Origin of the sequence: Arthrobacter sp. MA-N2 (assembly GCF_000517125.1) — a bacterium.
In the GTDB taxonomy this organism is placed as follows: Bacteria; Actinomycetota; Actinomycetes; order Actinomycetales; family Micrococcaceae; genus Arthrobacter; species Arthrobacter methylotrophus.
This window is the reverse complement of record NZ_KI912155.1, coordinates 116,084-173,141: the sequence shown is the minus strand read 5'-3', so window position 1 is coordinate 173,141 and position 57,058 is coordinate 116,084. Positions and strand designations below refer to the sequence as shown.

Below are 57,058 nucleotides of genomic sequence, written 5' to 3'. Positions count from 1 at the left end.
AGCAACTGGTAGACGCCCCACAGGTTGGTTCCCGTTGAGGGCCCTGCGTGCAAGCCGGCCAGCGGGCGCAAGTGACGCATGGCGGCCACCGATGCGGCATCGGGAACCTGGATCATGGTGTCGATGACAGCCGGGACAAAGCTGGGCTCCATCCGCGGGCGTCCGATGCCTTCGATCCTGGACGGCATGCCCGTCGAGTAGTCCGATACGCCGTCGCGCCAACCGGGATAGAAGGCGGAATTTTCGGGATCGACCACGGCCAGCCGTGTGTTGTGGCAGCGGTAGCGCAGATACCTGCCGATGGTTGCACTGGTCCCGCCGGTGCCGGCGCCCACCACGATCCATTCGGGTATCGGATGCTCTTCGAGGGCGAGTTGCTCAAAAATCGATTCCGCGATGTTGTTGTTGCCCCGCCAATCGGTAGCGCGCTCGGCGAAGGTGAATTGGTCCATGTAGTAACCGCCGGACGTGCGGGCAACCTCCTCCGCCACGGCGTAGACCTCGGAGGCGTGGTCCACCAGCAGGCAGGCGCCCCCGAACTCTTCGATGAGGGCGATTTTTTCCGGGCTGGTGGTACGGGTCATGACGGCGATGAATGGAAGTCCGATCAACCTGGCGAAGTATGCCTCCGAGACTGCGGTGCTGCCGCTCGAAGCCTCCACAATGGTGGTCCCTTCCGTGATCCAGCCGTTGACCAGGCCATAAAGGAAGAGTGAGCGGGCCAGGCGATGTTTGAGGCTGCCTGAGCGGTGTGTGGACTCGTCCTTGAGATAGAGCTGGACGCCCCAGTGCTCGGGGAGCGGCACGGCATAGAGGTGCGTGTCCGCCGAACGGTTGTTCTCGGCTTCGATCCGTCGGATTGCCTCGCTGGCCCATGCTCGGTCCTGCTTGCGTAGAGTGCTCACCGATTCAGCCTACCGGCGTTGCCTTCGGCCAAGGATAGGCTGGTAGCCGCTTGGCGGGTGCACGGCAGCTGCCTCGAAGTCGTTTGGTAGACCACAGCAAAACGAAGGAGATTCGATGGCCACCCTCATTGACGTAGCTGCGCTCAAGGACCGCATGGATGCGGGCAAGCGAACCGTGTTGCTCGATGTTCGGTGGGTGTTGGGCGATCCGCACGGCCATTCGCACTTCCGTCAGGCGCATATCCCCGGTGCGGTCTATGTGGACTTGCATCAAGAGCTTGCCGATCCTTCAGCCGAGGGCCAGGGCAGGCACCCTTTGCCGCCCACCGCCGCCCTGCAGCGAAGCGCGCGTGCTTGGGGGATCAACGACGGCGATACCGTGGTTGCGTACGACGACACCGGGAGCACTGCGGCGGCGCGGTTGTGGTGGCTGCTCCGGGACGCCGGTTTCCCTTCCGTCTTCCTGCTTGACGGCGGGTTGGGCGCCTGGCGCGCGGCCGGCCTCCCCCTGGCGCAGGACGAGCAACCACCGGTTCCGGGCGACGTCGTGCTTGGTCACGGCCACATGGATGTCATCACCCTGGACGAGGCGGCGGACTGGCACAAGTACGGAATTCTTCTCGATGCCCGGGCCGGGGAGCGATACCGCGGCGAAATCGAACCTATCGATCCGCGCGCTGGACACATTCCGGGCGCTTTGAGCGCTCCTACTGCGGACAACCTCGGACCGGACGGAACGTTCCTTCGTGCAGCCCAGCTCCGCAACCGATTTGCAGCCCTGGGTATCGGCGAGGGCAGCAAGGTAGCGGTCTACTGCGGCTCCGGCGTTACGGCTGCCCACGAAATCGCCGCCCTCGAAATTGCCGGGTTCAGGGCGGCACTGTTCCCGGGTTCCTTTTCGCAATGGTCTTCGCTGGACTCCAATCCCGTGGTCACCGGAGCTGCGCCCCTGGGCACTCCGGGTCAGTGAGACTTGGCTGGAGTGGGTCTCATCTGGAGTGAAGGCGGCGCCTGGCTGCGCGGAGTGGCAAATAATCATCCCGCAGGGGTAGCGTCGAAGCATGACTCCCGGACGCCCCGTTCCCCCGCCCCTTGGCAAGCCGCTCCTCCCGATTGACGAAGCAGCCGATACCATCCCCTCGCCAGCACCGGCGGGCGGCGTCCCGACCCTCGTGGCCGCATACGGCGCCACGTCCGCGGTCAGCGGCCTTGTCCCGCTGACGGTTGCCCGCCGCGTTCCCAAGGAAGACGACGTCGAGATCGAGATCGATTTTTGTGGACTATGCCACTCCGATGTCCATGCGACACGCGGCGAATGGGGGGCCCAGAGCTATCCGTTGGTCCCCGGCCACGAAATCGTGGGCCGCGTGCGCAGCGTGGGTTCCGCCGTCGACGACTTCGCCCCGGGCGACCTGGTGGGCGTCGGCTGCATGGTGGATTCGTGCCGTGAGTGCGAAAGCTGCCTCGATGGCCTGGAGCAGTATTGCGAACGCGGAAACGTGGGCACCTACGGCGTCAAGGATCCCCGGAACGGTGACTCCATTACCCAGGGCGGGTACTCCACCTCGGTGGTGGTTGACCGCCGCTTCGTGCTGCGCGTGCCCGAAGGCCTTGACCCGGCCGCAGTGGCGCCATTGCTCTGCGCGGGTATCACCACCTACTCGCCGCTGCGCTACTTCGATGTCGAGGAAGGGGACGTGGTGGGCGTCGTCGGACTCGGGGGACTGGGCCACATGGCCGTCAAGATTGCGAAGGCGATGGGCGCGCACGTGGTGGTCTTCACGACGACGAATGCCAAGATCGAGGCAGCGAGGGAACTCGGCGCGGATGAGGTGATCCTCTCGAGGGACCCCGAAGCCATGGAGAACGCCAACCGCACCATCGACGTCATCATCGATACCGTTGCGGCGCCCCACGACTTGAATCCGTATTTTCGCACCTTGCGCCTTGACGGCGCACTCTTCCAGTTGGGGCTGCCTTCCGCGGCGATGCCCCCCGTCAGCCCGGGTGCGCTGATCCGGCGCCGGCTCGCTTACGCGGGATCATTGATCGGCGGCATTGCCGAGACCCAGGAGATGCTGGATTTCTGTGCCGAGCATGGCGTGGTCAGCGACATCGAAATGGTCACCGCCCGGCAACTCGACGAGGCCTACGACCGCATGGTTGCGGGTGACGTGAAATACCGGTTCGTCCTCGACACCAAGACCCTTCAGACCCCTTCGGAAAAGGCAGACGCATGAGCACCCTGTTTACCAAGATCATCAACGGCGAGATCCCTGGACGTTTTGTCTGGAAGGATGACGACGTGGTGGCGTTCCTGACCATCGCTCCGCTCACCCAGGGACACGCCTTGGTGGTACCCCGCCAGGAGGTGGACCGTTGGACGGACGTCGCCCCCGAGCTTCTCAACAAAGTCATGGCCGTTGCGCAGACAATCGGCCAAGCCCAAGTGAAGGCGTTCGGTGCACCGAGGGCAGGCCTTTCCGTGGTGGGCTTCGAAGTGGAGCACTTCCACGTGCACGTGTTCCCGGCTACCTCCCTGGCCGATTTCGACTTCGGAACCGTTGACCACCACCCGGACCCCGCAATCATGGATGCCAGCGGTGTGAAGCTCCGTGCCGCGCTCCGTGCCGCCGGGCACGGGGAGTTCGTTCCAGCGGACTGAGCCACGACGCCCGATCACCTTTTCGCCCTTTCCCCAAACGCTCGCTCAGCTATGGTGGAAAACCCCGAAACCCTCTTGCACATCCTGTGCAGGAGGGTTTCGCTCGCGACCCTCATAAGTGCAGGAGGGCTGAAAGAATGACCGCGAAAGGTGAGCGAGCGTCGGTGCCCGCAGGCACATCCGCGGGGGCGGCGGAATGAGGCGGGCGGTCGACGTCGACACCTCACCAACGGTCCAAACGCCCGTTACCTTTTTCGTAGCCCTTTCCTGGTGCAGGATATGGGTGTGTTGGCCTGCCGTCCCGGCATGATTGTGACGCTCTGTCGATGCATGATCCTGAGCGTGTTGTCACCGGGGCTTGGCAGGTGCCAGGGAGACCGCTAATAGGGGCAGGACAGTTTGGGATCGTCGTGCGTAACGTGGATGCCGGGCCCTGACACCGCTGACGGGCCGGCACTGGAGGATGACCCGCGACTGGAGGTGCCAGGTGATCAGAAACCACGAAACCGTTGACGTTTTCATTGGCTTGGACGTCGGCAAGGGCGAACACCACGCCGTTGCCTTGGACCGGGCCGGGAAGAAGCTGCTGGACCGGGCATTGCCCAATGACGAGGCCCGGATCCGTGAGATCCTGGCCGAGTTTCAAGGCCACGGACAGGCGTTGCTGGTCGTCGATCAGCCCGCGACGATCGGGGCGCTCCCGGTGGCCGTGGCCCAGGCCGCCGGCATGCCCGTCGGTTACCTGCCGGGCCTGGCGATGCGGCGGATCGCGGATCTGCACCCGGGAGAGGCGAAGACCGATGCCCGGGACGCGTTCATCATCGCCGACGCCGCACGCACCATGCCCCACGCCCTGCGCTCGGTCCAACTCGCCGACACCCAGCTCGCCGAGCTGAGCATGCTCTGCGGTTTCGACGATGACCTGGCCAAACAGATCACTGCGACTTCCAACCGGATCCGCGGTCTGCTCACCCAGATCCACCCGGCACTGGAGCGTGTTCTTGGCCCGCGCCTGGACCACCCTGCCGTGCTGGACCTGCTGCGGACCTGGCCCACCCCGGAGGCCTTGCGTCATGCCGGCCGGCGCCGGATCGGGAACCGGCTGGGAAAGCTCGCGCCCCGGATGGGCGAACGCCTCGCCGATGAGATCATCGAGGCCCTGGGCAAGCAAACCGTGGTCGTGGTCGGCACGAACGCCGCCACGATCGTGCTGCCCCAGCTCGCGGGCATGCTCGCCGCGTTCCACGAAGCCCGCGCTACCGTTTATGCCCAGGTCGAAGCCCTCGTGGAGGCCCACCCTCTTCACCACGTCCTGACGTCACTGCCGGCGGTCGGCGTCAGGACAGCAGCACGGATCCTCACCGAAGTCGTCGGGAAAGACTTCGCCTCAGCGGCGCACCTGGCATCCTACGCAGGCCTGACACCGGTGACCTGGCGATCCGGGACCTCCATCCGTGCCGACCGCGCCTCCCGGAAAGGCAACAAAGTCCTCAAACGCGCCCTCTACCTCTCCGCCTTCGCCGCACTGAAAGACCCGCTCTCGCGCGCCTACTACGACCGCAAACGAGCCGAAGGAAAACGACACAACCAAGCCCTCATCGCCCTCGCCAGACGCCGCTGCGACACCCTCTACGCCATGCTCCGAGACGGAACCCTCTACCAAGCACGAACACCCACAGCAGCTTGACAAAAAACATAGGGGCCCGCTCAGCTTTTTCGCCCTTTCCCCAAACGCCCGCTCAGCTATGGTGGAAAACCCCGAAACCCTCTTGCACATCTTGTGCAGGAGGGGGCGTCGTAAGCGCTGGTACCGGCTAGGCCGGCGCCAGCGCTTGGTTGAGCACCGTCCGGATGCGCTTTTCCGAGACCGAGTAGGCTGTGCCGAGCTCGACCGCGAAGAGGCTCACCCGGAGTTCCTCGATCATCCAGCGCACCCGTGTTAACTCGGCGCCTGCCCGGCGGCCAGGCAGCAGCGCGGAGACTGCGTCGTCGTAGTCGTCTTCCAAAGCCTGCACAACGGACATGTTCAACGCATCCCGCTGGACGTTGTTCGGGAGCTTTTCGAGGCGCTTCTCGATTCCGCTCAGATACCGAGGCAATTGACTCAGCTGTGCGTAGCCCGTTTGTGCCACAAAACCCGGGAACACAAGTTGCCCCAACTGGCTCTTCATGTCATTGAGGGCACTGACCAAGGCGAGGCTCGTGCTTCCCTTGAGTTGCTTCTCGATCCGCCGGGCGCTCCCCAAAACGCGTTCGACGACGGCCGTCACCGTGAAGACGGTGTCGATCAGTTCCGCACGGACCACCTCGTACAGCGCATCGAACGCTTCCTTGTCCCAAGGAAGGTCGGCCGGGGTCAGCTTGTCGACTGCCGCCAGGACGCAGTCCGTGATCAAGGCGCTCACAGAGCCATGAGGGTTCTGGCTGAAGGTTAACTTCTCCGTATTGTTCAAGTGTTCCAGGACGTAGCGGTCCGGGGCGGGAACCCGGAGCGCCAGCAGCCGGATGACGCCGCCGCGCATGGCTGACTCTTGCTCCGCACGGGTCTGGAAAACCTGCAAAGCAACAGATTTTCCCTCGTCGACGAGGGCGGGGAAACCCGTGACATCGTGCCCCTTCACGGTGCGGGTCACTTGGCGTTCAAGAGCGCCGAAAGTCCACGCTGTGAGGCCGGACTGCTCGGACAGGAAACCGGCGCCCTGTTGGGTCCCTCTGACACTGCCGTTTCCCCCGCGGGAGCCTGGACCGCCGGACGCAGGAGCGCTGGTGCCCTGAGGACCCTTGGCGCGTGCTGTCGTCGCGGGTGTGGCGCCGAGGGATTCGGCGATCGCCCGGCGGGTAGCCGGCGCGAGTTGTTCCTGGAGCGCAGCGAGGTCCTTGCCTTCGTCCAGCACCTTGCCGCGGCTGTCCACTACCTTGAAGCTGACGCGCAGGTGCGCCGGAACGGCGTCCCAATTCCACGATCCTGGAGGAATGATGTGCCCCCGGATACGGCGCAGCACGAGTTCGAGCGAGGCCTCAAGATCGTCCGAGGCAGGATCGAAGTCGGTTTCCAAGGCGGCGGCCGCTTGCCGGGCCACATCCGGGGCCGGGACGAAGTTCTTGCGGATGTGCTTGGGCAGCGATTTGATCAGCGCCGTGACGAGTTCCACCCGCTGGCCGGGGATCTGCCATCGGAAGGGAGCATCGTCGAGCTGGTTGAGGAACAGCACGGGAACCTCGGCTGTGACACCGTCCGAGGGATTGGGCGGCGAGCCGGGAGCCACGGGATGGAACTCGTAGCTCAGGGGGAGCTCAAAGCCCTTGTGCAGCCAGGTTTTAGGATAGGCAGAATCATCCAAGGTCTCGGCGTCCTCGCTGATGAGCAGCGATTGGTCGAAGTCCAACAAGGTGGGGTTCTGCTGGCGGGTTTCCTTCCACCATTTGTCGAAGTGGCGTTCGGAGACCACATCCTCGCCGATTCTGGCGTCGTAGAACTCGAAGAGGGTGTGGTCATCCACCAGGATGTCGCGGCGGCGCATGCGAGTCTCGAGTTCCTCGATCTCATGCAGCAGGGCGCGGTTGCGGTGGAAGAATTTGTGGTGGGTCTTCCAGTCGCCCTCAACGAGCGCATGCCTGATGAAGAGTTCGCGGGAGAGCTCGGGGTCGATCCTGCCGTAGTTGATGCGGCGGTTCGGGATGATGGGCACCCCGTAGAGCATGACCTTTTCGTGCGCCATGACCGAGCCCGTCCGGGCGGACCAATGAGGTTCGCTATAGGAGCGCTTCACTAAGTCCGGTGCTACTTGTTCGGCCCACAAGGGATCGAACTTCGCCGCGACCCGGGCCCACAGCCGGCTTGTTTCCACCAATTCCGCGGCCATGACAAAGGCCGGCGACTTCTTGAACAATGCCGAGCCCGGGAAGATGGCGAAACGGCTGCCGCGTGCTCCGGCGTATTCGCGCTTGCGTTCATCCAGCATGCCGATGTGGCTCAGCAGTCCCGAGAGCAGGCTGATGTGGATTCCCTCGTTGTTGCCGACAGGGTCGGCTTCGCGCTTGTTGTCGATAGTGATGCCCAGCGGCTTGGCGAGCTGGCGCAATTGCTGGAAGAGGTCCTGCCATTCGCGGACGCGCAGATAGTTGATGAACTCGTTCCTGCACAGCCGGCGGAATTGCGTGGAGGAGAGTTCCTGCTGCTTTTCCTGGATGTAGTTCCACAGGTTCAGGAATCCGGTGAAGTCCGAGTTCTCGTCCCGGAAACGTGCGTGCTTCTCCGCCGCAAGCTGCTGCTTATCGCTCGGGCGCTCTCTCGGATCCTGGATAGTCAAAGCCGCCGCGAGGATCATGACTTCCTTGACGCAGCCGCGCTTTCCGGCCTCCACAATCATCCTGCCAAGCCGAGGGTCCACCGGGAGCTGGGCCAACTTCTGCCCGACGGCGGTCAGGCCGCCCGCCGTGCGCTCGTTGCCCCGGTCTCCGGTGGGGGGAACCCCGCCGTTGCCCGTGCGCGCAGGGCTTAAGGCGCCGAGTTCGCGCAGCAGGGTGACGCCGTCGTTGATGGCACGGGAGTCCGGTGGCTCAACGAACGGAAAGTTCTCGATGTCCTTGGGGCTGCGGGCCACGCCCATGGCCGTCATCTGCAAGATGACGGCGGCAAGGTTTGTTCTCAGGATCTCCGGATCAGTGAACTGGGGGCGGGAATCGAAGTCCTCCTCGGAATAGAGCCTGATGGCGATGCCTTCGGAGACGCGGCCGCAACGGCCCGAGCGTTGGCTCGCCGAAGCCTGCGAAACACGCTCGATCGGCAGGCGTTGCACCTTCGTCCGGTGCGAGTAGCGCGAGATGCGGGCTGTACCTGTGTCGATGACGTACTTGATGCCGGGCACCGTCAAGGAGGTCTCCGCGACGTTCGTGGCAAGGATGATCCGCCGCTTGCCGCCCGGGTTGAAGACCCTGTGCTGCTCCTGCAGGCTCAACCGGGCAAACAGCGGCAGCACTTCGGTGCCCGCAAGCCTGCGGTTGGCTTGGATCCGGCCGTTCAGGGCTTCCGCAGCGTCGCGGATCTCGCGCTCGCCGGAGAAGAAGACCAGGATGTCGCCGGGGGCTTCCTGGGCGAGTTCATCGACGGCGTCGCACACGGCGTCGAGGGGGTCGCGGTCTTCCTCGAGTTCGTCGTCGGACGCGTCCGCATCGTCACCGTCGACCGGGCCCCAGGCCGGTTGGGACAGAGGACGATAACGGATTTCCACCGGGTAGGTGCGCCCTGAAACCTCGATGATCGGCGCTGGCTCCTCCTCGCTGCCGAAGTGCTTCGCGAAACGCTGGGGGTCGATCGTGGCGGACGTGATGATGACCTTCAGGTCCGGTCTTTGCGGCAGAATCCGTTTGAGATAGCCCAGGATGAAGTCGATGTTAAGGCTTCGTTCGTGTGCCTCGTCGATGATGATGGTGCTGTACTTGCGCAGCAGCTTGTCCCGCTGGATTTCGGCGAGCAGGATGCCATCGGTCATGAGCTTGATCTTGGTGGCCCTGCTGACCTCGCCGGTGAAGCGGACCTGGAAGCCCACTTCCTGCCCGATCTCCACGCCCATCTCGAAGGCGATGCGTTCTGCAACGGTGCGGGCAGCGAGGCGGCGCGGCTGGGTGTGGCCAATCAGGCCCTTGTCCCCGAGGCCGAGTTCCAGGCACATTTTGGGGATCTGGGTGGTTTTGCCGGAACCTGTTTCGCCGGCGATGATGGTCACCTGGTTTGCGGCGATGGCCGCCATCAGGTCCTCGCGGCGCTCGGAGACCGGCAGCTCTGCGGGGTAGGAAATATGAAGTGTCATGGCTGCTGACAGTCTACTGTGGCGGCGCGTCGCCTTGCAGTTTATGGCGCCCGGCGGCTTTGCCCAGCCGGCTCGGCATTGCTCGGAAGGGTGGTGACCGCCGCCTTGAGCATCGCGAACTTCGGGCGGAGGCGTGCGGGCACCACCTGCTCGAGCTTGGCCAGCGCGCGAACCGAGGCTTCTCCGATACCGGCAACTGGGCCCGCCGTCACGGAGTCCGGTCCTAGCGCGACGGCGAGGGAGTTGGGCTCCGGCGCCCGGTTGGTATCCACCGGCTATGCCGGGCAATGCGTGGACGGGATATCCGCAGGTTGCGGAGTTTATCGATGCCGGACCTGCAGCAAGGACAGCAACTGCAGCAGCCTGGCGAACGTCTGGATCTTGGGATCGAATCCAGCGCACCATGCGGACAAAAGTCGTCCCTGTGGAGGGCTGGTCCGGCCCGGATGCCTAGAAAGCCCGCAGCGTCCAGCAGGCGTTGCTTGGCAGTTCCGGTGCGGTCCAAGGCTCGGAATGGTCTTGGTAAGAGTGGCCGCGCCCGTTCCGAACGACTGCTGAGACGGAAGCGGCGATGTTGGCGATGAGGATGATGAAGGCTAAGACTCCGATGAATTCCATGACTCCATCGTGTTCCCGAGACGGATCACAAAACAGTGGCAGTAATGACCCATTTAGACAATTTTCTGCCACACTGGAACTATGTTGAAAACGGTAGCAATCATTGTTGTTCCTAACTTCTCGATCTTCGAGTTCGGGACCGCTTGCGAGGTCTTCGGCATTGATCGCTCGGACCGGGGGAGTGGCGTTCCTGGCTTTGACTTCAGGGTGTGCACTCCCGACCCGGGAGACGTGAAGATGAAATCCGGCTTGTCGATGCATGTCGGAGTTGGGCTGGAGGCCGCGGCCGATGCCGACCTAGTCATCATGGCGCCGTACGGCAGAGACGAGGAGGTACCGGATTCAGTGCTGGAGGCGCTGAGGGCGGCGCATGCGCGCGGGGCGTGGGTCATGTCTATTTGTTCCGGCGCTTACGCCCTTGCCCGGGCGGGGTTGTTGGATGGGCGCCGCTGCACTACGCACTGGCACTACTCACAGGATCTGGCGGGCAGGTACCCGGAGGTGCACGTGGATGAAAACGTGCTCTACGTCCAGGACGGGAGGATCATCACGAGCGCGGGAACAGCTGCTGGCATTGACGCTTGCCTGCACTTGGTCCGTGTGGAGTTGGGCGCCAACGTGGCAGCAGCCATTGCCCGCGACATGGTGGTTCCGCCGCACCGGGACGGCGGACAGGCCCAGTTCATCGACCGGCCCATGCCCACGTGTGGTTCTGCGCCCATGGAGGCGCTGTTGCGCTGGATGGTGGAGAATCTCGATCGGGACCACAGCGTCAACGAACTGGCGGCCAGGCTCCACATGTCCGCCCGGACCTTCGCTCGACGTTTCCGGGCTGAAACGGGCGCCACACCGGCCGCCTGGCTCAACTCGCAGCGGGTTCTCAGGGCACAGGAACTCCTGGAAGCCACAGAGCTGAACATCGACGAGGTTGCACGTGTTGCAGGGTTCGGGCATTCAGTGTTGCTGCGGCACCACTTTGCCAAGGTCTTGGACACGAGCCCGCAGTCGTACAGGAGGGCCTTCCGGGGCCAGTTGGCCGAAGCCAGCTAGATGTACTGAGTCAGGACGTTGGTTACATCGTGAATAGGTGAAGACCTCTTAGGTTGGTGGTTACCACACACAGCCAACGACTAAGAGGTCTTCATGTCCCACCGTAATGCCCGCCTGACTCCCAACGGTAGGCGGATCATCATCGAGCGCGTCCTCGCCGGCCGTCCAGTGGCCCATGTGGCCAAGGAAATGGGCATCTCGAGGACCTGCGCGCACCGTTGGATCAGCAGGTACCGGACCCACGGCTGGGACGGACTCGAGGACCGCAGCTCTCGTCCCAGGTCGTGCCCCCACGCCACCTCAGCGAAAGTCGTTGCCGATGTCCTTATCCAGCGCGTGGAACGCCGTGAAGGGCCAACGGGCCTGGCCTTGCGCTGCGGCACGAGCGCCAGGACGGTCTCCCGGATTTTGGCCAGGGCGGCCATGCCCAGGTTGTGGGACCTGGACCCGGTGACCGGGGAACGGATTCGGGCTTCCCGGGCCACCGACCGCCGCTACGAACGAGACGCTCCCGGCGACATGATCCACATCGACGTCAAGAAACTAGGCAGGATCCCGGACGGCGGGGGCTGGCGGGCCGACCCGTCCCAAAGCCCGGCCAACCACCGCTCCTCAGACCAGAAGCTTGGTTTTGACTACGTCCATGTCGCCGTGGATGACTACACCCGCTTCGCCTACGCCGAGGTCCTGCCGGATGAGAAAGGCCCTACCTGCGCCGGATTCCTCACCCGGGCCGCGACGGCCATGGCAGCCCAGGGAGCACCGGTGAAACGGGTCATGACTGACAACGCATTTGCCTACCGGCTCTCCCGCGACTTCCAGGAGGCGCTGGCCGCACTGGGGGCGAAGCACATCCTGATCAAACCCCGCCACCCCTGGCAAAACGGCAAAGCCGAACGCTTCAACCGAACCCTGCAGGAAGGCTGGGCCTACCGGCAACCCTTCACGTCCAACCAAGCGCGCACGGATGCTCTGCAGCCATGGCTAAACTTCTACAACAACCACCGGCCACACGGCAGCCTCGGAGGCAAACCACCCATCAGCAGGTGCAACCAACCTACTGGCTGAGTACAGCTAGACGCCACGAGCCCGACGAAAACGCGCTAGCGGTGAAGGGTCTCCCGGCCCTCCGCCTTGGCATTCTCGACGAGGGTGTGCCACGGCCCGGTCACGGCGGTCTCCGGCAGCGTGGCCCGGTGCTGGCCTGCGCGGATCGAATACATGAAGCGATCGGCTTCCCCAAGCCCCCGCGTGGTTGGCTGATCGCCTGCCTGCCTGCGGGACGACACCTGGTCCCACGGGCACGCCTCGACGATCGGCATCCAGCGCTGCCTGTCTTCGGAGCTGGCGGCATTCACGGTCCAGACGCGTGTGATCGCGGCGACGCCGCCGCTGCGCTGGACGGTGATCTTCATGTTCGCGGCTTCCACTGCTCCGGAGGGTGTAGCTAGAGCTTTACCTTCACAGTTTCCCACGCCTTCCGGACGGCGTCATGCTCGGGTGAATCCGCGCCGAACAGCTCCGTCGCCGACGCCAATGTGGCCTTTGCGAAGCGCCCGAAGGTACAGGTGGCGGGTAGGGAGCCGTTTGTCAGCGTGTTGTACCAGATGTGTCCCGGCGCCTCCCATGCATTGCCTCCCAGCTCCAAAGCAACCAGGGCGAAAGCCCGGTTGGGGATGCCCGAGTTGATGTGGACGCCGCCGTTGTCCGCCGTGGTGCGGACATACTTGTCCATGGAGTCCGGTTGCGGATCCTTGCCGAGCACGTCATCGTCATACGCGCTCCCCGGGGCTTTCATTGACCTGAGGGCGGCGCCCTGAACGGCGTCGGTGAACAATCCCTCGCCGATCAGCCAGCTGGCCTCGGCGGCGGATTGCTTCTTTGCGTGCTGCTCCACCAGGACGCCGAAGACGTCGGACATGGACTCGTTGAGTGCGCCCGCCTGGTTCCGGTAGGCGAGGGCCGCGGTGTACTGGGTGACACCGTGTGCCAGTTCGTGCCCGATGACGCTGAGTGATTTCGTGAACCTTTGGAAGATCTGGCCGTCGCCGTCTCCAAAGACCATTTGGCTGCCATTCCAGAAGGCGTTGTCGTAGAGCTCGCCGTAGTGCACGGTGGCATCGAGCCTCAAGCCGGCGCCGTTGATCGAGTTGCGGCTGAACGCTTCTGCGTAGAGCGCGTGGGTCTCTCCCAGAGCGTCGTACGCTTCATCCACGGCTGGGTCGCCCGTCGCTGGACCGTTCTCCCTCCGGACGGGTTTGCCGGGCAGGACCTCGGTGGAACCGGTGTCGTAAATGGTCCGCTTGGGCGGTCCCGGCTTGGCCTGGCGCGCTGTTGGCGCGGGAACGGGAATCGGCAGCGCACGGACCGCCTGGAGGGACTTGATGTGCAGCAGGGATTCCTTGGCCGCACGTGCGATGATCCGCAAGCGGGGCTCTTTGTGGGCCGCCAGCCTGCGCAGCATGTAGGGCGGAACGATGGAACAGATCATGGCGAACCCCTTAGTGCCGGGTGGACTTTGACCGGGTACGAACAGCTTAGGAGCGGCCACCGACTTTTTGGCCGGCAGGACGGGGCATGTCCGCGATCACGACGACGGCGAGGTCCATGACAAGATCCAGGTCGACGATCCATGGACGCCGTCGGATTTTGCTGGATCATTCTCTTCGCCGAGGTTGCCGGTCCCGTGAGTCTGTGAGTCCGAGGGACCGGAATCTGTCCATTCGAATGATTGAGCAGAATCCGACATCCGAGCGAAGACGATCCCAGGGCGCTCATGACGCGCCCGGGATTTACACACGTTTTGTCTTAAACCCCGGCAACGCGGCCAGGCAAGTAAAAACCCCGCCAGTTCAAGGAACTGGCGGGGTTTTTCTGTGGTGCCCTCGATAGGATTCGAACCTACGGCCTTCTGCTCCGGAGGCAGACGCTCTATCCCCTGAGCTACGAGGGCATCCCGGGGATCCCATCCGTTGCCGGAGGGACGTCCACGAGCTTAGCAGGTCACCGCGCCGCAATGGAAAACGGACGTGGCGCGCCGTCAATAGCCGGCAAATGCGTCCACATGGATTCGTCGGGCTCCGGCACGGTGGGCGGCAGCGCGGAGGGCGTCCACGTTTGCCGGAGACCCGGAGACATACACGTCCCGGACCGCGATATCGGGCACGAGTTCTCGCAGGGAGTCGCCATCGATGCGGCTCCGCCCGGCGTCGTGCATGAACGACGGCGGCGGGGAACCGTCCGAAAGTCGCGCGATGACCCGTGCGCCGGAGGCCGCCAGAACATCGCTTCCGGCAAGCTCGGCGGCGCTCGGCGCGAGATAGAGCACCACGATGTCCCGTCGTTCCGGGTCGAGCGATGCCAACTGGGACAAGAAGGGCGTGATCCCGATTCCCGCCGCGATGAGCAGCAGGGGTTTGCCGGCGTCGGGCGGTAAGACAAAGTCGCCGCCCACAGCGGTGCCACGAACGCACTCGCCGGGCTCAAGCGCGAGCAACGCACGCTTCGCCGCCGAGTGCGGCTCCGCCGTGCCGACGCCGAACGTCAGCTCGGGCGCGCCCGGTGCGCTGGTCATGCTGAAGACCCGCCGCCGCCCTTTCCCGTCTGAGCGGGAGTGCGGGAGGTTCAGTTCCATGAACTGCCCCGGGAGGAAACGAACGGGCCGGTGCGGCTCGAAGCGGAATTCGGTAGTGAAGGGCGTCAGGGGACGCGAACCCTTGAACGTCAGCATGATCCCGCCCCGTTGTCCCACGAGGAACGCGAGGAGGTTCCCGATGAGCAGCGCAAGCTCAGGCGAATTGGCGACGCCGCCGAGGCTGAACGGCACCGCGAAGAACACGCCGACGACGACGGCCAGCGCCACCTGCTGCCAACGACGGGGAGGCAAAGTGAGGGGTTCCGTGAGCATGAAGCCGACGAAGAACAAGAGCGGCTGCTGCGAGATCGGCTGCCACAGGGCCGGTCCGGCGGCCATGCCGCTCCGCAGGAGTATCGTGCCCACAATGGACACCGCCCCCACGAGGAAAGTACCGGCCATGAGCATCTTCAGCGTCCTGTAGAGCACCAGCAGGACCCCGGGAGCCAGGAGCCACAGCATGGCCGGGGTGGCTGCCCACCACGTGGCGATGTTCAAGCCCGTGAGACCGGCGACGAAGGCGCCGGCAGCGGCGGGATTGAAGATGTGCCGGCCACGGAAGGCGAGCACGAATTTGGAGAATGATGCCACGACACACGCTAAGGCGACCCCGGCGAGATGGGTTAGCTGGACCGCGGGAGTGAGCTCCGTCGGCCAGAACAGGAAGTACAACAGGAGGCCGGTGATCAGCGATGACTCCGAATGAGGCCGGACCCTGAACAGCATGGCTGCGAGCCGGCCGGACGCGTATGTCAATCCCAAGCACAAAACGAGGTGGACCAGCATTTCGGGCAGCCCGAAGGTCAGCCAGCCGAGGACATCCAGCACCATGCTGTACACGACAAGCACCGACAGGACCCAGAGGATCAGCCGGTACATCGTAAAATGGCCGAGCCAGGCATCCACTCGCGATTTCACGGCGATCATGCGAACAACGTCCCTTCGAAGCCGGTCGAAAAGACGGCATGTCCGTCCGAATAGACCTTGAGCCAGGAGAACTCGAATTCTTCCTCGAGTACCTTCGGATCCACCATGAAGAGCGCCGTGGCCAAGGCATCGGCTTCCATCGCAGTGGCAGCCATGGTCCACGTGGCCACCACCGTCTCGATCGGACGCCCGGTAGCGCCGTCGAGGACATGGTGCAGGCCGTCGCCCCATGCACGCCTGTTGGCCGCGGAAGCGCACAGCGCACCGTCGTGGAGGTCGACGACGCCGATCGCCTGGGTGGGGTCGTAGGGGTGTTCGAGGGCCACGCGCAGTGGTTCCATTCCGGAATGGAACATGTCGCCGCTCGCATCGACGAGGAACTCCGCGATTCCGCTCGAACGCAGGACTTCGGTCGTGAGGTCAACCAGTTGGCCTTTGCCGGCGGCGCCGATGTCCAATACCAAGGGAACGGAAGTGGTGACCTGTGTCCCGTTCCACTCCAGGACGTCTTCCCAACGCGGCGCGGGCACCGGATCGCCGAGAGCTTGCAAAGCATAGCCAGGGCCGTAGCCCAACTGCTCAAGGCTTCCGCCGATGAGTGGCGTCACGGCGCCGCTGCTCAGGCGGTACAACTTCCGGAACAGCGCTTCAAGCCCGGACGCCCCTGATGGGAGGGTGGCCGTTCCGGCTTCCCGGGCAAGGCCGGCGACCACGGAGTCGGCGCGGAAGCGCGAATAGTTTCGATCGTAGTCCTCCACGACCTCCCGCAGGCTGCGTCGGACCGCGTTGCCGAGCGGCTCCGGCGTCGAAATCTCCCATCGGGTCCCGATACCGTCGAAGCTGAAACCGCTCCAGTCCTGGTGCGGCATGGCGGCTATTTGGCCTCGGCCTTAATGGTTTCCACGGCCTTGTTGAATCCTTCGCTGGTCAGGGAGGAGCCAGCTACTTTTGAGACGTTGATCTCGTCCAGTTTCTTGCCGACCACCTGCGCGGCGATGCCGTTCTTGAACTCGCCCTGGAACTCCTTGGTGTTCGGGTTGTTGGCATGGACCGTGATGTCAACCGCGGAAACAGCGCTACCGGCCAAGGTCAGCTGGACGCCCACGGTTTCACCGCCGTTGGGCGATATATAGTCACCATCCGCACTGTATGTCCCGTCCTTGTATGGGCCGGATATCGTCGAAGTCTTTTGCGGAGTGCTGCCTTGGGCCGACGGGGCACAGGCGGCCACCGAACTGGCCAAGGAAAGGCCGGCGGCGCCCACCAGAAGGCTCTTGCGGAGTGGCGTAGTCATGGTTCTGCTCGTTTCAACTGGACTCGAAAGGGGTCAAGGCAAATTGGGCCGGTGGCCGATCACACCTTTGACGTCGATTTCAGCCTATCGGTTCAATCTGGGAGCTCTAGCGGCTCAAGCTGAGCGCCCGCTGGGTGCGCGCTGATGCCCGCGTGTACGCATTACTAAGCACCGGAATTCCACCACTTGCAAGCCCCACCGGTAGGCTAGACGGGTGACTCCCGAAGAACTCTCTGCCGCCATATCCGCTTGCTTGAAAGACGCTGTCGCCGCCGGCGAGCTTGCGCTTTCTGAATCTGCCCTCCCCGAGGACGTGCGCGTGGAGCGACCCAAGAACCGGGAGCACGGCGACTGGGCCACGAACATTGCCTTGCAGTTGGCCAAGCATGCCGGGACCAATCCCCGTCAATTCGCAGCGATCCTCAGCAATCGCCTCGAGGCGATCGACGGCGTCACCGCCGTGGACATCGCGGGCCCGGGCTTCCTTAACATCACCGTGGACGCCGCCGCCGCCGGCGCACTCGCCAAGGTCATCGTCGAGGCCGGACGTTCCTATGGAACCAACCAGACGCTCGCAGGCCACGTGGTCAACATGGAGTTCGTATCTGCCAATCCCACGGGACCGCTGCACATCGGCCACACGCGCTGGGCTGCCCTGGGCGACTCCATCGCCCGCGTGCTCCGCGCCTCCGGTGCGGACGTCACCGCGGAGTATTACATCAACGACGCCGGCTCGCAGATGAATGTTTTTGCGAACTCGGTGCTGTCCCGACTGCACGGGCGCGGTGTTCCGGAGGGAGGCTACCCCGGCGAGTACATCCGGGATCTCGGCGACGAGGTCCTCAACGCCCACCCGGCAATCCGCGAGCTGACCGACGCGGCAGCGCTGCCGGTGATCCGCGCGGCCGCCTATCAGGCCCAGATGAAGGACATCAAGGACACCCTGGCCGGGTTCGGCGTGGCTTTCGATGTCTTCTTCTCCGAGCAGGAACTGCACGACGCCGGCGCGATCGAATCCGCGGTGGCCCGCCTCCGGGAGCAGGGCCACGTGTTCGACGACGGCGGAGCGGTCTGGCTGCGCACCACGGACTTCGGCGATGACAAGGATCGCGTGATGATCCGGGCCAACGGCGAACCCACGTATTTCGCAGCCGACGCCGCCTACTATCTGTCCAAGAAGGACCGCGGCTTCACCGAGAAGATTTACCTGCTCGGGGCTGACCACCACGGCTACATCAACCGGCTCAAGGCCATTGCCGCGTGTGCGGGCGATGACCCCGAGGTGAACATCGAGGTCCTGATCGGCCAGTTGGTGTCGGTCAACGGTGCCAAGCTGTCCAAGCGTGCCGGCAACATCATCGAGCTCAAGGACCTGATCGAGTGGTTGGGGAAGGACGCTGTGCGCTACTCGCTGGCGCGCTTCCCCGCCGATTCGCCGTTGACCCTGGATCCGGAGCTGCTGAAGAAGAACAGCAACGAAAACCCGGTGTTCTATGTGCAGTATGCGCACGCCCGGTCCCGCGGAACCGCGCGCAATGCAATCGAGGCAGGCGTGGACCACAGCGCTTTTGACGCTTCGCTGCTGGACCATGCCACCGAGAACGAGCTGCTGTCCTATCTGGGCAGCTACCCGTCCATCGTGGCAAAGGCGGCGGAACTTCGCGAACCGCACCGTGTGGCCCGCCACCTTGAGGTCATCGCCGGTGCTTACCACCGCTGGTACGACGCTTGCCGTGTGTCGCCGCTGGGGGAGGAACCCGTGCAGGACGTCAACCGCACGCGATTGTGGCTCAACGACGCCACGAGCCAGGTGCTGGCAAACGGACTCGAGCTCCTCGGCGTCTCAGCCCCGGAACGGATGTGACGTGGCGTGCAGAATAACACCAATAACAGCACCTCAGCCTCACCGCTCGCTCCACAATGGCTCGCTGTGCCGGAGGACCTGAACGCGCTTCACGCGCCGATGTGGGCCGCAGGTGTCCAGCGGAACGACGACGGCGAACTCGCCATTGACGGGGTTCCCGTCCGGGAGCTGAAGGAGCAGTTCGGCACCCCGCTGTTCGTCATGAGCGAGGGCGATTTCCGTGCCCGTGCACGCTCTTTCAAGGACGCCTTCGACGCGGCCTTTGCCGACATTTGCGGGGGAGTGGACGTCTACTACGCCGGAAAGTCCTTCCTGTGCACTGCCGTGGCCGCCTGGGTGGCGGAGGAAGGCTTGCGGCTGGACACCTGTTCCGGCGGGGAACTCGCTGTCGCGGCCCGGGCCGGCATCGACGGCGCGAATTTGGGCCTGCACGGCAATAACAAGTCCGACGCCGAGATCAACCGGGCACTGGACATGAAGCTCGGCCGCATTGTGGTGGACAGCCTCGACGAACTTGAGCGTGTGGCCAAGATCGCCTCCGGCCGCGGCGACACGGCGAAGGTCATGTTGCGGTTGACTCCCGGGGTCCACGCACACACCCACGAATTCATTGCCACGGCCCACGAAGACCAGAAGTTCGGACTTTCCATGGCCGGGGACTCCAGCGAGACAGCAGGACTCTCGGCTGCTGAGGAAGCCGTCGCCGCGGCAACTTCCTACTCCAACGTGGAACTTCTTGGCCTGCATTGCCATATCGGCTCCCAGATTTTCGAGCCGGACGGCTTTGCCTTGGCGGCCGAGAAGCTGCTGGACTTCCTGGCCGCGATGCAAGCGAAGTACTCCATCGATTTGCCGGAACTGGATCTGGGCGGCGGATACGGAATTGCGTACACGCCGGTGGACACCCCGCGCCCGCCAGCGGAGATCGCGCAGGCGATGGCCGCCGTCGTACGCTCCAAGTGCGCCGAGCTGGACATCACCCCGCCGCGTATCTCGATCGAACCGGGCCGCGCAATCGTGGGCACCAGCACCTTCACCTTGTACGAGGTCGGGACCTTGAAGACAGTGCGCGTGGATGTGCCCGCAAATGCGGCTGTAGACGCCCCTGTAGCTGCAGGAGGCAAGCACAACGTTACGTTCCCCCGCCGCTATGTGTCGGTGGACGGAGGCATGAGCGACAACGCCCGTCCGGTGCTGTACGACGCGGATTATTCTGCCATTGTCGCCTCGCGGGCTTCTGATGCGGCTCCGCAACTGTCCCGAGTAGTGGGCAAACATTGCGAGAGCGGCGACATAGTTGTTAGAGATGTATATCTGCCCGAAGACGTGGCAGCCGGTGATCTGCTCGCTGTACCGGGGACCGGCGCTTACTGCTGGGCCCTCTCAAGCAACTACAACTATCTGGCCAGGCCTGGCGTTGTCGCTGTGCGCAACGGAGCCGCCCGGCTGATTGTCCGCGGGGAAACCGAAGAAGATCTCTTGAACCGCGACATGGGAGTGGCGAATGTCTGAAGTGCGAACCCTGAAGGTGGCCCTGCTGGGCTGTGGCAACGTGGGAGCCCAGGTAGCACGGATTCTCCTTGACGACGCTGACGCCCTTGCTGCCCGCAGCGGTGCGCGCCTGGAGTTGTCCGGAATCGCCGTGCGCAACCTTGATTCGGAGCGCGACGTCGAGCTGCCCCGCGAACTGTTCACCACGGACGCCGACACCCTCGTCAAGGACGCCGATCTCGTGATCGAGCTCATGGGCGGCATCGAGCCGGCCAGGTCACTTATCCTGACCGCCATGCAGAATGGCGCCTGCGTTGTGACCGGCAACAAGGCACTCCTGGCGCAGGACGGCCCCACCCTCTACGAAGAGGCCGACAAGGCCGGCGTCCAGCTCTCCTACGAAGCCGCCGTCGCGGGAGCCATTCCGATCCTGCGTCCCATCCGCGACAGCCTCTCCGGCGACCGCATCACCCGGGTCCTGGGCATCGTGAACGGCACCACCAACTTCATCCTGGACCAAATGGACAGCACGGGGGCGCAGTTTGCCGATGCCCTCGCTGAAGCGCAGCGGCTCGGTTACGCGGAAGCCGATCCGACCGCCGACGTCGAAGGCTACGATGCCGCAGCCAAGGCCGCCATCCTCGCGTCGTTGTCTTTCCACACGCGCTTCGCTCTCGAAGACGTCTACTGCGAAGGCATCACGAAGGTCAGCGCAGCGGATATCGCGGCGGCGAAGGAAGCCGGATTTGTCATCAAGCTGCTCGCTATCGCCGAGAAGATCAACAATGCAAAGGACGGCGGGGGAGAGGGCGTATCCGTCCGCGTTCATCCCACCCTCCTGCCGCGCGAACACCCGCTTGCTGCCGTCCGCGGCGCTTTCAACGCAGTCTTCATCGAGGCCGAAAACGCGGGTGAACTGATGTTCTACGGCCAGGGCGCGGGGGGCACTCCGACGGCGTCTGCCGTGCTGGGCGACCTGGTCTCGGCTGCCCGCCGCGTGGTGCTGGGTGGTCCGGGCCGTACCGAGACCACCACGGGGTACGTTCCCGCACTGTCGATCAAAGCCTCCACTACGAGCTACTACATCGGCCTCGACGTTGCAGACCAGGCCGGGGTGCTGGCCCGGATCACCCATATCTTTGCGGAGCACGGCGTATCGATCGAAATCATGCGCCAGACGATCCACCGCGATGCCGCCTCGAAGGTTGAGTCGGCCGAGCTGAAGATCGTCACCCACCGCGCATCCGAAGCCGCACTCGCGGCTACCGTCGAGGCCATCAAGGGCCTGGACGTTATCAATTCCGTAACATCCGTCCTGCGGGTAGAAGGGGTCTAAGTGGCTCACCAATGGCGCGGAGTCATCCGCGAATACGCTGATCGTTTGCCTGTAACGGAAGCCACGAAGGTCATTACCCTCGGTGAGGGCGGTACTCCGCTCGTCCACGCGCAGAAGCTTTCCGAGCTCACCGGATCCACCGTGTACTTGAAGGTGGAAGGTATGAATCCCACCGGTTCCTTCAAGGACCGCGGGATGACCATGGCCATGACGGCAGCTGTGGAAGCAGGTGCGAAGGCCGTTGTCTGCGCCTCGACCGGCAACACCTCGGCCTCCGCCGCCGCCTACGCCACGGCCGCCGGCCTGAAATGTGCGGTGCTGGTTCCCGAAGGCAAGATCTCCATGGGCAAGCTCAGCCAGGCGATCGCCCACGGCGCCACGCTCCTGCAGGTGGACGGGAATTTCGATGACTGCCTGGACATCGCCCGCAAGCTTGGTGACTCCTACCCCGTGTTCCTGGTGAACTCGGTCAACCCGGCCCGTATCCAGGGCCAGAAGACCGGTGCCTTCGAAATCGTCGACGTACTCGGCGACGCCCCGGACATCCACGTCCTGCCGGTCGGCAACGCGGGCAACATCAGCGCTTACTGGAAGGGCTATAAGGAGTATTCGGCGCCGTTTGAGTCCGCGACCGCTGGTACACTTCCCGCCGTCTCCACCAAGACGCCGGCCATGTGGGGATTCCAAGCAGCAGGTGCGGCGCCGTTCGTGGCAGGCCACCCCATCACCGAGCCGGATACGATCGCCACGGCCATCCGCATCGGCAACCCGGCGTCCTGGGACACGGCCATTGCGGCACGCGATGAATCCGGTGGCTTCATCGACGCCGTGACTGACGAGCAGATCCTCGAGGCCCACCGCTGGCTTTCCGCCAAGGAAGGCGTCTTCGTGGAACCCGGCTCCGCGGCGGGCGTTGCCGGTCTCATCAAGAAACATGCCGCAGGCGAGGTTCCCGCCGGCAAAACGATCGTCATCACGGTGACCGGACATGGCCTCAAGGACCCGCAGTGGGCCCTCCGCACCGAAGACGGCAGCGAGGTCCAGCCGGTCAAGGTACCCAACGACGTCGTGACCGTGGCATCCGAGCTGGGACTGGAAGAAAACTAAGAGTGGAAACCACCCATCCCACCGCGACCGGCCTTAAGCTGGTCGCGGCAGGCCAGCAGCTCACCGTCCGGGTCCCGGGTACCAGCGCCAACCTGGGCCCAGGCTATGACAGCCTCGGCCTCGCATTGTCGATCTACGACACCCTGACCGTCGAGACACTCACCACCGGAGAGCTCGAGTTCGAGCTTTCCGGTGAGGGGGCCGACACCCTCCCTCGCGATGCCAGCCATCTGGCGGTCCGTGCCATCAACACGGCGTTGGCGCGCCTTGGCTTCCGGCACAACGGATTGAAGATCACCGCGGATAACGTCAATCCGCACGGACGTGGACTCGGTTCCTCTGCATCGGCAGTGGTTGCTGCCGTGATTGCGGCGAACGCTTTGGTGCCCGAATCCGCCCAGCGCGACCGCGAGTGGATTCTGCAGCTCACGAGCGAGATGGAAGGCCATCCGGACAACGTCGCACCGGCGATTTTCGGCGGACTGGCCTTGTCATGGCAGGACAGCGAGCAGTACAGCAGCACCCGCGCAGAGGTAGTCCCGTCCGTCATTCCCATCGTCGCTGTACCTGATTACGAATTGTCCACTGAGACGGCCCGAGGTCTGCTCCCGGCGTCAATAGGCCATCACGCGGCAGCCATGAATTCAGGACGTGCGGCGCTCCTGATCCATGCGTTGACGGCAGAGCCCCGTTTCCTGCTTTCCGGAACCGAGGACTACCTGCACCAGAGCTACCGTGCCGAGGCTATGCGGCCTAGCGCGGCCCTGATTGCGGCACTGCGGGCCGCAGGCCACGCGGCCGTTGTTTCCGGAGCGGGACCCACGGTCCTGGTATTGGCCAACGGCACCGACGAAGCCGGGGTGATTGCCGAATTGATTGCCACTTTCACCGCCGACAACACTCCGGAGGTTGCTTGGCGTGTGATGACACTAGCAGTGGACGTCGAAGGTGCTAGAGTGGACTTGCACCGGCGGTAGCATCGCGGGCAGTTCCCTGACATTGGATCCCGGCTTAATGCCGTTCCCGTCTTCTACTGTGCCGAAGTCTGCCGGTGTCGTCTCCTTATCGGCCTGTCGCAGGTGCCACAGAAAGCTATGTGTCAACCGGACCGTCAGCCCGCGCCCCGCCCGCCGGAGCATCGAAGACGCATCAGTATCCGGCCCTGCTGAAACTAAACGGCAAGACCGAAATCACGGCTGCAGATCTGAACTGCAGTCCAGAACAAATCATCGCGTCCAGCTCTAGGTCTGGACGCCGTCGAGGGGGAAGGATCCTTCGTGACAGAAACCACTGAGCTGGCTTCAGCTGTGGACACAATATCTTCTGCAGCTGAGTCAACGGCCGCAACCGCCAAGAGCAGCGGCCTTGCAGGCCTCAAGCTCGCGCAGCTCCAGGCTTTGGCCAGTCAGCTGGGCATCTCGGGCGGATCGCGGATGCGCAAGGGGGACTTGGTTTCGGCTATTTCCGCCCACCGTGCCGGTGCAACCACCAGCAAGGCTCCTACAGCGGCCAAAGCCGTAGCGGCGAAGTCCGCACGGTCGGCGGCCCCGGCAGTTGAGGCCCCGGCCGCACCTGCCGTAGAGACCCTCGAAGCTCCGGCAGAGGAAGGCACCCGGGCACGGGGGCGTGGCCGAAGCCGTCGCGCCACGAGCGACGGGGTCGTTGCTGCCCCCGCTGCGACGGAAACCGTCGAGGCTCCCGCCGCCCCCGAGACTCCCGCAGTGCCCGTCGCCGAAGCCGGCGAGACCGTCGGCGAACGCCGCCAGCCCCGCACGCGGAACCGTCGTCGTAGCGAGACCGCGGCCGCTCCCGCGGAGTCCGTGGAAGCCACCGAGCTGCCCCAGGCTGAACAGCCCCGCACCGAGGAGCAGGCCGAGCAGCCTCGCGCTGAACAGGCCCGTGGTGATCAGCGTCAGGCCGAACAGCGTCAAGCACAGCCCCGCCAGGGCGAGCAAGCGTCGGTCGAGGCAGGCGAACCTGCCCAGCGCGAACGCCGCGACAATACCCGTACACGGCGCGAAGACAACGACGGCGATGACACCGGCAACCGCCGCAACCGTCGCAATCGCCGCGACCGCAACGACCGTCCGGGTCCGCAGGACAACCGTGACAACCGCGACAACCGCGAGGGAAATACCCGCAGCGACCGCTTCCGCGACCGCAACGAACGCCGTCGCGGCCGGGGCCAGGGTCCCGACGTCGACGACGTCGAGGTGACCGAGGACGACGTCCTGCTTCCTGTTGCCGGGATCCTGGATGTATTGGAGAACTACGCGTTCATCCGCACTTCCGGTTACCTTCCCGGTGCCAACGATGTGTATGTGTCCCTCGCCCAGGTTAAGAAGTACAACCTGCGCAAGGGCGACGCCGTCGTCGGCGCAATCCGCGCCCCGCGTGACGGCGAGGATCGTAACCAGCAGTCCGCGCGTCAGAAGTTCAACGCGCTGGTCCGCGTCACCTCGGTCAACGGCAAGACGCCCGAAGAGCTCAAGGACCGCGTCGAATTCGCCAAGCTCGTCCCGCTCTACCCGTCCGAGCGCTTGCGCCTCGAAACGGATCCCAAGAAGATCGGCCCGCGCGTCATCGACCTTGTGGCCCCGATCGGCAAGGGCCAGCGCGGCCTGATTGTCTCCCCGCCCAAGGCGGGAAAGACGCTCATCCTGCAGTCCATCGCCAACGCGATCACCACCAACAACCCTGAGGTCCACCTCATGATGGTGTTGGTTGACGAACGTCCCGAAGAAGTCACCGACATGCAGCGCACGGTGAAGGGTGAGGTCATTGCCTCCACCTTCGACCGTCCGGCCGATGACCACACGACGGTGGCCGAGCTGTCCATCGAACGGGCCAAGCGCCTTGTGGAAATGGGCATGGACGTGGTGGTCCTCCTGGATTCCATGACCCGTCTGGGCCGCGCCTACAACCTGGCAGCACCGGCCTCGGGCCGCATCCTGTCCGGTGGTGTCGACTCCGCCGCGCTCTATCCGCCGAAGCGCTTCTTCGGAGCTGCGCGGAACATCGAAAACGGTGGCTCGCTCACCATCCTGGCAACGGCCCTCGTTGAGACCGGTTCCAAGATGGACGAAGTCATCTTCGAAGAGTTCAAGGGCACGGGCAACATGGAGCTCCGCCTGTCCCGCCAGTTGGCGGACAAGCGCATCTTCCCCGCCGTGGACGTGAACGCTTCGGGTACCCGTCGCGAAGAGAACCTGCTTTCGCCTGAAGAAGTCAAGATCATGTGGAAGCTGCGCCGCGTCCTGTCCGGACTCGAGACCCAGCAGAGCCTTGAACTCCTGACCAACAAGATCCGGGAGACCGGGAGCAACGTCGAATTCCTGATGCAGGTACAGAAGACGACTCTTGGAGCCAAGTCGGATAACGACAAATAGCTGTTTTAGGGGCGGGTGCTGGTTCGTTCGTGCGGTTGGTGCCGCGCGGATGTTCCGCCCCCGCCCCTTCCCGTTGCAACGCGAGGTCAGATACGGCCCATCCGGGCCATCGGCATGGGCCGTAAGTGACCCCGCGTTGCAGTTATTAGACTTGGTTGCAAGTCGAAAGAGGTTGAGAAATGTTTGAGTCCGTACAGGGATTGCTTGATGAGCATGCTGCTATTCAGGCGCAGTTGAGTGATCCTGCCGTTTATGCCGACCAGGCGTTGGCTCGCAAGCTGGGACGGCGTTCGGCGCAGTTGCAGGGCATTGTGGAGGCGTACAACCGTTGGCGCGGACTCATGGACGATCTTGAAGCGGCAAAGGAAATGGCTTCCGAGGACGCCGAATTTGCTGCTGAGGTAGATGAAATCGAGGCAAAGCTTCCGGCAGCGCAGGAGAAATTGCGCCGCTTGCTGATCCCGCGCGATCCTGACGACGCACGTAACGTCATTCTTGAGGTCAAGGGTGGCGAAGGCGGTGACGAAGCTGCGCTCTTCGCCGGGGACCTGCTGCGGATGTACATGCGCTACGCGGAGTCGCGGGGCTGGAAGACCGAGCTCATCTCAGCCACGGAATCTGATCTGGGCGGTTACAAGGACGTCCAGATGGCCGTCAAGGGCAACTCGAACGATCCCGCTGAAGGCGTGTACGCCCGGCTGAAGTTCGAGGGCGGAGTGCACCGTGTTCAGCGTGTTCCTGTCACGGAGTCGCAGGGCCGCATCCACACCTCCGCTGCCGGCGTACTGGTGCTTCCGGAAGTGGATGAGCCCGAAGAGCTCGAGATCAACCAGAATGACCTCAAAATCGACGTCTACCGGTCCTCCGGTCCTGGCGGCCAGTCCGTCAACACCACCGACTCGGCAGTCCGCATTACCCACCTACCGACTGGCATCGTGGTGGCGATGCAGAACGAAAAGTCCCAGCTGCAGAACCGCGAAGCGGGCATGCGCGTGCTGCGCGCCCGTATCCTCGCCCATCAGCAGGAACAGATCGACGCCGAAAACTCTGCCCAGCGCAAGTCGCAGATCCGCACCATGGACCGTTCTGAGCGTATTCGCACCTACAACTTCCCGGAAAACCGGATTGCCGACCACCGTACCGGCTACAAGGCCTATAACCTGGACGCTGTCATGAACGGTGACCTGGAGCCGGTCATCCAATCGGCCATCGAAATGGACGAACAGTCGCGCCTGGACGCCCTGGGCGAGTAACAGCCTGCAAGGATCCCCATGACGCTCTTCCCGGGCCAAAGCCTCGCCGACGCCGTCCGTGAGGCAACCAATATCCTGACCGACGCCGGAGTCCCCACTCCGCGCGTGGACGCGGAGCTCCTCGCCGAACATCTCTTGGGTGTCGGCCTGGGGCGGCTGCGTGCCATGCTGCTCGGCGATTCCGCAGCCCCCGAAGGCTACGCGGACTTGGTGGCCGAGCGCGCACAGCGCGTTCCACTGCAGCACATTACCGGCGTCGCGCACTTCCGCTACCTCACGCTTGCCGTGGGGCCGGGCGTGTTCATTCCGAGGCCCGAAACCGAGTCAGTGGTCCAGCTGGTCATTGACCACCTCCAGGGAATCCCCCACCCGAAAGTTGTCGATCTTGGCACCGGTTCCGGTGCGATTGCCGGCTCGATTGCCCAGGAGGTGCCCGGAGCCGAGGTCCACGCCGTGGAGTTCAGCACGTTTGCCCACGCCTGGGCCACGAAGAATTTGAAGCCCCTTGGCGTGAAGCTCGTGCAAGGCGACCTCCGAAATGCTTTGCCCGAGCACGACGGAACCTTTGACGTCGTCGTTTCCAACCCGCCCTACATTCCCGCCGCAGCAATTCCGAACGAACCTGAAGTCGCACTGCACGATCCGCCCGAGGCGCTCTACGGCGGGGGAGCGGACGGAATGGAACTCCCGACGGCGGCTGCCGCCTCGGCTGCGCGGCTCCTCAAAGGCGGCGGCTTCTTCGTGATGGAGCACGCCGAGGTTCAGGCAAGGTGGATTTCCGAACATCTCAAGGCCGCAGGCTGCTGGACGAAAGTCACCACCCATATCGATCTCAACGGCAAGGAACGTGCCACGAGCGCAGTGTTGGCAATTCCTGCCTCCGGGAAATGAAAGAATAGCGCTGTGACCACAAGCTACAACTGCACGTCAGAGGAACAACGCGCCGAAGGCCTGGAGCACGCGCAGCGCGCCATCAACGAGAAAAAGTGCATCGTGATGCCGACGGACACCGTCTACGGCATTGCGGCCGATGCTTTCTCACCCCAGGCCGTTACCATGCTGCTTGTTTCCAAGGGCCGCGGCCGCCACATGCCGCCCCCGGTATTGATCCCACGGCCCAATGCATTGGACGGGCTCGCAACCGATGTGCCGGAGGACGCCCGAAAACTGGCTGAGGCCTTCTGGCCAGGCGGTCTGACGCTGATCTTCCACGCCCAGCCATCCCTGGACTGGGACCTGGGGGAGACGCGCGGAACCGTTGCCTTGCGCATGCCCGACGACGAAATTGCGCTTGAACTGCTCAACCGCACCGGCCCACTGGCAGTGTCCTCGGCGAATCGTACCGGCCAACCGGCGGCGCAGACGGCATCCGAGGCGAGGACCCAGCTTGCTGAATCCGTCGAGGTGTACCTTGAGGGCGGGTTCCGGCCGGTCGTGGGAACCGAGTCCGTAGCATCCACGATTGTTGACGCCACCGCCGTGCCGTTCCGGGTGGTCCGCGACGGCGCAATTTCCCTCGAGCGCCTCCGTGAGGTGGTTCCGGGCTTGCTGGGACTGGGCGAAGAGGGGCCGGAAGCGGCGGGTGAAGCGGAAGCCGCACCGGAAACGTCCACCGAACCAGCGCCCGAAGCGGTAACGGAAAACCACGCTGAGGGCCCGGTTTCCGGTGAAGCCGCTGTTTCGGGGGAGACCAGGGCCGAATGAGCCTGGTCCGGGATCGTGTTCCCCTTTTGGACGTAGACGTTACTGCCTTGTGCGCCGACGAGCTGATCCAGGCCATGAGCGGGTTCGTTTCAGACGGCACCACCAAAGTGGTTCTTGGACACAATCTGCATAGCGTCACGCTGTTTCATTCGAGTCCGGATTTCCGGCTCCTCTATGAACGCAGTGACGTGGTGCTCCTGGACGGTGCGCCCGTCGCCATGCTCTGGGGGCTTTGCCGCCGGGGAAACTCACGCAGCAGCGGCCAGGGGTTGATGGAACACCGCTTGGGATCCACGGACTGGGTGCCCGCGCTCGGCGGTGTTGAAGGACTACGCCGGATTGCGGTCGTCGGGGCGGGTCCCGAGGCCAACGCCAAGACGGTCGAGCGTCTCCGCGGAATCGTCCCCGACGCCGAGGTCGCAGGCCGGCCCGGCGATAATTGGGACAATGACAGCGAAGAGTCCGCCGTTGCCTGGCTGGCGGAATTCCAGCCCCAGCTGGTTCTTCTTGGCTTGGGAATGCCCCTGCAGGAATCCGTCCTACACCGCCGCCTCGAGGAACTTCCGCCTGCCGTCTACTGCACGGTGGGCGGGGCGATTGAACAGTTGGCGGGCCTACAGAAACTCGCTCCCCGCTGGCTTGGTCGCCTCGGCCTCGAATGGGCTTGGCGACTCATCTTGCACCCGGGACGTGTCGCTTACCGGGTCTTCGGTGAACCGTGGATTCTGCTCGGCCTGCTGGTCCGCCGTCGGCTCGCGGGCAACAACACCACGGTGGATCGCAGTCCAGCCGAACACGAGCGCTAGAACTTCTGGTCCTCCAGCGGCCCGAAGCCTTTGTTCCGCAGACCCGCCGAGAATGCCCGGAACCACTCTGCGAGCCCGCGGAAGTCACCGCGGGGGAGGAAATAGCCCAAGTAGCCCCCGACGTCGGCCACCATCGACTTTCCGCGGCGATAGCGGCGGATCAAATAGCCGCGGTTGCGGTAGTAGAAGTAGCGCTTGAAGGCTGAATCCGGAACGATCACATGCCAGCGCGCGCCGAATACATGCTTCGTCTCTGAAAAGGCATGGGGATGGGTGATCCAAGCGGTCGCGACCGTGCCGAAGCGTATCCCGGCTTTCCGAAGGCGGATCATGAAGTCCACTTCATCGCCCCGGATGAACAGCCGGATATCCGGCACCCCTACTTTGAAGAAGACGCTGGAGCGGATGAGCGCCCCGTTGAAGAAGTGCCCGACGTCGGGCAGGAACCCCGCCTTCTCGACCTCGGCGCGGTCGTGGGTCACCTTGCCGTCTATTCGAAAGAAGAAAGAGAGTTTGTCCGGGTAGCCGGGTGCCACCACGAGGGGGACTACAGCATCGAGTCCTCGGGCTTCCGCTTCGCGAACCAGGGTCTCGAGACATTCGGGGTCGCCGGGTTCGGCATCATCGTCCATGATCCAGACCCATTCAGCGCCGCTGGCTACCGCCTTGAGGATCGCAAGGGCGAAGCCGCCCGCCCCGCCCAGATTCGCCTCGGAGCGGACATAGTCCACTTTCGGATGAGCCGTTGCAACCTCCCGCGAAGGGGTGGTACCGCTGTCCACCAGACAGATGGTATCCACCGGTATGGACTGCTTGTTGACGGCGTCGAGCAGGACTTTAAGCTCTCCGGGGCGGTCAAAGGTCACGGCCGCAACGGCAACGGAGAGAGTCATGTAGGGTTCCTTCCGGGCAGTAGCGGGAGGGTCCTCCCGGCTCGCCCTAGGGGCGCGTGAAACGGAGCAAAGCCGCCGTTACCGCTAGTATCTTGACAGAGTCCAACTGTAGTACAGCAATATTCGGCGGTGCGCAGCGGTGTTGCGGGTGTTGTACCGGCAGCTAGTCGCCGGGGACAAAATCCACCACCACCGCCAACAGGAGCCGCCCACGTGATCATGTATTCGCTCATGATGCTCACGGCTGCCGTCGTGTCCTATCTCGCTACGTGGGTAGCCCGCCGGATGGGGAACAAGCTTCGGCTTTTTGCACCCATCCGCAGCCGCGATATGCACTCAGTGCCCATCTCACGGCTCGGCGGATTGGGCCTCTTCGCAGGCTTTGCCGTGGCCCTCGTGGTGGCGAGCAATTCGTTTTTCGTGAAGGACATCTTCCGTGGGAACGGCGCGCCGTGGGGAATACTGGCCGGAGCGCTGGTGATCGTCGCGGTTGGCGTTGCCGACGATGTGATGGATATCCGGTGGTGGGTCAAGCTGATTGGCCAATGCACGGCCGGCACGATCGTCGCAGTTTGGGGCGTGCAGATGTCCGTGATTCCGTTTGTTCCTGAACCCATTCGGATTGAAGGTGAGCCGCTGCGGATCATCCTGACCGCACTCCTTATCGTGACCACCATGAATGCCGTCAATTTCATCGATGGCCTTGACGGCCTGGCGGCGGGCGTTGCAGCTATTGGCGGGGTTGCGTTCTTCCTTACCGCATATTGGGTCCACCGCAATGCAACTCTTACGGACAGATCGGATCTGGCGGCGCTCCTGATGGCGATCATCGTGGGGTGCTGCATTGGATTCCTGCCCCACAATTGGTTTCCGGCCAAGATTTTCATGGGTGACTCCGGGGCGATGCTCTTGGGACTCGTGATGGCCTCGGCCGGTGTGGTCTCGACGGGCCAGATCAGTTCCGGACTCTATGACCGTGCCAACGGTATTCCGACGATCGTCCCCATCCTGTTGCCGTTCGCGATTCTCTCGCTGCCGTTGCTGGACCTAGGCCTGGCGGTTTTGCGGCGGACAGCCCGCGGACAATCGCCCTGGTCCGCCGACCGGGGACATTTACACCACAAGCTCATTGAGCTTGGCCACACACACCGCACGGCGGTGCTCATGATGTACGTGTGGACCTGCATTTTGGCCTTCGGAGGGCTCGCCTTTGCCATTTTCCCCTGGCAGATGGTCCTCACAGTGGATATCGTGGCTGCACTGATCATGGCTGGAGTGACAGCATGGCCATACTTTGCCCGAAAAGGGCGTGCTGCACGGTAGACGCTGTATGACAAGGGCGTTATCATCACAGTTCTATCTCATGTAGAATTCTAGGGCGGACAGTCACTCGCCCGCGCACCCACCTTTTTTGAGACTTTGGCATTTTTGCCACGACGATTGGCATCCCCATGACTTCCAACGCCGGCGGACAACAGTCCGACTCGAGCGGCGTTGTTGCCTCCCGCTCCGCCTCTTCGCTGTGGCTACGGCTGCTCTTCCTCAGTTCAATAGCGGCCGTGCTGGCCCTCGCGGTTACTTCCGTCGTCGCGGCGGTCATGAATGGCGGCCAAGGGGTTCTTTCCGTCGCTTTCGGCGGCGTGCTGGTGATGGTGTTCTTTGCCATCAGCTTGCTGATCGGCCATTTCGTCGGTCGTGACAACCCTTCAGGAGCGGTCGGCCTCTTTGTGGCCAGTTACTTTGTCAAGGTTGTCGGGTTCGCCGTCGTGCTGTTTGTCCTCGGAGCACCCTCGTGGCTGCACGGTCGCTGGTTCGTGATTGGCGCCGTCGTCGCCGTCGTCTTTTGGCAAGCGGCCGAAATCTACGGCTTTAGCAAGGCCCGGCTGCAGATCTACAACGACCCTGAAGCACGCAAAGGGGATAACGATGTTCACCCGTAAGAACAAAGGACGCGTCGCTACGCCCCACGCCGAAAAACCCGGCGATTCCACTGAGTCCACGAGCGACGGAAGTGACGGCGGTTACAACGCCGGCATAGCCGTCTTCAGCTACATTATTGGCGGGATCATAGTCTGGAGTTTGATAGGCTGGGGTTTGGATAATCTGTGGGGGACTCGCTGGATTGTGCTCCTTGGCGCTCTGCTCGGAGCCGCAGGAGGGTTCTATCTTTCCCATATGCATGGACTCACCAGTCAGCGTTTTTCTTCAGGTGAGAGCAAAGCAGACAGCGGTCCGCCCCAGGACGGGGACAGAAATGCCAAATAATTCCACACGGGAAAAGGCTGCAAGAAACGCGGCCGGATCCTCACCAACGCCCAATGATGGACACTGCAGAGAGGAAACGCGTTGATCGCGCTTGCGCTCCCGGCCCAGGATTCAGGGACCTTCACTCCTCCCGGAATCGACCAAATGCACCTGCCGGCTATTCTGCCGTGGGGTGCGAGCGATGGCTTCTCCAAGCAAATGCTGCTGGTGATTCTGTCGGTCGTCCTTATCGCTACATTCTTCATCCTTGCTGCACGCAAGCAGCAGCTGGTTCCCGGCAAGCTGCAGTTCGCAGGCGAGATGGCCTACGGCTTCGTCCGCAACAGCATCGCCAAGGATATCATCGGCGGCCGTGACTTCATGAAGTTCGTGCCGCTCCTGTTCTCCCTGTTCTTCTTCATCCTGGTGAACAACATTTACGGCGCCATTCCCGTGATCCAGCTCCCGAGCTTCTCGCACGTCGGCGGGGCCTACGTACTGGCCGCTGTCGTGTATGTCACCTGGATCGGCATCGGTATCAAGAAGAACGGCCTGAAGTACTTCAAGCTGGCTACTGTTCCTTCCGGTGTCCCGTGGTACATCCTGCCGATCGTCGTGCCGATCGAAATCATCTCCAACTTCATGGTCCGGCCGGTCACCCACAGCCTCCGCCTCTTCGCCACCATGATGGCAGGTCACCTAATTGTGATGATCGCCGGCTCGGGCATCGAGTTCCTTGTCATGCAGGAGAACGTCCTTCTCAAAGGTGCATCCGTTCTGGTGCTCGCCGGTTCCATCGCCATGTACATGCTGGAAGCCCTGATCATGGTGCTCCAGGCATACGTCTTCACCCTTCTGACTGCGATTTACATCGAAGGCGCACTCCACGCCGACAGCCACTAGGCACAACCCCTCAATCTTCCCCCTCGGGGGTTGAAGCAAACCAAACAACCTGCCGCGACTGCGGCATCTTGAAAGGAAAACAATGAACGGCGATATCAACGGCTCCCTTAACCTCATTGGCTACGGTCTCTCCGCTATCGGCGGTGGTATCGGTGTGGGTCTCGTATTTGCTGCTTACATCAACGGTGTTGCACGTCAGCCGGAGGCCCAGCGCGTGCTCCAGCCGATCGCGTTCCTTGGTCTGGCTCTGACGGAAGCCCTCGCCATCCTCGGCCTGGTCTTCGCTTTCGTTCTCAAGTAAACCGCTAAGAACCAAGCGAACATTCAGAACCGAGTAGATAAGGACGGGTGAAATATGAATCAGCAGATCATCTCAGCCGCCGCTCAAGGCGCCGCGGAATCGGCTAATCCGCTCGTTCCCAACCCCTGGGAAATGGGCGTCGTCCTCGCTGGCTTCGCGGTCCTCTTTTACATCGTGGTCAAGTTTGTTGTCCCGATGTTCGAGAAGACTTTCGCCGAGCGTGCAGAGGCGATTGAGGGCGGAATTGCCAAGGCTGAAAAGGCTCAGGCTGAAGCTTCTGCAGCTCTTGAAGAGTACAAGCAGCAGCTCCAGGACGCCCGCGCCGAGGCTAACCGCATCCGCGAAGAAGCTCGTGCCGAAGGTGCCCAGATCCTCGCGGAGCTGAAGACCAAGGCAGCAGCGGAGTCGGCACGCATCACCGAGCAGGCGCATGCCCAGATCGAATCGGAGCGTCAGGCGGCTGTTGTCTCCCTGCGTTCCGAGGTGGGTACTTTGGCCACGACTTTGGCTGAGCGCATCGTTGGCGAATCGCTCAGCGATGACGATCGTGCCGCCCGCGTGGTGGACCGTTTCCTGGCAGATCTGGAGACCCAGAGCGCAGGTGCAGCTAAGTAATGGCAGGTGTATCGAGCGAATCGCTGACCAAAGCGCTGGAGCAGTTGGAAGCCAAGCTTCCCACGGCCTCGCTGCAGTTGGCTAAGGATCTCTTCGGAATCCTGGGAACGGTGGACAGCTCGGCTGGCTTGCGCCGCGCCCTGACTGACCCCTCTCGCAGCGGAGAAGAAAAGTCGGCGCTGGTCAAGCAGCTGGTTGGCGGGAAAGTCTCCGCTGATGCTGCGGAAATCGTGAGTGGATTGGCCAGCTCACGCTGGGCATCCGCACGCGATATCGGCGATGCACTCGAGACTCTTGCCGCCACGGTGGTTATCGCCGTGGCTGAAAACAAGTCGGCCGTTTCTGCCTCCGGAATCACGGGGCTGGAAGAGCTGGAAAACGATCTGTTTGCTTTCAACCAGGCCGTTGCTTCCAGCCACGAGGTACAACGTGCTCTGGGAGAGTCGCAGGCCAGCGCCGCGGCCAAGACCATCCTGGCGGAGAGGCTGGTTCCTGGCGCAAGCCCGGAATCCCAACTTCTCATTGGCCAGGCTGTGTCGCAGCCGCGCGGCATCAAGCCGAGCAAGCTCATCGACAACTTCGCCAAGCTTGCGGCCAAGCGGCAGCAGCGCTGGATCGCAACTGTCCGTGTCACCCGTCCGTTGACGGATGCGCAGACCAGCCGTCTGCAGGCCGGGCTTGACGCCCTCTACGGCCGCGAGCTGAAGGTCAACATCAGCGTTGATCCGACGTTGATCGGTGGAATCCGGGTCCAGGTGGGGGACGAAGTGCTTGACGCTTCGGTTATCGCCCGGCTGTCCGAACTCCGCCGGCAACTCGCCGGCTAGCCAGACAAGCACAACTTAACTGATACAAAAACCGGTCATCGTGAGCAACGATGATCACGAAACAGGAGAGCAGGGACTGCAGATGGCCGAATTGACCATCAACGCCGACGACGTCCGTAATGCGTTGAACGAGTTCGCGGCGTCCTACGAACCCGGAAACGCAGAGCGCGTAGAGGTCGGCCGTGTGACCGCCGCAAGTGACGGCATCGCCCGTGTTGAGGGTCTTCCCTCGGTCATGGCGAACGAGCTGCTTCGCTTCGAAGACGGCACCCTGGGCTTGGCCCAGAACCTCGACGTCCGCGAAATCGGCGTCATCATCCTCGGTGACTTCACGGGTATCGAAGAAGGTCAGGAAGTCCACCGCACCGGTGAAATCCTGTCCGTCCCGGTAGGCGACGCCTTCCTGGGCCGCGTGGTTGACCCGCTGGGCCAGCCGATCGACGACCTCGGCGAGATCAAGGCCGAGACCACCCGTGCACTGGAACTTCAGGCTCCGGGCGTGACTCAGCGCAAGTCGGTTCATGAACCCATGCAGACCGGTCTCAAGGCTATCGACGCCATGATTCCGATCGGCCGTGGCCAGCGTCAGCTGATCATTGGTGACCGCCAGACCGGCAAGACCGCCATCGCCGTGGACACCATCATCAACCAGAAGGCCAACTGGGCTTCTGGCGATGTGACCAAGCAGGTCCGCTGCGTGTACGTCGGTGTCGGCCAGAAGGCTTCCACCATCGCCGCTGTCCGGCAGACCCTGGAAGACCACGGCGCGCTGGAATACACCACGATTGTGGCTTCGCCGGCATCCGACCCGGCCGGCTTCAAGTACTTGGCTCCGTACGCGGGCTCGGCCATCGGCCAGCACTGGATGTATGGCGGCAAGCACGTACTGGTGATCTTCGATGACCTGTCGAAGCAAGCCGAAGCCTACCGCGCAGTATCCTTGCTGCTTCGCCGCCCGCCGGGACGCGAAGCGTACCCGGGTGACGTCTTCTACTTGCACTCCCGTCTGCTGGAGCGTTGCGCCAAGCTCTCCGACGAGCTGGGCGCAGGCTCGATGACCGGTCTTCCGATCGTCGAAACCAAGGCCAACGACGTCTCGGCCTACATCCCGACCAACGTGATCTCGATCACCGATGGCCAGATCTTCCTGCAGTCGGACCTCTTCAACGCCAACCAGCGCCCTGCTGTTGACGTTGGTGTGTCCGTGTCCCGCGTTGGTGGCGCGGCTCAGGTCAAGTCCATGAAGAAGGTGTCCGGTACCTTGAAGCTGGACTTGGCGCAGTACCGCGACATGCAGGCGTTCGCGATGTTCGCATCCGACCTTGATGCCGCTTCGCGCCAGCAGTTGACCCGTGGCGCCCGCCTGATGGAACTGCTCAAGCAGGGGCAGTACTCGCCGTTCCCGGTCGAGGACCAGGTTGTGTCCATCTGGGCCGGCACCAAGGGCTACTTGGACGATGTCCCGGTTGAGGACGTCAGCCGTTTCGAGTCCGAGTTCCTGGAGCACCTCAAGCACAAGTCTTCTATCCTGACCACGCTGGCGCAGACCAACGTCCTGGACGACGACACCGCTGAAGCGCTGAAGTCCTCGATCATCGACTTCAAGAAGGGCTTCTTCGGAGAAGGCGACAACCGTTTGGTTGGTGCCGGCCACGAAGAGCACCAAGCGATTTCCGGCGGCGAAGTCGACCAGGAAAAGATCGTCAAGCAGAAGCGCTAGAGCATTGGTTCCCGGGCCTGCGGAATACGCAGGTCCGGGACCTTCGCCAAAGCCTTAGCCGCTGATCCATCGGGATCTTAGGAAAGGAAATGTATGGGAGCCCAGATCCGGGTCTACCGCCAGAAGATCAGCTCGACGACGTCGATGCGCAAGATCTTCAAGGCGATGGAACTGATCGCTACCTCGCGCATCGGTAAGGCCCGCGCCCGCGTTGCAGCTTCGACGCCCTACGCAAACGCGATTACCCGTGCTGTTTCTGCTGTCGCAAGTCAGAGCGAAATCGATCACCCGCTAGTCACTGAGCCGGAGCAGATCCGCCGCGCCGCCGTCCTGGTTATCACCTCGGACCGCGGTCTGGCTGGTTCTTACTCGGCGAGCGTGCTCAAGAAGGCCGAAGGACTCAATGAGCTTCTCCGCGCTGAGGGCAAGGAAGTCAAGACCTACCTGGTAGGCCGCAAGGCCCAGGCATACTTCGACTTCCGCAGCCGTTCCTACTCACGCGTGTGGACCGGCGGGACCGATTCACCGGAATTCAAGACTGCCAGGGAAATCGGCGCTGCTCTTCTCGAAGAGTTCGCCAACGACTTCGCTGAGGGTGGCGTGGACGAGATCCACGTCGTTTACACCCGCTTCAAGTCGATGGTCACGCAGGAGCCCACGGTTATTCGTCTGCTTCCGCTCGAAGTTGAAGAGCAGGCAGTCAGTGAGTCCGAACTTCTGCCGCTTTACGAGTTCGAACCGGAATCGGAGCAGGTGCTCGACGCACTGTTGCCGCGTTACATCGAGTCCCGCATCTTCGCAGCTATGTTGCAAGCAGCGGCTTCCGAGCTCGCCGCCCGCCAGCGTGCCATGAAGTCCGCAGGCGACAACGCGACCGAGCTGATCAAGAAGTACACGCGTCTGCGCAACACGGCCCGACAGGCTGAGATTACGCAGGAGCTTTCCGAAATCGTGGCCGGCGCCGACGCCCTGAACGCGTAGTTGCCGGTGCATGGTTCGGCGCAAGCTACCCCTGCACCAAACAGATAAACTTAACCCCACGCCATCTACTGAGTGAAGTGAGAGAGATGACTGCCACCGCTACCGAGCACGTAGCCGCAACGGCCGGCGCCACCGGCCGTATTGCCCGCGTCATCGGCCCGGTTGTCGACGTCGAATTCCCGGCTGACGCAATCCCGTCGATCTACAATGCACTCACCACCGAGGTAACCCTCAACGGTGAGACCAAGACCATCACGTTCGAGACCTCCCAGCACTTGGGTGACAACCTCGTCCGCGCCATCTCCCTGCAGGCCACCGACGGACTCGTCCGCGGAACTTCCGTGCGGGACTCCGGCGCCCCGATCTCCGTGCCTGTCGGCGACGGTGTCAAGGGCCACATCTTCAATGTTCTCGGCAAGCCGCTGGATGTTGACGAATCCGAGATCAAAGCTGACGCCTACTGGCCGATCCACCGGAAGGCTCCGGCCTTCGCCTCCCTCGAGGGCTCCACGGAGATGCTCGAGACCGGCATCAAGGTCATCGACCTTCTCACCCCGTATATCAAGGGCGGAAAGATCGGTCTGTTCGGTGGCGCCGGCGTCGGCAAGACTGTTCTGATCCAGGAAATGATCACCCGTGTTGCCCGCAACTTCGGTGGTACTTCGGTGTTCGCCGGTGTTGGCGAGCGTACCCGTGAAGGCAACGACCTCTGGGTTGAAATGGAAGAGGCAGGCGTTCTCAAGGACACCGCCCTCGTATTCGGCCAGATGGATGAACCGCCGGGAACGCGTCTGCGCGTGGCATTGTCTGCTCTCACCATGGCGGAGTACTTCCGCGATGTTCAGAACCAGGACGTGCTGCTCTTCATCGACAACATCTTCCGCTTCACCCAGGCTGGTTCCGAGGTCTCGACGCTGCTCGGCCGCATGCCGTCCGCTGTCGGTTACCAGCCGAACCTCGCCGACGAGATGGGCCTCCTGCAGGAACGCATCACCTCGACCAAGGGCCACTCGATCACGTCGATGCAGGCCATCTACGTGCCCGCTGATGACTACACCGACCCGGCTCCGGCAACGACCTTCGCGCACCTCGACGCGACCACGGAACTTTCCCGTGAAATCGCCTCCCGTGGTTTGTACCCGGCCGTTGACCCGCTGACGTCGACCTCCCGCATCCTGGACCCGCAGTACATCGGTAAGGACCACTACAACACGGCTGTCCGTGTAAAGCAGATCCTGCAGAAGAACAAGGAACTCCAGGACATCATCGCCATCCTCGGCGTTGACGAACTGTCCGAAGAAGACAAGATTGTCGTCTCGCGTGCACGACGCATCCAGCAGTTCCTGTCCCAGAACACCTACACCGCCAAGCAGTTCACCGGCGTCGAGGGCTCCACCGTGTCCATCAAAGACACCGTGGAAGGCTTCACGGCGATCTGCGATGGCGAGCTGGACCACATCGCAGAGCAGGCGTTCTTCAACGTCGGTGGCCTGGATGACGTCGAGCGCCAGTGGGCCAAGATCCAGGAACAGACCAAGTAGCATGGCTGAGCTCGAGGTTGAGATTGTCGCAGCGGACCACTTTGTGTGGTCCGGTGCGGCCAAGATGGTCAAGGCCCGCACCAGTGATGGTGAGATCGGGATCCTGCCAGGCCACTCGCCGCTCCTCGCCATTCTGGCTGAGGGCGAGCTGGCCATCGAGCCGGTATCCGGAGACCGCCTTTCGGTAGCTGTGGACGGTGGGTTCTTCTCCGTCGACAACAACCGCGTGGTGATCGTCGCTGACAACGCCCAGTTGGGCGATTCAGCTACTGCGGGGATCCGATAGCAAGACCTTGATGGACGAATCTGCCCTTCCGTTCATCGCCTTGGCAACTGCGTTTACGTTGCTGATCTTTACACTGTGCCTCGTCGGGGTGCGCCGCTTCAATTTGCGGCGTGCCCTGGGCACGGTTGACGCCTCCATTTGTACGGCTGGAAACAGTTGGCGAATGGGGGTTTGTCGTTACCAGGACTCGGAGCTCGAGTGGTTCCGCCTGCTCTCCCTCAGCTTCCGTCCGAAGCACAGCTTCCGCCGCAGTTCCTTGGAGCTCTTGGGGCGCCGGAAGCCCACGGAAGAAGAGCGAACCAAGCTTCAGCCTGATGTCGTCGTCGTGGAACTCCGGCATGAAGGCCAGTCGTTCATGCTGGCGATGAGATTTGACGCTTATGCGGGGTTGTCTTCCTGGCTGGAAGCAGGCCCTGTCGTGGGCGTCGGGACCTGGCGCTGAGGAGAGTGGACTTCCTTGATGCCGTAAGCCTTGTCGATGGTCCATTCTTTTGGACCATCCTTGGTGCCGGAATCTTGGGCGCTGCATTCCTCCTCTTTCGGCGAAGCTGGCGCTGGATACTTTCCATTGTTGTTTCGCTTGTCGTGGCAACAGGAGTTATCGCAGTCATTCATTGGCTGCTCGTCAACGTTCTGACCGTGTTCCCGGAGGATCTACCCATTGATGTCCTCGCGTGGTCGGTGGTTGCCTGCTCAGCGCTGATGCTCTTCCTTTTCCGGTTTGGTGCTTCTTCGTGGCGTGGCAGGAGTGTCGCCGCAGTCTCGTTCGTCGCGGTCTTGTCCCTCGCAGCGCTTCAGATCAACGGCTATTTTGGTCTCAACCACACAGCATCGGATCTTCTGGGCCACAAAGTAGCGCGGATCCCGGAGCTTCGTGTCGGTTCCAATGAGGGTGTTCCCGAGACCCCGCCCGTGTCTGCACATGGTCGCGGAGAAGTCTGGAAGGCATCAATTCCAGGCACCGAATCCGGTTTTAAGGCACGGGAGGCTTTCATCTATTTACCGGCAGCCTACCGGACGTCCGGCCGCAGCCAACTACCCGTCCTGGTCTTGTTTGCCGGCCAGCCTGGACGTCCCGCCGATTGGCTGGTCGGAGGGCGGCTTGAGGCCGGCATGAATACCTTCGCCGCCCGGAACGGAGGTGTGGCGCCGGTTGTGGTGGTGGTCGATCCCAATGGTTCCGACACCGCGAACACCATGTGCATGGAAAGCCGGATAGCACGTGCAGACACTTATCTCTCGATCGATGTTCCGCGTTGGATCAACTCGACGCTCAAAGCGTCTGCCGACCCCGGCAAGTGGGCAGTCGGCGGGTTCTCCTTCGGGGGAACCTGCGCCTTGCAGATGGCTACTCTGCATCCTGAAATCTATCCATCCTTTATCGCTCTCTCGGGTGAGCGCGAGCCTTCGCTTGGTCCGGACCGCCAGCGGACCGTCCAGATCGCATTTGGCAGCGACTCCGCGGCCTTCGACGCACTGACTCCGCTGACGCTGATGGGGAAGCGGAGCTACCGCGGCCAGGCTGGCTTCATTGCCGTGGGGTCTGCTGACGACGCGTTCACCCGCTTTGCCACCGAGCTTGCCGTGGCAGCCCGCGGTGCGGGCTTTGATGTCAGGCAGGCTTCGGTCGCAGGCGTCGGTCATTCCTGGGCTGTGGCCGTGCAGGAGCTTCCCGCTGCAATGGAGTTCCTCGCTCCGCGGTGGGGACTCGCGAAATGAGCACCAAAGAAGCCCCGGTGGCCCACAGCCCGGCGGCGGGTCCAGAGGACATCAGGCCAGGGCGGAAGATGGTGGCAGCGCTTGCCCGGACCCTGGTTCGAAAAGTAACCACCCATATTGGTGCGATCCCCTTCACGGTGATGGTACTCGCGCTGTACCTTCTCGCTCCCGCGATTTTCGACGGCGATACCGGATTCACACCCGAGGTGTTGAGGCACCTCACGAGCGTCAGCGGTGGCGGATTAAGATCGGGGGATTGGTGGTCTATCTGGACTTCGATGTTCTTTGCCAACAACCCTTTCGACTACGTGACGAGCTCGTTGATGCTCGTTGTGTTGCTGGGCTCCTTAGAGCGCAAGCTCGGATGGTTCCGCACGGCAGCAGGCTTCCTTGGCGGCCAATTCGCCGCGGTCACCGTTTTTCTGTTGGTGGTTCAGCTCGCTGCCTACGCTGACGACGGTTGGTTGGGACGGATGATGGACGCCAGAACTTCGGGACTCATTCCGGCAACCCTCTTCGTCTCGGTCGCGGCCAGCGGCCTCCTGCCGACTCTTTGGCGTCGGCGCTTGAGGGCTACGGTTGTATCCTTGGTGCTCCTCCTGGTTCTCTACGTCGGAGATCCTTCTTCTGTCATGGCCCTGATAGGTGCGCTGCTGGGCTTGGGGGCCGGGCTGTGCTTCCAACTCGACCAGGGCATTCAACCAAGCCACCGTGCCACGAGACGTGAGACGCGAAACTTGTTGTCACTCATGGTGGCGATTTTCGGCGTCGGGCCCTTGGTCGCTGGCGCTTTCCGGAGCCCGGCGGGGCCGTTGGCGTTGCTCCGAGAGATGGTCTTGAACCCCGTTCCGACACTTAACCAGCTGCAGGCGAATTGCGGTGGGACCGTGGACATCAGTTGTTTGGAACTTGGACGGCAGGGCTATCCCGGGCCAGCCGGCGTAGCCCTCGCCGTAGTACCCGCGTTGCTTCTCTTGATTTGTGCTGTGGGCATGCGCCAAGGACGCCGCTTGGCCCTGAAGATCGCCATCGGCGTGCAACTCGGTGTGGTTGCATTGTCCTTCGCCTATCTGGTGTTGTTTGCCAGCATTCCACATTTTCCAGGACGTGGACGCACTGTTGTCCTCGGCTCCGCGGTGTTCCATATCCTGACCCTCGCGCTCGTCCCGCTGATCCTGGCGATTCTGCTTTTCCTGTTCAGGGGCAACTTTGTGGTGGGGTCTAGGCAACCGCTTCGCAGGAAGATGTCCTGGTTGGTCGGCGGAACATGGCTGGTATTGGCGAGCGCGTACACCGGGGCGTGGCTCGGCGCAGGCGGAATGGCGCACGACGGCGGCATCCTGGGACTCATCGCAGAACTCGCCCGGCAGTATCTTCCCTTACCGATCCCCACGGCTTTCGGCCGGGTGTTCGCGGACCGCAGCGCCGCGGAATCAATATTGTTCGCATGGTCGGGGATCGTCTTCTGGCTTGTGGCCCTTGCCGCGGTGTGGACGCTGCTCCTCAAGCGGCAACACGGTCCTGGGGGAGACGATCCGGCACGGTTAGCGGCAAGGGATTTGGTCAAGCGCGGCGGAGAGTCACTCTCCTGGATGGCGTTGTGGGAGCCGAACAAGTTCTGGTTCACTCCCGGAATGGACGCCGGCATTGCCTATCAGCAGCATGGCAACGTTGCACTGACCCTCGCGGGTCCGTTTGGCGATCCGGGACAAGTCCAGACCGTGATCGAGGGGTTTCTCGACTACTGCGCGCATCACGCATTGGTTCCGTGTCTTTACTCCTGCACCGAGGAATTGTGGCCGATGTTGCAGTCCACGGGATTTCGCCGAATTGCCGTGGCCCAGGAAACCCGGCTCTCCATCCGCGACCTTGAGTTCACGGGCAAGGCGTGGCAAAACGTCCGCACCGCAAAGAACCGTGCGCTGAAGGCCGGCGTTGAAGCTCGGTGGGGGCGCTATTCGGAATTCTCGCAGCACATACGTTCCCAACTCGGGGAGGTGTCCGAAGAATGGGCTGCCAGGAAGAAAGTGCCTGAAATGGGCTTTACCTTGGGTTCCCTGGATGAGCTGATGGACGATGAAGTGCTGTGTTGCGTAGCCGTTGACGCCAAAGGGTTTGTCTACGGGGTCACCAGTTGGCTGCCGGTTTTCCGTGCGGGCCAGGTGACCAGCTGGACATTGGATTTCATGCGCCGGCGCGGCGATGCGTTTCCGGGCCTGATGGAATTCATGATTGCATCGGCAGTGCAGGAGTTGCGCCAGGGAGTGGAAGTCATTTCCTTGTCGGGCTCACCTTTGGCGGGGGAGACTGCGGAATTCTCCGGCGGGGAAGCCGATATGGAGGGCATTCTCGACCTCGTGGGCAGGACTTTGGAACCTGTTTACGGATTCCGCTCGCTGGCGCGCTTCAAATCGAGGTTCCAGCCGGAGTACAGGACCTTGTATATGTACTACCAAGACAGCTTGGCGATTCCGGCGATCGGCGCGGCACTCAGCAGAGCATATTTGCCAGGACTGTCCGTTCGGCAAACTGCCAGGCTTCTCCGCACGCTCGTCGCCTGAACCACCCAACTAGCTCGCATTTGTTGTCATTTTGACGCCCCATAACGACAACAAATGCGAGTTAGTTGGGAAGGAAAAAGGGGTCCCGCATCGAATGCGGAACCCCTTCATTGAATCCCGGAAGCAGAATTCAAGCAGTCTAACTAGACAGCCGTGACGCCGGTGGCCTGCGGGCCCTTGGCGCCCTGACCGATCTCGAACTGAACGCGCTGGTTCTCGTCGAGGGTGCGGAATCCGCCGGTCTGGATCTCGGAGTAGTGGACAAAGACGTCGCCTTCTGCGTCGTCCGGGGTGATGAAGCCGAAGCCCTTTTCAGCGTTGAACCACTTAACGGTGCCCAGTGCCATTTTTGTTTCTCCTCATTGTGGAACTTTAAGTCCGGCACACCGCGTGCCGGCCTTGGTTACTCCGCGAGAAGACCTGGTTTTCCGTCCAAGCCAAGCTTGGGTGGTGTCGCAGGAGCTTCACGCTCGCAACTCGTCTTGCGAGCATGAATCACACCTACACAAAGACTGCTACAACACTTTCATGGCGGATACTGGAGGTCAACGGTCTGTTCACGAATTCGGACAAATTTTAAGTAAAAAGAAGGTAACGGAAGAAAGCGCTCTCGCCATTGGGTGTGGGTGAATTCGGCCTAGGCCAGCCAATCTCCATTGCGCAATACACCGGCGAGTTGTAGTTCCTTGTCCACGACCACGAGATCTGCCCGCAGGCCCCTGCGCAGTCCGCCCAGTTCATCCGAGAGTCCCAAAACTGCGGCGGGAACCGTGGTCGCCGAGGAAACCGCATCGGCGAGTCCGACGCCGGCTGCAACGGTGCGCCGGACGACGTCGAGCATGGTGGCGGTACCGCCAGCGATCGAGCCTGTGGCATCCAAGGTAGCGACGCCGTCCGTCACGGTTACGGGGGAGGGCCCCAGCATGTAGTTTCCGTCAGAGAGTCCCGCCGCCGCCATTGAATCGGTCACGAGGACGACGTTCGCGGCGCCCACCAGCTGAAACACGGTTGCCACGGTGCTTGGGTCGAGGTGGGTGCCGTCCGCAATCAGTTCCACCACGGCTTTGCCTTCCTGGGCCGAGCGCAGGCAGGCTGCGACAGGGCCGGGGGCGCGATGGTGCATCGGAGGCATGCCGTTGAACAAATGTGTCACAGTCGGCAATGAGCTGACGCCGTCGAAACCAGCGAATTCCAAGCCCTCCCGCGCTGCGGTGAGCGAGGCGGCTGCCGTTGCGTCGTCGCAATCCGTATGGCCGAGAGACGGTGTGACGCCGTGGAACGTCATCAGATCCACCAGCGCCGCCGCGCCCGGAAGCTCCGGCGCGTAGGTCATAGTGGCGAGCTTGCCGGCAGCGGCTTCAACCAGCTCGTTCATGAGATCCAGGTCCGGCTCAAGCAGGTAGGCGGGATTCTGCGCTCCACAACGGGCATGCGAAAGGAAAGGCCCCTCCAGATGAATTCCTGTGACGAGTCCTTCGTCGGCCAGGCGTACGTAAAGCTCGATGCCGCGGAGGAGGTCATCCCGGGATGCGGTGACCATGCTGGCGAGCAAGGTGGTGGTTCCGGACCGGTGCAGGAAATCGATGGCTTTGCGTGCGGAGGATTCATCGGCACTCGGGAAGTCGCCGCCGTTGCCGCCATGGCAGTGCAGGTCCACGAATCCGGGAAGGATGTACCGTTCCGCCGGGAAATCGGTCCGGGGAGTTTCCTCGAAACCCTCGAAGGCTGCTTCGTGGAATTCGGCAGCCGGACCGGCGAAGGCAATACGGTCGTCCTCCACCGCCACCAGGCCATCTTCGATCACCGAACCGTCGCTGACGATGGTTCCGGTGATCAGGTGGCGCACAGGCGCAGAAGAGGATAGAGGCCGGTCTGGGACAGTCATGCTTCGATTCTAGTTGCCGCTGCTTGCCTCTGACCCGGTTTACCGAGGATGAAGGCAGGGACCTGCGGATTATCTAGAATAAGCGCGACTCGCTGTCGTCTACCCCGCGCATGGCGTCATAGTCCAAGGTGATGCAGTCGATTCCGCGGTCGTTGGCAAGGACCTTCGCCTGCGGCTTGATCTGCTGGGCGGCGAAGATACCTCGCACGGGTGCCAGGAGCGGATCGCGGTTGAGGAGCTCAAGGTAGCGTGTGAGCTGCTCGACGCCGTCGATGTCGCCGCGCCGCTTCAGTTCGACGGCGACCGTTCCGCCGTCGCCGTCCCTGGCGAGAATGTCCACCGGACCGATGGCAGTGAAGTATTCGCGGCGGATGAGCGAATAACCTGCACCGAGGGTTTCGATCTGTTCTGCAAGCAGCCGCTGAAGATCGGCCTCGACCCCGTCCTTGATGAGCCCGGGGTCTGTGCCAAGATCGTGGGCAGTGTCGTGGAGTTGCTCGTAGATGTTGATGATGAGCCTGTCATCGGTCTTGGCCGACTGAACCGTCCACTGCTCCACGACGCCCTCTTCCACCTCAGCCTCCTCCGGCGAGGTCACCCGCAGGGTGGCGGGCGGACTCATCCAGTTAAGCGGCTTGTAGGAGCCGCCGTCGGAGTGGACCAGCACCGAACCATCGGCTTTGACGAGCAAGAGCCGGGTGGCAAGCGGGAGATGGGCCTTGAGGCGGCCAACGTAATCAACGGAACAGCGGGCTATGACGAGTCGCACCCGCCCTACTTTACTTCCTCTGCGGTTTACGATCGGCGACTGCGGCAGAATGGAGTCATGCCCCGCTCCAACCGCCCCCGACGCACCGAATCGGCCAAAGCAAGCTGGAAACGCACAGGCGAGTCGCCCGAGCTGGATCTGGAACGTGCCCGTTCGGGGATCGCCCGCAGAGAAAGCGCCCCCGACGGCGACTGGATGGTCCGGACCATGACCGCGCGGAATGCCGAGAAAACCTATATTTGCCCAGGTTGTTCGATGGCCATCCTGCCTGGGATAGCCCACTTGGTGGTGTGGTCCGAGACGCATCTTTTCGGCGAGGCCGCAGGTTTGGCGGAACGACGCCACTGGCACAACAACTGCTGGACAGGCCGGACCTACAGGTACCGCTGAGACCTTGAGACGTCCCGCTGAATCTTCCCACCTTTGGCCGGGGCGGCCCTTCGGAACACCCGGAATGACGGGGAGTCCGGACTGCGCTAACGGCCAAAAGCGGGAAAACCCACGACGACGACGCTGCCGCCGAGCACTTAAGCTTGGAAGCATGAGTTTCGATCCTGCCTCCCTCGTTTTCAGTCAGCCGGAGTCTCCCACGGACATTCGCGCATCCACGGTTTTGCCGGCGCGCCGAGAGAACGTGGAGTTCCTCACTGAGGACGGCAAGCTGTTGGTGGGAGAGCTTGCATCGCCGGAATCCGGCGAAATCTCAGCAACCCTCATTACCTTGCATCCCTTGCCCACGCACGGCGGGTTCATGGATTCGCACGTCTACCGGAAGGCGTCTTATCGCCTTCCGGCACTGGCCGGCGTCGCGGTTTTGCGGTTCAATACGCGCGGGACGCACTCGCCGCGAGGTACTAGCCAGGGGCACTTCGAAGAAGGCATCGGTGAACGGTACGACGTCGAGGCCGCCGTTCGCTTCGCAGCCGAACGCGGGCTCCCGAACCGCTGGTTGGTGGGCTGGTCCTTTGGCACGGAGCTCGCCTTGATGTACGGGGCGGTTGAACCGATAGCGTCCCAAGTGGAAGGCGCTGTCCTGCTGTCTCCGCCCTTGCACCGGGCTACGGACGTGCATTTGAAGGAATGGTCCGCCTCAGGAAAGCCGTTGACGGTCCTGGTTCCGGAACACGACGATTATCTCCAGCCCGCTGAGGCCACCGAGCGTTTCGGCCTTGTGCCGCAGGCGCGCGTCCTGGGGATCGACGGCGCCAAGCACCTGTGGGTCGGGGAGAAGTATGCCGCCCGCGTCTTGGACGAGATCGTCGACGACGTCACGGAAGCCGGTGCGGGACCCGATGGCCTGCCGCGCCGCTGGGCAGGTCCAGTGGCCACGGTCTGATGGGCACGGGCTAGTGGCGGTCCTGACGAACGATAAAGACTTCCTTTATCAGGAGCATGATTGCCGCCGCCGTCGGGATGGCGATCAAAGCCCCCAGAACGCCCAGCAGGCTGCCGCCTGCGATCACGGAAATTACGGCCACCGCACCCGGGACGGCAACGGCTTTCTGCATGATGCGCGGAGAGATGAAGTACGCCTCGAACTGCAGGTAGGCGAAGTAGCAGATGGCGTAGATCACGGCGGTCTCCCAGCCGGCGGTCAGGGCTACCAGAATGACCACCACAGCGGCAATCATGCCGCCCACCAGAGGGATGAACGCAAGCAGGGCAACCACGAAGGCGAGCAGGACGCTGAACGGAATACCCAAGATGCTCATGACGATGAAGGCGAAGAGTGCGTTCAGCAAAGCTACGCACACCTGGCCGATCACGTAGTTGCCAACGGAGCGGGTGATTTCCTCTGACAGGGCCTCCACGCGGGGCCTGCGGGAGCGGGGCGCCAAGCGATAGCCCCACCTTTTCATGGCAGGCAGCGCACCGAGGAAGTACAGGCTGAGGACCAGGACGATGAGCGTCCCGAACACCCCGTTGGCCACAGTGGAGCCGAAGCCGACGACGCCGCCGAAGATACCGCCCATTGCGTCAGGGTTCTTGACGAATTTGTCCAGCTCCTGGCTGATCTTGTCGCGGACGCCAAACTGGCTGTCGATGGAGCGGAAGAAATCTGAGTTCATGAAGCCCCGGATCCAGTCCGGAGCCTGCTGCACGATCTGCGAGACCTGTTCCACGATGGTCGGGATAAGCGTGCTGAAAAACGCTGCCACTCCGGCAACAAGGGCTCCGACTGCGATGGCGACTCCGGCGGGCCGGGGAACCTTGCTCATTTCGAGCCAGCGGACCACGGGATCCAAGCCCAGTGCAATGAACAATGCGGTCACGATCCACAACAAGAGCTGGGCGGTATTGGTGCCGATGTAGTACAGCAAGAGGGCTATGCCGACGCCGGCCGTGCCCATGAAGCCGACATACAGCGGATGCTGCGCGGACATCCTTGGACCGGGGGAACCGAACTTCGGACCAGCGGATTCATCCTCGGCCTCGGCTGCCAGATCCTGCTCAAGCTCGGGAGGCATCTCGAAACGGACCCGCGGTTGGGCGCCAGGAATGGGCTGGCGGAGGCGGCGGACGAAGGAAGCCATGAGGCCCTCACCGTGATCTTTGCCATCGTGGGCAGACCCATGAGCCACAGCATCCGGGCTGGTCCCCGGTTGTTGCTCGGCGGGTGTCGGGTCCTTGCGCTCTTTCACGTGTTCAGCTGCCTTTTCGTTCGGCTGTCAGGCTCCGGAGAACGCCCGATCTCATGTTGTTCGCCACACTATCAGCAGGCCGGAATCGGCGAATTCTAGGGGGCAAACGGTGTGTCGGGAAGCCTCTCGGGAGGACCCCGAACTGACTCATTGGTAACAAAACCGTTACCCTTGAAGTTCAACGACCGCTGATGATTGGTATTCCTGTGCGATTGAAGACTGCAGTTTCGCTGGTGCTGCTTGGCCTGCTGACACTGTTGGCCGGCATTGGCCAGCTGACCTTTTGGGCTCCGGCCGAGACCGTGACCGCGTCCGCCCCGGGCGACTCCAAGCCCGCTCCGCTGACGGTGATCACCCACGACGTGCTGGCCCATAAGGGCGGCCCCACGCAAATCAGCATTAAGGGAGACGGCAACTTCGTGTTGGCCGTTGGACGCCCGGATGACGTCGATGCGTGGGTAGGCAAGACCGCGCACAACAGCATCACCGGAGTGTCCGAGGACGGTAAGTCCCTCCAGCTTTCCAGCACCGACGGCGAGGCCAAAGCCCCGTCCCCGGCTGGATCGGATATGTGGGTTGAAACGCAGAACGCGAGCGGCCAGTTGGACTACACTTGGACCCCGCCCGCGAGTGGCAACTGGTCTCTCCTGTTGGCCAGCGATGGAACCAAGCCGGCGCCATCGTCGGTCTCCGTAACATACGCCAACGATGCCAGCATGCCGTGGGCCGTCCCGCTCATCGTCATTGGCGCGATCCTCATCGTCGCTGGTGCGGCGCTGCCGTTCGTCAGCAAGTTCACCGGCGGCCGAGGCAAAGGCGGGCGGCGCAAGGGCTTTGGTCCAGGCGAACCGGGGGCCAGGGAGAAGACGGAAGCCGCTAAGGACACGGCCTCCGGGGATGCTACCGACGTCGATGCTACCGACATCGACACTGCTGACGGCGATACTGTTGCCCAGGAAACCAAGAAGGGCCCGGGCGGTCCCGCGCTCCGTATTTCAGCCGTGGCTGCCGCCGTCGTGACGGCCCTCGTGGGTGGCACTGCGGCGGGCGCCGCCCAGGCGGCCGAGACTCCGTCCCCGACGGCGAGTCCCTCATCGACGGCCGGTGCGCAGACTACCCCGGTGGTGGTCGACGCACAGCTGAAGCGGATCCTGGACCAGGTTGCCAGCGCAGTGACCGCCGGGGATGCCGCACGTGATGCTGCCAAGCTCGCCCCACGGGTGGACGGCACGGAGCTGCAGGTTCGCACGCAGAACTACAAGATCCGGTCCCAAGTTGCCACTCACGAGGCCCGGATGCCGGTGCGGTCCAGCAAATTGCTGGGTAGTGTCATTTCCACGCAGCGAACCTGGCCGCGCACGGTCATCGCTTTGACGCAGGGCGAGGGAAACGTGGTTCCCCAGATCCTGACCCTCGTCCAGGCCTCGCCGCGTGAGAACTATAAACTGAAGAACACCTCTCCGCTTCAGCCTGGAACCTCGTTCCCTGCGATCCCGTTGGGTGGAACCGAGCAAGTGGCGGCCAACGACAAGACCGGCCTGCAATACAGCGGCACGGAGGCACTCGCTGCCCTGAGCGACCGCTTGACGAAGGCGGATTCGGCGTACAAGGACAAGCTGGTGGAGGGAACAAACTCGCCATACATTGCGGATGTCCTCGACTACCAGGCGAGCACGGTCAAGTCGGGGACCAATGGAGACTTCACCTTCACGCACACTCCTTCCCCGGAGGATACGGCGGTGTTCCGGACCTCGGACGGCGGAGCGGTAGTCGTGGGAAAGCTGAATTTCGATTTCACGAGCAAGCCCAAGGCTGATGGCGACACGCTGACGGTAGACAAAGCCGCGGCTGTGCTCGCGGGCGGCGATTCCACCACGGTGGGCCTTGTCCAGACCTTCGCGGAATCGGTGGCCTTGTACATTCCGCCGGCGGGCTCGACTTCTCCCATGAAGCTCGTCGCGGCTGTCCGCGGTCTGGTCGGGGCCAGCTTCAAGTAGGAAAATGCTGTTCTTGCAGCGGCTAGAGTGGACGGTATGAGTTCGCCAGGATCCCGTCCCGTCTCTCCAGCCGCTGCAAGCCAGCTCAACCTTCGCGGCGCCGTCGACCTCTCTGCTTTGCGGCGCCCGGCGCCCGCGGCACCGAGCGGCGCCCCGGCCGGCTCCGGGAGCAGTCCCGGAAGCCAGCAACCACTGCGCGTGGATGCCACCGAGGCAAATTTTCAGGACCTCGTCCAGCTGTCCGCGCAGATTCCCATCCTCTTCCTTTTGTGGTCCAACCGCTCCTTGGAGGCTTCGACCCTGCTGCACAGCCTCGAAGGCGTCGTTGAAGGCTACGCCGGCAAAGTAGTGCTGGCCGCCGCTGACGTTGACGCGTTCCCGCAGCTCGCCCAGGCATTCCAAGTCCAGGCCATCCCCACCGCCATCGCGGTCTTGAAGGGACAGCCGGTGCCGCTCTTCGAGGGCCCCGCTTCGGATCAGGAAATCCGCAGCCTCATCGATGAACTCCTGAAAGTGGCCGAAGCCAACGGCGTGACGGGAAGCATCGGCGCAGGGGTGCCGGCAGGGGAGGCTCCCCCTCTGCCGCCGCTGCACCAGGCGGCTTTCGATGCCATCGAAGCCGGGGACTACGCCGCTGCCGCGAGGGCTTACCGCCAGGCGCTTGCCGAGAAGCCGGCAGATGCCGAGGCGAAGGCCGGGCTGGCCCAAGTGGAATTGATGGGGCGCATTGAGTCCCTGAGCGCAGCCGAAGCCGAGGCCGTGCGACAGCAGGCGGCGGAAGAACCGGACAACCTCGAGGTGCAGCTCAGCGTCGCGGACCTGGACATTTCGGGTGGACACGTCGAGGATGCGTTCAACCGCATCATTGCCTTTATCGGCCGCAACTTCGGGCCGGAGCGCGAAACGGCGCGCGTACGCCTCCTGGAACTGTTCGACGTCGTCGGCATTTCGGACGAACGTGTTGCCAAAGCGCGGCAAGGTCTCGCGCGGGTTCTCTTCTGATGGCGCAGCCTGCTCTGTTCAGCCCGCTTCAGTTGCGCTCGCTGACCGTAGCGCATCGCGGCTGGGTTTCGCCGATGTGCCAGTACAGTTGTTCGCCCGACGGCGGGGGAGGCGTGCCCAACGATTGGCACTTGGTGCATCTTGGGGCGTTTGCCACAGGTGGTGCGGCACTCATCCTCACCGAGGCGGCGGCCGTCAGTCCCGAGGGCAGGATCAGCCCCCGGGATGCCGGCCTGTATTCGGATGAGCAGGCTGCTGCGTGGGAGCGGACGGTCGACTTCGTCCACCGCAATAGCGCTGTAGGCGGCAAGATCGGCGCCCAACTGGCGCACGCAGGCCGCAAGGCTTCCACCTACTGGCCCTTCGCTGAAGAGAGCGGATCCGTCGCGGAGTCGGACGGCGGTTGGGTGACTCGGGGTCCGGGTGCCGAGCCTTTTGCCGGGCTCGCCGCTCCTGTTGCCATGACGGAGGCCGATATTCAGGCCGTTATCTCCGACTTCGCGGCGGCAGCATCGCGGGCCGTGGACGCGGGCTTCGACACGGTCGAGATTCACGGCGCGCATGGCTACTTGCTGCACGAGTTCCAGAGCCCGCTCATCAACAAGCGGAAGGATGCCTGGGGAGGCAGCGAGACGGGCCGGAACCGCTTGACGCTAGCGGTCATCGACGCCGTTCGTGCCGTCATCCCGGATTCGATGCCGTTACTGCTCCGGATTTCCGCGAGCGACTGGGCCGAGGGCGGCGTGGACATTGACGCCTCAGTGCGCCTCGCGCGATCGGCGTCTGAGCACGGTGTTGACCTGGTGGACGTCTCCAGCGGGGGAGCTGTGGCCCACCAGCAGATCAAGGCCGGTCCCGGCTATCAGACAGGATTCTCCGCGCAGATCCGGCGCGAGGCCAACGTCCCTACCGGGGCTGTTGGATTCCTGACCGCCTCGGGGCAAGCCGAACACACAGTGGCTACCGGCCAAGCTGACGGCGTGTTCATGGCACGTGCGGCCCTCCGTGATCCGCACTGGTGGCTTCGTGCCGCCTTTGAGCTCGGCTACCCCCTGGAGTGGGCGCCACAGTATCAGCGTGCAGTGCCACGGCACAGCTTCTGAGGCGCAGCCATCCTGAGAACTCATCCTTTGGGATGAGGCAGGTACGGGAGGACGCTTCGAAGTTACCCCTCCGGCGCGGCTTCTCGACGGGTCGCCCGGGCTAGGCTGACTGCATGAATGTCCAGTTTCCCGATACCCCTCCCGCTTTCCCGGTGCCGGCCTTGTCTCTGCGCGGTCTCGCGAAACGCTTCGGAGGCAAGATCGCCGTTGACGGGATCAGCCTGGACGTGCCTGCCGGTTCCTTCTACGGGGTGGTCGGCCCGAACGGGGCGGGGAAGACCACCACGTTGTCCATGGCCACAGGACTCCTCCGGCCCGATTTCGGAACGGCCCTCATCCATGGGGTGGACGTTTGGGCGAAACCGTTGGAAGCCAAGAGGCTGATGGGGATTCTGCCCGACGGCGTTCGCCTCTTTGACCGGTTGACTGGTGAACAGCTGGTCACTTATGCCGGGCTGCTCCGCGGGATGGACCGGGAAGTCGTGGCCCACCGGGTGGGAGAACTCATGGCGGCCCTGGACCTGAGCGCCGATGCAGGTACCCTCGTGGTGGACTACTCGGCCGGCATGACAAAGAAGATCGCGCTGGCCTCGGCGCTCATCCATGCGCCAAAGCTGCTGGTGCTGGACGAACCCTTTGAGTCCGTGGATCCTGTATCCGCGGCCAACATCCGGGGGATCCTGGACAATTATGTGGCCTCGGGAGGGACAGTGATCGTCTCGAGCCATGTCATGGACCTTGTGCAGCGTATGTGCTCGCACGTGGCCGTTGTTGCTGCCGGCAGGGTGCTGGCCGCCGGAACCGTGGACGAGGTCCGCAACGGGGCTACGCTCGAGGAACGCTTTGTGCAGTTGGTCGGCGGCGGGAACAGGACGGAAGGGCTGGAATGGTTGCGCACCTTCTGAGCCTGAAGTGGCGGCTCTTGCTGAACGGTTTCCGCCGCAGCCCGGGGCAGATCGTGGGCATGGCGATCGGTGGACTCTACGCGCTGGGGGTCGTGGCGAGCTTGGCCGGGGCGCTCGTCGCCCTCCGGTGGGCCGATACCGAGACCGCACAAACCGCCGTCGTCCTCGGTGGTGCCGCGGCGCTCCTGGGCTGGGCTGTCGTTCCGCTCATGGCTTCAGCGGCGGACATGACGCTCGATCCTTCGCGGTTCACAACGACGGCGATCCCCATGCGCCAGATGCTTATCGGCCTGGCCCTTGCCGGTTTCATTGGAGTCCCGGGCTTGTCCACGATGGTGGTGGCGTTGTTCACCGTGGCAACATGGTGGCGCAGCGCGCCCGCAGTGCTCGGCGCCTTGCTGGGTGCAGTCTTGGGCGTCCTGAGTTGCGTGGTGCTGTCGAAAGTCATCACGACGGCGACTGCCGGCCTCGCAGCGTCGCGCCGCTTCAAGGATGTGAGCAACATTGTGGTCCTCGTGCCCCTGGTGCTGATGGGACCGCTGGTGGCCGGCGTCATCAAGGGGGTGTCCGGTTCCACCGGCTATCTCCCCGAACTGGCCCGGACGGTCGCCTGGACTCCGCTTGGAGCTCCTTGGTCCCTTGGCGGGGATCTGGCGTCCGGAGATGTTGCGGGGGCGAGCATCAAGGTTCTGATCTCCTTGGCCACCCTCCTCGTGTTGTTCGCCGCGTGGAATGCCCTGCTCAAGCGGGCGCTGGTCACTCCGCGATATTCGGGTGGTTCAGGGAAGCGCGGTGGAAAACTGGGCTTGTTCGGACTTCTTCCGGCAACGCCCACGGGTGCCGTGGCCGCTCGCGCGCTCAGCTACTGGATCCGCGATCCGCGCTACGCCGCCGCGCTGATTGTGGTTCCGTTGTTGCCCGTGATTTTCCTCTTCCAGTCGGGGCAGTCCGGAAGCTACTCCCTGCTGATGATTCTTGGACCCTTGGCTGCTTTTGTCCTCGCGTGGTCCATTGCCGCGGATGTTTCCTACGACAGCACCGCATTTGCGCTGCATCTGGCTACCGGAGTCCGCGGCCTCCACGACCGGCTCGGCCGGGCCTTGGCTTGCTTGTCCTTCGCCCTCCCTGTGGTGTTGATCTTCGCCATCGGGCCCTTCTTCCTGACGGGAGACTGGGATTGGCTGCCCGGTATTCTGGGCCTTTCCCTGGGGGTTCTGTTCACGGGCCTCGGCCTGTCCTCCATCGTGTCGGCGCGGTACACGTCAAGCGTGCCGTTGCCCGGGGACAGTCCGTTCAAGAAGCCCCCGGGAAACGTTGCCCAAACGCTGGCCGTCCAATTCGGCGGAATGGCGGTGCTGTTTTTCCTGGTCCTTCCGGAACTTGCACTTGTGGTGCTGCAGTCCATCACGGAAGATCCAAGGTGGGGGTGGATCAATCTAGCCACAGGTACGGTCCTCGGGGTTGTTCTTTTCGTGGCGGGGGTACGGCTCGGAGGCCGTTGGCTCGACCGGCGCGGACCTGAACTCTTCGCGCAATTGAGCGTCAACCGTTGATTCCATGGAACAACAATGACAAGTTGTGGGACATGGGATAACCTCAAGATCTAATAGTCGATCCGGAAACACAGCGAGAAAGGTCGTGGACGGTGGAAGTTGTCATTCTTCCGGGAAACAAACAGATCGGGGCGCTTGCCGCGGATGCCATCGAGGCGTTGCTACTTCGAAAGCCGAACGCGGTCCTGGGCCTGGCCACGGGATCTTCTCCGCTTCCTGTCTATGACGAGCTTGCGCGCCGTCACCAGGAAAAGGGCCTCGACTTCAGCCAGGCACACGCCTTCGCCCTCGATGAATATGTCGGGCTCGAGCCCGGGCATCCGGAGTCGTACCGTGAAGTCATCCGCCGCGAATTCACCGATAGGGTCAATATCGACCCCGCCAATGTCCATAGCCCTGACGGTACAGCTGAGGACCTACCCGCAGCCTGCCAAGCGTACGAGGACACGATGCGTGAGCTCGGGGGAGTCGATCTCCAGATTCTCGGCGTAGGCACGGACGGCCACATCGGATTCAATGAGCCAGGCTCTTCGCTCGCTTCCCGGACTCGGATCAAGACGCTGATCGAGCAAACCCGCAAAGACAATGCCCGCTTTTTCAAGAGCATCGACGATGTCCCGCACCACGTGGTGACGCAAGGGCTCGGGACCATCATGGACGCCCGGCATGTTGTTCTGATTGCCACCGGAGCCCAGAAAGCCCAGGCTGTCCGGGACTTCGTCGAAGGCCCGGTCGCAGCGATCTGCGCGGCATCAGTG

Annotated in this window: 51 protein-coding genes, 1 tRNA gene and 1 pseudogene (2 of these 53 cut by a window edge); 38 read left to right on the top strand and 15 right to left on the bottom strand. The window is 63.0% G+C overall.

Annotation, left to right across the window (positions count from 1 at the left end; all coding sequences use genetic code 11):
• Positions 1 to 905, bottom strand: partial view of a PLP-dependent cysteine synthase family protein gene (locus A3M3_RS0101155; protein WP_028264779.1) — the 5' portion only. 184 nt of this gene lie to the left of the window's left edge; the window shows 905 of its 1,089 coding nt (coding positions 1-905); it begins with the start codon at positions 903 to 905; its stop codon lies beyond the left edge, outside the window.
• Positions 906 to 1,020: 115 nt separating this feature from the next.
• Between A3M3_RS0101155 and A3M3_RS0101150 the strand changes: the two genes are divergently transcribed.
• The 4 genes and pseudogenes from A3M3_RS0101150 to A3M3_RS0101135 all read left to right on the top strand — a co-directional run bounded on the left by A3M3_RS0101150 (position 1,021) and on the right by A3M3_RS0101135 (position 5,257).
• Positions 1,021 to 1,875 (top strand): sulfurtransferase, encoded by an 855-nt coding sequence (locus tag A3M3_RS0101150; RefSeq protein ID WP_028264778.1) that lies wholly within the window; start codon positions 1,021 to 1,023, stop codon positions 1,873 to 1,875.
• A 91-nt stretch (positions 1,876 to 1,966) separates the two neighbouring features.
• Complete coding sequence (locus tag A3M3_RS0101145; protein ID WP_028264777.1) at positions 1,967 to 3,145, top strand: NAD(P)-dependent alcohol dehydrogenase; 1,179 nt, start codon at positions 1,967 to 1,969, stop codon at positions 3,143 to 3,145.
• On the top strand, positions 3,142 to 3,570 hold the full coding sequence (locus tag A3M3_RS0101140; RefSeq protein ID WP_028264776.1) for an HIT family protein: 429 nt from the start codon (positions 3,142 to 3,144) through the stop codon (positions 3,568 to 3,570). The genes A3M3_RS0101145 and A3M3_RS0101140 overlap by 4 nt, the downstream gene beginning before the upstream one ends.
• 423 nt (positions 3,571 to 3,993) lie before the next feature.
• Positions 3,994 to 5,257 (top strand): annotated as a pseudogene (locus A3M3_RS0101135) (IS110 family transposase).
• Between the two features lie 127 nt (positions 5,258 to 5,384).
• Here A3M3_RS0101135 and hrpA read toward each other — a convergent pair.
• From hrpA to A3M3_RS27795, 3 genes are all read right to left on the bottom strand, one after another.
• Positions 5,385 to 9,380, bottom strand: coding sequence for an ATP-dependent RNA helicase HrpA (gene hrpA, locus A3M3_RS0101130; protein ID WP_028264774.1), 3,996 nt, complete (start codon positions 9,378 to 9,380; stop codon positions 5,385 to 5,387).
• Between the two features lie 41 nt (positions 9,381 to 9,421).
• Positions 9,422 to 9,652 carry a hypothetical protein gene (locus A3M3_RS29420; protein ID WP_028264773.1) on the bottom strand — a complete coding sequence of 77 codons (231 nt, stop codon included), beginning with the start codon at positions 9,650 to 9,652 and terminating at the stop codon, positions 9,422 to 9,424.
• A 178-nt stretch (positions 9,653 to 9,830) separates the two neighbouring features.
• Positions 9,831 to 9,998 carry a hypothetical protein gene (locus A3M3_RS27795; RefSeq protein WP_155854255.1) on the bottom strand — a complete coding sequence of 56 codons (168 nt, stop codon included), beginning with the start codon at positions 9,996 to 9,998 and terminating at the stop codon, positions 9,831 to 9,833.
• Between the two features lie 81 nt (positions 9,999 to 10,079).
• Here A3M3_RS27795 and A3M3_RS0101115 point away from each other — a divergent pair, with 81 nt between their 5' ends.
• Positions 10,080 to 11,048, top strand: a complete 969-nt coding sequence (locus A3M3_RS0101115; protein ID WP_028264772.1) for a GlxA family transcriptional regulator — start codon at positions 10,080 to 10,082, stop codon at positions 11,046 to 11,048.
• 93 nt (positions 11,049 to 11,141) lie between these two features.
• Positions 11,142 to 12,116, top strand: coding sequence for an IS481 family transposase (locus tag A3M3_RS0101110; RefSeq protein WP_028264771.1), 975 nt, complete (start codon positions 11,142 to 11,144; stop codon positions 12,114 to 12,116).
• A 35-nt stretch (positions 12,117 to 12,151) separates the two neighbouring features.
• On the opposite strand, the gene A3M3_RS0101105 is transcribed toward A3M3_RS0101110, so the two are convergent.
• From A3M3_RS0101105 to A3M3_RS0101080, 6 genes are all read right to left on the bottom strand, one after another.
• A complete protein-coding gene (locus tag A3M3_RS0101105; protein ID WP_028264770.1) occupies positions 12,152 to 12,463 on the bottom strand; it encodes a protealysin inhibitor emfourin in 312 nt (103 codons plus the stop codon).
• Between the two features lie 32 nt (positions 12,464 to 12,495).
• Positions 12,496 to 13,539 (bottom strand): M4 family metallopeptidase, encoded by a 1,044-nt coding sequence (locus A3M3_RS0101100; protein ID WP_028264769.1) that lies wholly within the window; start codon positions 13,537 to 13,539, stop codon positions 12,496 to 12,498.
• A gap of 386 nt (positions 13,540 to 13,925) precedes the next feature.
• Positions 13,926 to 14,001: transfer RNA gene (locus tag A3M3_RS0101095), tRNA-Arg, on the bottom strand.
• 87 nt (positions 14,002 to 14,088) lie between these two features.
• Positions 14,089 to 15,609 carry an FAD-dependent oxidoreductase gene (locus A3M3_RS0101090; RefSeq protein WP_028264768.1) on the bottom strand — a complete coding sequence of 507 codons (1,521 nt, stop codon included), beginning with the start codon at positions 15,607 to 15,609 and terminating at the stop codon, positions 14,089 to 14,091.
• Complete coding sequence (locus A3M3_RS0101085; RefSeq protein ID WP_028264767.1) at positions 15,606 to 16,478, bottom strand: FAD:protein FMN transferase; 873 nt, start codon at positions 16,476 to 16,478, stop codon at positions 15,606 to 15,608. Before A3M3_RS0101085 ends, A3M3_RS0101090 begins: the two co-directional genes overlap by 4 nt.
• Positions 16,479 to 16,483: 5 nt before the next feature.
• Positions 16,484 to 16,903 carry an FMN-binding protein gene (locus A3M3_RS0101080; RefSeq protein ID WP_028264766.1) on the bottom strand — a complete coding sequence of 140 codons (420 nt, stop codon included), beginning with the start codon at positions 16,901 to 16,903 and terminating at the stop codon, positions 16,484 to 16,486.
• A gap of 214 nt (positions 16,904 to 17,117) precedes the next feature.
• On the opposite strand from A3M3_RS0101080, the gene argS reads away from it, so the two are divergent.
• The 10 genes from argS to A3M3_RS23415 all read left to right on the top strand — a co-directional run bounded on the left by argS (position 17,118) and on the right by A3M3_RS23415 (position 29,853).
• Positions 17,118 to 18,767, top strand: a complete 1,650-nt coding sequence (argS, locus tag A3M3_RS0101075) for an arginine--tRNA ligase (RefSeq protein WP_028264765.1) — start codon at positions 17,118 to 17,120, stop codon at positions 18,765 to 18,767.
• A 6-nt stretch (positions 18,768 to 18,773) separates the two neighbouring features.
• Positions 18,774 to 20,279, top strand: a complete 1,506-nt coding sequence (gene lysA / locus A3M3_RS0101070; RefSeq protein WP_028264764.1) for a diaminopimelate decarboxylase — start codon at positions 18,774 to 18,776, stop codon at positions 20,277 to 20,279.
• Entirely contained in the window at positions 20,272 to 21,594 is a 1,323-nt protein-coding gene (locus tag A3M3_RS0101065) for a homoserine dehydrogenase (RefSeq protein WP_028264763.1), read from the top strand. The genes lysA and A3M3_RS0101065 overlap by 8 nt, the downstream gene beginning before the upstream one ends.
• A complete protein-coding gene (thrC, locus tag A3M3_RS0101060) occupies positions 21,595 to 22,701 on the top strand; it encodes a threonine synthase (RefSeq protein WP_028264762.1) in 1,107 nt (368 codons plus the stop codon).
• Positions 22,702 to 22,703: 2 nt separating this feature from the next.
• On the top strand, positions 22,704 to 23,678 hold the full coding sequence (gene thrB / locus A3M3_RS0101055) for a homoserine kinase (protein WP_028264761.1): 975 nt from the start codon (positions 22,704 to 22,706) through the stop codon (positions 23,676 to 23,678).
• A gap of 300 nt (positions 23,679 to 23,978) precedes the next feature.
• On the top strand, positions 23,979 to 26,090 hold the full coding sequence (gene rho, locus A3M3_RS0101050) for a transcription termination factor Rho (protein ID WP_028264760.1): 2,112 nt from the start codon (positions 23,979 to 23,981) through the stop codon (positions 26,088 to 26,090).
• Between the two features lie 179 nt (positions 26,091 to 26,269).
• The gene (gene prfA, locus A3M3_RS0101045; RefSeq protein WP_028264759.1) at positions 26,270 to 27,343 is read left to right on the top strand and encodes a peptide chain release factor 1; all 1,074 of its coding nucleotides are present in this window, start codon (positions 26,270 to 26,272) and stop codon (positions 27,341 to 27,343) included.
• A gap of 18 nt (positions 27,344 to 27,361) precedes the next feature.
• Positions 27,362 to 28,234 (top strand): peptide chain release factor N(5)-glutamine methyltransferase, encoded by an 873-nt coding sequence (gene prmC / locus A3M3_RS0101040; protein WP_028264758.1) that lies wholly within the window; start codon positions 27,362 to 27,364, stop codon positions 28,232 to 28,234.
• Positions 28,235 to 28,246: 12 nt separating this feature from the next.
• Positions 28,247 to 29,047: an L-threonylcarbamoyladenylate synthase gene (locus A3M3_RS0101035; RefSeq protein ID WP_028264757.1), complete on the top strand. Its 801-nt coding sequence runs from the start codon at positions 28,247 to 28,249 to the stop codon at positions 29,045 to 29,047.
• Complete coding sequence (locus A3M3_RS23415) at positions 29,044 to 29,853, top strand: WecB/TagA/CpsF family glycosyltransferase (protein ID WP_051422869.1); 810 nt, start codon at positions 29,044 to 29,046, stop codon at positions 29,851 to 29,853. Before A3M3_RS0101035 ends, A3M3_RS23415 begins: the two co-directional genes overlap by 4 nt.
• Here A3M3_RS23415 and A3M3_RS0101025 read toward each other — a convergent pair.
• Complete coding sequence (locus A3M3_RS0101025) at positions 29,850 to 30,746, bottom strand: glycosyltransferase (protein WP_028264756.1); 897 nt, start codon at positions 30,744 to 30,746, stop codon at positions 29,850 to 29,852. The genes A3M3_RS23415 and A3M3_RS0101025 overlap by 4 nt on opposite strands.
• Before the next feature lie 213 nt (positions 30,747 to 30,959).
• On the opposite strand from A3M3_RS0101025, the gene A3M3_RS0101020 reads away from it, so the two are divergent.
• From A3M3_RS0101020 to A3M3_RS0100955, 14 genes are all read left to right on the top strand, one after another.
• A complete protein-coding gene (locus tag A3M3_RS0101020) occupies positions 30,960 to 32,069 on the top strand; it encodes an MraY family glycosyltransferase (protein WP_028264755.1) in 1,110 nt (369 codons plus the stop codon).
• 128 nt (positions 32,070 to 32,197) lie between these two features.
• A complete protein-coding gene (locus tag A3M3_RS0101015; RefSeq protein WP_028264754.1) occupies positions 32,198 to 32,686 on the top strand; it encodes an ATP synthase in 489 nt (162 codons plus the stop codon).
• Complete coding sequence (locus tag A3M3_RS0101010) at positions 32,673 to 33,011, top strand: hypothetical protein (protein WP_028264753.1); 339 nt, start codon at positions 32,673 to 32,675, stop codon at positions 33,009 to 33,011. Before A3M3_RS0101015 ends, A3M3_RS0101010 begins: the two co-directional genes overlap by 14 nt.
• An 81-nt stretch (positions 33,012 to 33,092) precedes the next feature.
• Positions 33,093 to 33,893, top strand: a complete 801-nt coding sequence (atpB, locus tag A3M3_RS0101005) for a F0F1 ATP synthase subunit A (RefSeq protein WP_028264752.1) — start codon at positions 33,093 to 33,095, stop codon at positions 33,891 to 33,893.
• A gap of 82 nt (positions 33,894 to 33,975) precedes the next feature.
• Entirely contained in the window at positions 33,976 to 34,194 is a 219-nt protein-coding gene (gene atpE / locus A3M3_RS0101000) for an ATP synthase F0 subunit C (RefSeq protein ID WP_028264751.1), read from the top strand.
• A 54-nt stretch (positions 34,195 to 34,248) separates the two neighbouring features.
• Entirely contained in the window at positions 34,249 to 34,809 is a 561-nt protein-coding gene (locus tag A3M3_RS0100995; RefSeq protein WP_028264750.1) for a F0F1 ATP synthase subunit B, read from the top strand.
• Positions 34,809 to 35,636 (top strand): F0F1 ATP synthase subunit delta, encoded by an 828-nt coding sequence (locus tag A3M3_RS0100990; protein WP_028264749.1) that lies wholly within the window; start codon positions 34,809 to 34,811, stop codon positions 35,634 to 35,636. The genes A3M3_RS0100995 and A3M3_RS0100990 overlap by 1 nt, the downstream gene beginning before the upstream one ends.
• A gap of 82 nt (positions 35,637 to 35,718) precedes the next feature.
• A complete protein-coding gene (atpA, locus tag A3M3_RS0100985) occupies positions 35,719 to 37,356 on the top strand; it encodes a F0F1 ATP synthase subunit alpha (protein ID WP_028264748.1) in 1,638 nt (545 codons plus the stop codon).
• A gap of 93 nt (positions 37,357 to 37,449) precedes the next feature.
• Positions 37,450 to 38,337 (top strand): F0F1 ATP synthase subunit gamma, encoded by an 888-nt coding sequence (locus A3M3_RS0100980; RefSeq protein WP_028264747.1) that lies wholly within the window; start codon positions 37,450 to 37,452, stop codon positions 38,335 to 38,337.
• Positions 38,338 to 38,423: 86 nt separating this feature from the next.
• Positions 38,424 to 39,878, top strand: a complete 1,455-nt coding sequence (atpD, locus tag A3M3_RS0100975) for a F0F1 ATP synthase subunit beta (RefSeq protein WP_028264746.1) — start codon at positions 38,424 to 38,426, stop codon at positions 39,876 to 39,878.
• A 1-nt stretch (position 39,879) separates the two neighbouring features.
• Entirely contained in the window at positions 39,880 to 40,164 is a 285-nt protein-coding gene (locus A3M3_RS0100970; protein ID WP_028264745.1) for a F0F1 ATP synthase subunit epsilon, read from the top strand.
• A 10-nt stretch (positions 40,165 to 40,174) separates the two neighbouring features.
• Positions 40,175 to 40,606 carry a DUF2550 domain-containing protein gene (locus A3M3_RS0100965; RefSeq protein ID WP_028264744.1) on the top strand — a complete coding sequence of 144 codons (432 nt, stop codon included), beginning with the start codon at positions 40,175 to 40,177 and terminating at the stop codon, positions 40,604 to 40,606.
• 5 nt (positions 40,607 to 40,611) lie between these two features.
• Positions 40,612 to 41,883: an alpha/beta hydrolase-fold protein gene (locus A3M3_RS0100960; protein ID WP_028264743.1), complete on the top strand. Its 1,272-nt coding sequence runs from the start codon at positions 40,612 to 40,614 to the stop codon at positions 41,881 to 41,883.
• A 68-nt stretch (positions 41,884 to 41,951) separates the two neighbouring features.
• Entirely contained in the window at positions 41,952 to 44,444 is a 2,493-nt protein-coding gene (locus A3M3_RS0100955; protein ID WP_035742043.1) for a bifunctional lysylphosphatidylglycerol flippase/synthetase MprF, read from the top strand.
• Between the two features lie 143 nt (positions 44,445 to 44,587).
• Here A3M3_RS0100955 and A3M3_RS0100950 read toward each other — a convergent pair whose 3' ends face one another.
• From A3M3_RS0100950 to nucS, 3 genes are all read right to left on the bottom strand, one after another.
• A complete protein-coding gene (locus A3M3_RS0100950) occupies positions 44,588 to 44,791 on the bottom strand; it encodes a cold-shock protein (protein WP_028264741.1) in 204 nt (67 codons plus the stop codon).
• Between the two features lie 290 nt (positions 44,792 to 45,081).
• Positions 45,082 to 46,329, bottom strand: coding sequence for an N-acetylglucosamine-6-phosphate deacetylase (gene nagA, locus A3M3_RS0100945; protein ID WP_028264740.1), 1,248 nt, complete (start codon positions 46,327 to 46,329; stop codon positions 45,082 to 45,084).
• Between the two features lie 73 nt (positions 46,330 to 46,402).
• Entirely contained in the window at positions 46,403 to 47,098 is a 696-nt protein-coding gene (gene nucS / locus A3M3_RS0100940) for an endonuclease NucS (protein WP_028264739.1), read from the bottom strand.
• A 57-nt stretch (positions 47,099 to 47,155) separates the two neighbouring features.
• Between nucS and A3M3_RS0100935 the strand changes: the two genes are divergently transcribed.
• The gene (locus A3M3_RS0100935) at positions 47,156 to 47,488 is read left to right on the top strand and encodes a hypothetical protein (protein ID WP_028264738.1); all 333 of its coding nucleotides are present in this window, start codon (positions 47,156 to 47,158) and stop codon (positions 47,486 to 47,488) included.
• Between the two features lie 151 nt (positions 47,489 to 47,639).
• Positions 47,640 to 48,434 (top strand): alpha/beta hydrolase, encoded by a 795-nt coding sequence (locus A3M3_RS0100930; protein ID WP_028264737.1) that lies wholly within the window; start codon positions 47,640 to 47,642, stop codon positions 48,432 to 48,434.
• 10 nt (positions 48,435 to 48,444) lie between these two features.
• Here the strand turns inward: A3M3_RS0100930 and A3M3_RS0100925 are convergent, their stop codons facing one another.
• On the bottom strand, positions 48,445 to 49,632 hold the full coding sequence (locus A3M3_RS0100925; RefSeq protein WP_197023292.1) for an AI-2E family transporter: 1,188 nt from the start codon (positions 49,630 to 49,632) through the stop codon (positions 48,445 to 48,447).
• Between the two features lie 299 nt (positions 49,633 to 49,931).
• Between A3M3_RS0100925 and A3M3_RS0100920 the strand changes: the two genes are divergently transcribed.
• The 6 genes from A3M3_RS0100920 to nagB form a co-directional block, all read left to right on the top strand.
• Positions 49,932 to 51,737 carry a hypothetical protein gene (locus A3M3_RS0100920; protein WP_028264735.1) on the top strand — a complete coding sequence of 602 codons (1,806 nt, stop codon included), beginning with the start codon at positions 49,932 to 49,934 and terminating at the stop codon, positions 51,735 to 51,737.
• A 36-nt stretch (positions 51,738 to 51,773) separates the two neighbouring features.
• The gene (locus A3M3_RS0100915) at positions 51,774 to 52,739 is read left to right on the top strand and encodes a tetratricopeptide repeat protein (protein ID WP_028264734.1); all 966 of its coding nucleotides are present in this window, start codon (positions 51,774 to 51,776) and stop codon (positions 52,737 to 52,739) included.
• Positions 52,739 to 53,842 carry an NADH:flavin oxidoreductase/NADH oxidase gene (locus tag A3M3_RS0100910; RefSeq protein WP_028264733.1) on the top strand — a complete coding sequence of 368 codons (1,104 nt, stop codon included), beginning with the start codon at positions 52,739 to 52,741 and terminating at the stop codon, positions 53,840 to 53,842. The genes A3M3_RS0100915 and A3M3_RS0100910 overlap by 1 nt, the downstream gene beginning before the upstream one ends.
• A 113-nt stretch (positions 53,843 to 53,955) precedes the next feature.
• A complete protein-coding gene (locus A3M3_RS0100905) occupies positions 53,956 to 54,747 on the top strand; it encodes an ABC transporter ATP-binding protein (protein WP_028264732.1) in 792 nt (263 codons plus the stop codon).
• Entirely contained in the window at positions 54,729 to 56,300 is a 1,572-nt protein-coding gene (locus A3M3_RS0100900) for a hypothetical protein (protein ID WP_028264731.1), read from the top strand. The genes A3M3_RS0100905 and A3M3_RS0100900 overlap by 19 nt, the downstream gene beginning before the upstream one ends.
• Positions 56,301 to 56,392: 92 nt before the next feature.
• On the top strand, positions 56,393 to 57,058 hold the 5' portion of the coding sequence (nagB, locus tag A3M3_RS0100895; RefSeq protein ID WP_028264730.1) for a glucosamine-6-phosphate deaminase. The gene runs 117 nt beyond the window's last position; 666 of the gene's 783 nt are visible here — the first part of the coding sequence; it begins with the start codon at positions 56,393 to 56,395; its stop codon lies off the right edge, out of view.

What these genes read in the sequence shown, in the direction of transcription:
- atpD (WP_028264746.1), top strand. Translation starts at nt 38,424, where the DNA reads ATGACTGCCACCGCTACCGAGCACGTAGCCGCAACGGCCGGCGCCACC.
- A3M3_RS0100905 (WP_028264732.1), top strand. Translation starts at nt 53,956, where the DNA reads ATGAATGTCCAGTTTCCCGATACCCCTCCCGCTTTCCCGGTGCCGGCC.
- hrpA (WP_028264774.1), bottom strand. Translation starts at nt 9,380, where the DNA reads ATGACACTTCATATTTCCTACCCCGCAGAGCTGCCGGTCTCCGAGCGC.
- A3M3_RS0100970 (WP_028264745.1), top strand. Translation starts at nt 39,880, where the DNA reads ATGGCTGAGCTCGAGGTTGAGATTGTCGCAGCGGACCACTTTGTGTGG.
- A3M3_RS0100910 (WP_028264733.1), top strand. Translation starts at nt 52,739, where the DNA reads ATGGCGCAGCCTGCTCTGTTCAGCCCGCTTCAGTTGCGCTCGCTGACC.
- A3M3_RS0101090 (WP_028264768.1), bottom strand. Translation starts at nt 15,609, where the DNA reads ATGATCGCCGTGAAATCGCGAGTGGATGCCTGGCTCGGCCATTTTACG.
- A3M3_RS0100955 (WP_035742043.1), top strand. Translation starts at nt 41,952, where the DNA reads ATGGTGGCAGCGCTTGCCCGGACCCTGGTTCGAAAAGTAACCACCCAT.
- atpA (WP_028264748.1), top strand. Translation starts at nt 35,719, where the DNA reads ATGGCCGAATTGACCATCAACGCCGACGACGTCCGTAATGCGTTGAAC.
- A3M3_RS0101145 (WP_028264777.1), top strand. Translation starts at nt 1,967, where the DNA reads ATGACTCCCGGACGCCCCGTTCCCCCGCCCCTTGGCAAGCCGCTCCTC.
- A3M3_RS0100925 (WP_197023292.1), bottom strand. Translation starts at nt 49,632, where the DNA reads ATGGCTTCCTTCGTCCGCCGCCTCCGCCAGCCCATTCCTGGCGCCCAA.
- A3M3_RS0100980 (WP_028264747.1), top strand. Translation starts at nt 37,450, where the DNA reads ATGGGAGCCCAGATCCGGGTCTACCGCCAGAAGATCAGCTCGACGACG.
- A3M3_RS23415 (WP_051422869.1), top strand. Translation starts at nt 29,044, where the DNA reads ATGAGCCTGGTCCGGGATCGTGTTCCCCTTTTGGACGTAGACGTTACT.
- A3M3_RS0101025 (WP_028264756.1), bottom strand. Translation starts at nt 30,746, where the DNA reads ATGACTCTCTCCGTTGCCGTTGCGGCCGTGACCTTTGACCGCCCCGGA.
- A3M3_RS0100990 (WP_028264749.1), top strand. Translation starts at nt 34,809, where the DNA reads ATGGCAGGTGTATCGAGCGAATCGCTGACCAAAGCGCTGGAGCAGTTG.
- A3M3_RS0100900 (WP_028264731.1), top strand. Translation starts at nt 54,729, where the DNA reads ATGGTTGCGCACCTTCTGAGCCTGAAGTGGCGGCTCTTGCTGAACGGT.
- A3M3_RS0101115 (WP_028264772.1), top strand. Translation starts at nt 10,080, where the DNA reads ATGTTGAAAACGGTAGCAATCATTGTTGTTCCTAACTTCTCGATCTTC.
- A3M3_RS0101080 (WP_028264766.1), bottom strand. Translation starts at nt 16,903, where the DNA reads ATGACTACGCCACTCCGCAAGAGCCTTCTGGTGGGCGCCGCCGGCCTT.
- A3M3_RS0101100 (WP_028264769.1), bottom strand. Translation starts at nt 13,539, where the DNA reads ATGATCTGTTCCATCGTTCCGCCCTACATGCTGCGCAGGCTGGCGGCC.
- A3M3_RS27795 (WP_155854255.1), bottom strand. Translation starts at nt 9,998, where the DNA reads ATGGAATTCATCGGAGTCTTAGCCTTCATCATCCTCATCGCCAACATC.
- A3M3_RS0100965 (WP_028264744.1), top strand. Translation starts at nt 40,175, where the DNA reads ATGGACGAATCTGCCCTTCCGTTCATCGCCTTGGCAACTGCGTTTACG.
- A3M3_RS0101105 (WP_028264770.1), bottom strand. Translation starts at nt 12,463, where the DNA reads ATGAAGATCACCGTCCAGCGCAGCGGCGGCGTCGCCGCGATCACACGC.
- A3M3_RS0100920 (WP_028264735.1), top strand. Translation starts at nt 49,932, where the DNA reads ATGATTGGTATTCCTGTGCGATTGAAGACTGCAGTTTCGCTGGTGCTG.
- A3M3_RS0101110 (WP_028264771.1), top strand. Translation starts at nt 11,142, where the DNA reads ATGTCCCACCGTAATGCCCGCCTGACTCCCAACGGTAGGCGGATCATC.
- nagA (WP_028264740.1), bottom strand. Translation starts at nt 46,329, where the DNA reads ATGACTGTCCCAGACCGGCCTCTATCCTCTTCTGCGCCTGTGCGCCAC.
- A3M3_RS0100995 (WP_028264750.1), top strand. Translation starts at nt 34,249, where the DNA reads ATGAATCAGCAGATCATCTCAGCCGCCGCTCAAGGCGCCGCGGAATCG.
- A3M3_RS0101065 (WP_028264763.1), top strand. Translation starts at nt 20,272, where the DNA reads ATGTCTGAAGTGCGAACCCTGAAGGTGGCCCTGCTGGGCTGTGGCAAC.
- A3M3_RS0101010 (WP_028264753.1), top strand. Translation starts at nt 32,673, where the DNA reads ATGTTCACCCGTAAGAACAAAGGACGCGTCGCTACGCCCCACGCCGAA.
- A3M3_RS0100935 (WP_028264738.1), top strand. Translation starts at nt 47,156, where the DNA reads ATGCCCCGCTCCAACCGCCCCCGACGCACCGAATCGGCCAAAGCAAGC.
- atpE (WP_028264751.1), top strand. Translation starts at nt 33,976, where the DNA reads ATGAACGGCGATATCAACGGCTCCCTTAACCTCATTGGCTACGGTCTC.
- A3M3_RS0101085 (WP_028264767.1), bottom strand. Translation starts at nt 16,478, where the DNA reads ATGCCGCACCAGGACTGGAGCGGTTTCAGCTTCGACGGTATCGGGACC.
- A3M3_RS0101140 (WP_028264776.1), top strand. Translation starts at nt 3,142, where the DNA reads ATGAGCACCCTGTTTACCAAGATCATCAACGGCGAGATCCCTGGACGT.
- A3M3_RS0100915 (WP_028264734.1), top strand. Translation starts at nt 51,774, where the DNA reads ATGAGTTCGCCAGGATCCCGTCCCGTCTCTCCAGCCGCTGCAAGCCAG.
- prfA (WP_028264759.1), top strand. Translation starts at nt 26,270, where the DNA reads ATGTTTGAGTCCGTACAGGGATTGCTTGATGAGCATGCTGCTATTCAG.
- prmC (WP_028264758.1), top strand. Translation starts at nt 27,362, where the DNA reads ATGACGCTCTTCCCGGGCCAAAGCCTCGCCGACGCCGTCCGTGAGGCA.
- A3M3_RS0100930 (WP_028264737.1), top strand. Translation starts at nt 47,640, where the DNA reads ATGAGTTTCGATCCTGCCTCCCTCGTTTTCAGTCAGCCGGAGTCTCCC.
- A3M3_RS0101015 (WP_028264754.1), top strand. Translation starts at nt 32,198, where the DNA reads ATGACTTCCAACGCCGGCGGACAACAGTCCGACTCGAGCGGCGTTGTT.
- A3M3_RS0100950 (WP_028264741.1), bottom strand. Translation starts at nt 44,791, where the DNA reads ATGGCACTGGGCACCGTTAAGTGGTTCAACGCTGAAAAGGGCTTCGGC.
- A3M3_RS0101150 (WP_028264778.1), top strand. Translation starts at nt 1,021, where the DNA reads ATGGCCACCCTCATTGACGTAGCTGCGCTCAAGGACCGCATGGATGCG.